The 42799-nt window shown below is 62.3% G+C and carries 42 protein-coding genes, 5 pseudogenes and 1 riboswitch; of the genes and pseudogenes, 27 read left to right on the forward strand and 20 right to left on the reverse strand.

Going from position 1 to position 42799, the window contains the following annotated elements:
- The 10 genes from E4Q23_RS10270 to nudB all read left to right on the forward strand — a co-directional run.
- On the forward strand, positions 1 to 630 hold a 630-nt coding region (locus E4Q23_RS10270), incomplete at its 5' end, for a transposase (protein WP_169066554.1).
- A 207-nt stretch (positions 631 to 837) separates the two neighbouring features.
- Complete coding sequence (pilB, locus tag E4Q23_RS10275) at positions 838 to 2349, forward strand: type IV-A pilus assembly ATPase PilB (RefSeq protein ID WP_248595365.1); 1512 nt, start codon at positions 838 to 840, stop codon at positions 2347 to 2349.
- A gap of 14 nt (positions 2350 to 2363) precedes the next feature.
- The gene (locus E4Q23_RS10280; RefSeq protein WP_169066555.1) at positions 2364 to 3602 is read left to right on the forward strand and encodes a type II secretion system F family protein; all 1239 of its coding nucleotides are present in this window, start codon (positions 2364 to 2366) and stop codon (positions 3600 to 3602) included.
- Positions 3602 to 4462, forward strand: coding sequence for a prepilin peptidase (locus E4Q23_RS10285; protein ID WP_291998211.1), 861 nt, complete (start codon positions 3602 to 3604; stop codon positions 4460 to 4462). The genes E4Q23_RS10280 and E4Q23_RS10285 overlap by 1 nt, the downstream gene beginning before the upstream one ends.
- A 117-nt stretch (positions 4463 to 4579) precedes the next feature.
- Entirely contained in the window at positions 4580 to 4954 is a 375-nt protein-coding gene (locus tag E4Q23_RS10290) for an FmdB family zinc ribbon protein (protein ID WP_169066556.1), read from the forward strand.
- Positions 4951 to 5616 (forward strand): DUF502 domain-containing protein, encoded by a 666-nt coding sequence (locus tag E4Q23_RS10295; protein WP_169066557.1) that lies wholly within the window; start codon positions 4951 to 4953, stop codon positions 5614 to 5616. The genes E4Q23_RS10290 and E4Q23_RS10295 overlap by 4 nt, the downstream gene beginning before the upstream one ends.
- Before the next feature lie 21 nt (positions 5617 to 5637).
- Entirely contained in the window at positions 5638 to 7440 is a 1803-nt protein-coding gene (gene aspS, locus E4Q23_RS10300) for an aspartate--tRNA ligase (RefSeq protein WP_169066558.1), read from the forward strand.
- Positions 7441 to 7445: 5 nt separating this feature from the next.
- Positions 7446 to 7865, forward strand: a complete 420-nt coding sequence (locus tag E4Q23_RS10305; protein WP_169066559.1) for a ribonuclease domain-containing protein — start codon at positions 7446 to 7448, stop codon at positions 7863 to 7865.
- A gap of 22 nt (positions 7866 to 7887) precedes the next feature.
- A complete protein-coding gene (locus E4Q23_RS10310) occupies positions 7888 to 8331 on the forward strand; it encodes a barstar family protein (protein ID WP_169066560.1) in 444 nt (147 codons plus the stop codon).
- Complete coding sequence (nudB, locus tag E4Q23_RS10315) at positions 8328 to 8783, forward strand: dihydroneopterin triphosphate diphosphatase (protein WP_169066561.1); 456 nt, start codon at positions 8328 to 8330, stop codon at positions 8781 to 8783. Before E4Q23_RS10310 ends, nudB begins: the two co-directional genes overlap by 4 nt.
- Here the strand turns inward: nudB and E4Q23_RS10320 are convergent.
- On the reverse strand, positions 8746 to 8967 hold the full coding sequence (locus E4Q23_RS10320) for a cysteine-rich CWC family protein (RefSeq protein WP_169066562.1): 222 nt from the start codon (positions 8965 to 8967) through the stop codon (positions 8746 to 8748). The two genes, nudB and E4Q23_RS10320, sit on opposite strands and share 38 nt — an antisense overlap.
- Before the next feature lie 485 nt (positions 8968 to 9452).
- Between E4Q23_RS10320 and rpoH the strand changes: the two genes are divergently transcribed.
- The gene (gene rpoH, locus E4Q23_RS10325; RefSeq protein WP_169066563.1) at positions 9453 to 10313 is read left to right on the forward strand and encodes an RNA polymerase sigma factor RpoH; all 861 of its coding nucleotides are present in this window, start codon (positions 9453 to 9455) and stop codon (positions 10311 to 10313) included.
- A gap of 141 nt (positions 10314 to 10454) precedes the next feature.
- On the opposite strand, the gene E4Q23_RS10330 is transcribed toward rpoH, so the two are convergent.
- Both E4Q23_RS10330 and E4Q23_RS10335 read right to left on the reverse strand, forming a co-directional pair.
- Positions 10455 to 11336: a phosphoribulokinase gene (locus E4Q23_RS10330; RefSeq protein ID WP_169066564.1), complete on the reverse strand. Its 882-nt coding sequence runs from the start codon at positions 11334 to 11336 to the stop codon at positions 10455 to 10457.
- Positions 11337 to 11382: 46 nt separating this feature from the next.
- Positions 11383 to 12465, reverse strand: coding sequence for a class 1 fructose-bisphosphatase (locus E4Q23_RS10335; protein WP_169066565.1), 1083 nt, complete (start codon positions 12463 to 12465; stop codon positions 11383 to 11385).
- Positions 12466 to 12584: 119 nt separating this feature from the next.
- On the opposite strand from E4Q23_RS10335, the gene E4Q23_RS10340 reads away from it, so the two are divergent.
- From E4Q23_RS10340 to E4Q23_RS10350, 3 genes are all read left to right on the forward strand, one after another.
- A complete protein-coding gene (locus E4Q23_RS10340) occupies positions 12585 to 13496 on the forward strand; it encodes a LysR substrate-binding domain-containing protein (RefSeq protein WP_169066566.1) in 912 nt (303 codons plus the stop codon).
- Between the two features lie 143 nt (positions 13497 to 13639).
- Positions 13640 to 14266 (forward strand): putative transposase, encoded by a 627-nt coding sequence (locus E4Q23_RS10345; protein WP_169066567.1) that lies wholly within the window; start codon positions 13640 to 13642, stop codon positions 14264 to 14266.
- Positions 14267 to 14342: 76 nt separating this feature from the next.
- Positions 14343 to 14999, forward strand: a complete 657-nt coding sequence (locus E4Q23_RS10350) for a PEP-CTERM sorting domain-containing protein (RefSeq protein WP_169066568.1) — start codon at positions 14343 to 14345, stop codon at positions 14997 to 14999.
- 469 nt (positions 15000 to 15468) lie between these two features.
- On the opposite strand, the gene E4Q23_RS10355 is transcribed toward E4Q23_RS10350, so the two are convergent.
- The 4 genes and pseudogenes from E4Q23_RS10355 to E4Q23_RS10370 all read right to left on the reverse strand — a co-directional run bounded on the left by E4Q23_RS10355 (position 15469) and on the right by E4Q23_RS10370 (position 22037).
- Positions 15469 to 18627, reverse strand: coding sequence for an efflux RND transporter permease subunit (locus E4Q23_RS10355; RefSeq protein WP_169066569.1), 3159 nt, complete (start codon positions 18625 to 18627; stop codon positions 15469 to 15471).
- A 1-nt stretch (position 18628) separates the two neighbouring features.
- Positions 18629 to 19985, reverse strand: a pseudogene (locus E4Q23_RS10360) (efflux RND transporter periplasmic adaptor subunit).
- A gap of 206 nt (positions 19986 to 20191) precedes the next feature.
- Positions 20192 to 21496 carry a TolC family protein gene (locus tag E4Q23_RS10365; protein WP_169066570.1) on the reverse strand — a complete coding sequence of 435 codons (1305 nt, stop codon included), beginning with the start codon at positions 21494 to 21496 and terminating at the stop codon, positions 20192 to 20194.
- Positions 21497 to 21695: 199 nt separating this feature from the next.
- Positions 21696 to 22037: a copper-binding protein gene (locus E4Q23_RS10370; RefSeq protein ID WP_169066571.1), complete on the reverse strand. Its 342-nt coding sequence runs from the start codon at positions 22035 to 22037 to the stop codon at positions 21696 to 21698.
- Between the two features lie 207 nt (positions 22038 to 22244).
- Here E4Q23_RS10370 and E4Q23_RS10375 point away from each other — a divergent pair, with 207 nt between their 5' ends.
- A complete protein-coding gene (locus E4Q23_RS10375) occupies positions 22245 to 22604 on the forward strand; it encodes an RES family NAD+ phosphorylase (protein ID WP_336511662.1) in 360 nt (119 codons plus the stop codon).
- A 64-nt stretch (positions 22605 to 22668) separates the two neighbouring features.
- Here E4Q23_RS10375 and E4Q23_RS10380 read toward each other — a convergent pair.
- The 5 genes and pseudogenes from E4Q23_RS10380 to E4Q23_RS10400 form a co-directional block, all read right to left on the reverse strand.
- Positions 22669 to 24262 (reverse strand): annotated as a pseudogene (locus E4Q23_RS10380) (copper-translocating P-type ATPase); the annotation flags it as partial.
- A 116-nt stretch (positions 24263 to 24378) separates the two neighbouring features.
- On the reverse strand, positions 24379 to 24621 hold the full coding sequence (locus E4Q23_RS10385) for a cytochrome c (protein ID WP_169066573.1): 243 nt from the start codon (positions 24619 to 24621) through the stop codon (positions 24379 to 24381).
- A gap of 11 nt (positions 24622 to 24632) precedes the next feature.
- Positions 24633 to 26126, reverse strand: a complete 1494-nt coding sequence (locus tag E4Q23_RS10390; RefSeq protein ID WP_248595366.1) for a sensor histidine kinase — start codon at positions 26124 to 26126, stop codon at positions 24633 to 24635.
- Positions 26095 to 26774: pseudogene (locus tag E4Q23_RS10395) on the reverse strand (response regulator transcription factor). Before E4Q23_RS10395 ends, E4Q23_RS10390 begins: the two are co-directional and overlap by 32 nt.
- Positions 26775 to 27103: 329 nt before the next feature.
- Complete coding sequence (locus E4Q23_RS10400) at positions 27104 to 28294, reverse strand: M20 aminoacylase family protein (RefSeq protein ID WP_169066574.1); 1191 nt, start codon at positions 28292 to 28294, stop codon at positions 27104 to 27106.
- A gap of 82 nt (positions 28295 to 28376) precedes the next feature.
- Between E4Q23_RS10400 and rapZ the strand changes: the two genes are divergently transcribed.
- The 6 genes from rapZ (at position 28377) to E4Q23_RS10430 (ending at position 33017) form a co-directional block, all read left to right on the forward strand.
- The gene (gene rapZ / locus E4Q23_RS10405; protein ID WP_169066575.1) at positions 28377 to 29258 is read left to right on the forward strand and encodes an RNase adapter RapZ; all 882 of its coding nucleotides are present in this window, start codon (positions 28377 to 28379) and stop codon (positions 29256 to 29258) included.
- A gap of 126 nt (positions 29259 to 29384) precedes the next feature.
- A complete protein-coding gene (locus tag E4Q23_RS10410; protein ID WP_169066576.1) occupies positions 29385 to 29759 on the forward strand; it encodes a NusG domain II-containing protein in 375 nt (124 codons plus the stop codon).
- A gap of 77 nt (positions 29760 to 29836) precedes the next feature.
- Positions 29837 to 29909, forward strand: a riboswitch (S-adenosyl-L-homocysteine riboswitch).
- Positions 29910 to 30013: 104 nt separating this feature from the next.
- The gene (ahcY, locus tag E4Q23_RS10415; RefSeq protein ID WP_169066591.1) at positions 30014 to 31423 is read left to right on the forward strand and encodes an adenosylhomocysteinase; all 1410 of its coding nucleotides are present in this window, start codon (positions 30014 to 30016) and stop codon (positions 31421 to 31423) included.
- A 30-nt stretch (positions 31424 to 31453) separates the two neighbouring features.
- A complete protein-coding gene (locus E4Q23_RS10420) occupies positions 31454 to 31804 on the forward strand; it encodes a phage holin family protein (RefSeq protein ID WP_169066577.1) in 351 nt (116 codons plus the stop codon).
- Positions 31805 to 31817: 13 nt separating this feature from the next.
- Positions 31818 to 32657, forward strand: a complete 840-nt coding sequence (gene metF, locus E4Q23_RS10425) for a methylenetetrahydrofolate reductase [NAD(P)H] (protein WP_169066578.1) — start codon at positions 31818 to 31820, stop codon at positions 32655 to 32657.
- A 9-nt stretch (positions 32658 to 32666) separates the two neighbouring features.
- A complete protein-coding gene (locus tag E4Q23_RS10430) occupies positions 32667 to 33017 on the forward strand; it encodes a TfoX/Sxy family protein (protein ID WP_169066579.1) in 351 nt (116 codons plus the stop codon).
- An 83-nt stretch (positions 33018 to 33100) separates the two neighbouring features.
- On the opposite strand, the gene E4Q23_RS25190 is transcribed toward E4Q23_RS10430, so the two are convergent.
- Entirely contained in the window at positions 33101 to 33643 is a 543-nt protein-coding gene (locus tag E4Q23_RS25190; RefSeq protein ID WP_423753338.1) for a hypothetical protein, read from the reverse strand.
- Between the two features lie 6 nt (positions 33644 to 33649).
- Here E4Q23_RS25190 and E4Q23_RS10440 point away from each other — a divergent pair, with 6 nt between their 5' ends.
- The 3 genes from E4Q23_RS10440 to E4Q23_RS10450 are packed head-to-tail and all read left to right on the forward strand — an operon-like array spanning position 33650 to position 35994.
- Positions 33650 to 34102, forward strand: coding sequence for a hypothetical protein (locus tag E4Q23_RS10440; RefSeq protein ID WP_336511663.1), 453 nt, complete (start codon positions 33650 to 33652; stop codon positions 34100 to 34102).
- Positions 34011 to 34742, forward strand: coding sequence for a hypothetical protein (locus E4Q23_RS10445; protein ID WP_169066581.1), 732 nt, complete (start codon positions 34011 to 34013; stop codon positions 34740 to 34742). The genes E4Q23_RS10440 and E4Q23_RS10445 overlap by 92 nt, the downstream gene beginning before the upstream one ends.
- A gap of 52 nt (positions 34743 to 34794) precedes the next feature.
- Positions 34795 to 35994 carry a hypothetical protein gene (locus tag E4Q23_RS10450; RefSeq protein ID WP_169066582.1) on the forward strand — a complete coding sequence of 400 codons (1200 nt, stop codon included), beginning with the start codon at positions 34795 to 34797 and terminating at the stop codon, positions 35992 to 35994.
- Between the two features lie 60 nt (positions 35995 to 36054).
- On the opposite strand, the gene E4Q23_RS10455 is transcribed toward E4Q23_RS10450, so the two are convergent.
- Positions 36055 to 36966 (reverse strand): DMT family transporter, encoded by a 912-nt coding sequence (locus E4Q23_RS10455; RefSeq protein WP_169066583.1) that lies wholly within the window; start codon positions 36964 to 36966, stop codon positions 36055 to 36057.
- Between the two features lie 306 nt (positions 36967 to 37272).
- On the opposite strand from E4Q23_RS10455, the gene E4Q23_RS10460 reads away from it, so the two are divergent.
- Entirely contained in the window at positions 37273 to 37914 is a 642-nt protein-coding gene (locus E4Q23_RS10460) for a class I SAM-dependent methyltransferase (RefSeq protein WP_169066584.1), read from the forward strand.
- 144 nt (positions 37915 to 38058) lie between these two features.
- On the opposite strand, the gene E4Q23_RS25195 is transcribed toward E4Q23_RS10460, so the two are convergent.
- The 4 genes and pseudogenes from E4Q23_RS25195 to E4Q23_RS10470 all read right to left on the reverse strand — a co-directional run bounded on the left by E4Q23_RS25195 (position 38059) and on the right by E4Q23_RS10470 (position 39647).
- Positions 38059 to 38325, reverse strand: coding sequence for a sensor histidine kinase (locus E4Q23_RS25195; protein ID WP_366144226.1), 267 nt, complete (start codon positions 38323 to 38325; stop codon positions 38059 to 38061).
- The gene (locus E4Q23_RS25200) at positions 38292 to 38855 is read right to left on the reverse strand and encodes a hypothetical protein (protein WP_423753339.1); all 564 of its coding nucleotides are present in this window, start codon (positions 38853 to 38855) and stop codon (positions 38292 to 38294) included. The genes E4Q23_RS25195 and E4Q23_RS25200 overlap by 34 nt, the downstream gene beginning before the upstream one ends.
- 22 nt (positions 38856 to 38877) lie before the next feature.
- A complete protein-coding gene (locus E4Q23_RS25205) occupies positions 38878 to 39003 on the reverse strand; it encodes a hypothetical protein (protein WP_423753340.1) in 126 nt (41 codons plus the stop codon).
- Positions 38979 to 39647, reverse strand: a pseudogene (locus E4Q23_RS10470) (response regulator). Before E4Q23_RS10470 ends, E4Q23_RS25205 begins: the two are co-directional and overlap by 25 nt.
- A gap of 89 nt (positions 39648 to 39736) precedes the next feature.
- On the opposite strand from E4Q23_RS10470, the gene E4Q23_RS10475 reads away from it, so the two are divergent.
- Complete coding sequence (locus tag E4Q23_RS10475) at positions 39737 to 40768, forward strand: cation diffusion facilitator family transporter (protein ID WP_169066585.1); 1032 nt, start codon at positions 39737 to 39739, stop codon at positions 40766 to 40768.
- 7 nt (positions 40769 to 40775) lie between these two features.
- Positions 40776 to 41228: a D-aminoacyl-tRNA deacylase gene (gene dtd, locus E4Q23_RS10480; RefSeq protein WP_169066586.1), complete on the forward strand. Its 453-nt coding sequence runs from the start codon at positions 40776 to 40778 to the stop codon at positions 41226 to 41228.
- Positions 41229 to 41301: 73 nt separating this feature from the next.
- On the opposite strand, the pseudogene bfr reads toward dtd, so the two are convergent.
- Both bfr and E4Q23_RS10490 read right to left on the reverse strand, forming a co-directional pair.
- Positions 41302 to 41760: pseudogene (gene bfr / locus E4Q23_RS10485) on the reverse strand (bacterioferritin); the annotation flags it as partial.
- A gap of 313 nt (positions 41761 to 42073) precedes the next feature.
- Positions 42074 to 42799 (reverse strand): mechanosensitive ion channel family protein (locus E4Q23_RS10490; protein WP_169066588.1); only part of this gene is annotated, 726 nt, incomplete at its 5' end.

A 42799-nucleotide genomic window follows, 5' to 3' on the forward strand; every position in this document is an offset into this window, starting at 1 on the left:
CTCACGCGCCAGGCCGAGGGCTTGATGAAGAACGTGCGCGCACACGCCGCCTTGAATCGGGCGCTGGCCGCCCGGGGCCTGCGCCCGGCCGCCGCGGCGGTGCGCCATTTCGGTGAATTCGACTACCAGGCGCGCTCCTGGCCGCGCGCCTTCCGGGTGGTGCTCAAGGCCGAAGTCCTGACCGGTAGCGCGATCACGCCTGCCAAGGACAATCAGCGCTACGTGGTCACCTCCTTGCGTGGCCCCTCGCCGCGGACGCTTTACCAACAGGACTACTGTGGCCGCGGCCAGGCTGAGAATTTGATCAAGCAAGTGAAAAGCGATCTGAAATCGGATCGGACATCCGCTTCGTCCTTCCTCGCCAACTTCGCTCGCCTGCTGCTGAGCGCCGCGGCCTACGTTCTGCATCAGCAACTGCGCCACCTGGGGCTGCAAGGCACGCCGTTGGCGACGGCACAGCCCAAGACCGTCATCCTCGCGCTGTTCAAGATCGCCGTCCGCGTCAAACAGTACAAGGACCGGGTGCTGCTGCAGCTACCCAGCAGTTGCCCGCTCAAGGGGCTGCTGGCACAGCTCTGCAAGAGGCTTTACCCCGCCAAGCGGATGCGCCCCATGCCGGCTTCGCCATGAACACGCCACGTCTGGCCCACGAGAGGCAGCCACCCACCCTGACCATCAACCACTTCTCACGCTTCTCCCCGCTTGCGGGGTCGGGGGAACTATCGCCTGGAAATCGAAAAATGCGTAGTCAAGCCCCGGGGGGAGGCACAGGGCAGCGTTTGTGCAACATCCGGGCTAGACCTGGCGCGTTTTGCCGCCGAGAAGTTCGGCTACCCCTTGCTCGATCTGTCCGCCTTCGACGACACACAGATCCAGAAGAGCGCGATTGACCGCAAGCTGATCGCCAGCCATCGCGTCGTGCCCCTGCACAAGCGCGGCAACCGCCTGGCAATAGCCATCGCCGACCCCACCAATCTGCGCGCGCTTGATGAAATCCGCTTCCAGACCGGCTTGGCGGTGGACCCGGTAATCGTCGAAGAAAACAAGCTCGCCCCCCTGGTCGCCAAACTCTCGGAGTCGGTCGAAGACAGCCTGAAGAGCTTTACCAGCGAGGACATTGACCTCGAGTTTACTGACGAGAAGACACAGGAGAAAACCGACGATGCCTCAGCCGTCGAGGTCGACGACGCGCCGGTCGTCCGCTTCATTCAGAAAATGATGCTCGATGCGATCAACGACGGGGCCTCCGACATCCATTTCGAACCGTATGAAAAGAGCTATCGCATCCGCTTTCGTACGGACGGCATCTTGCGCGAAGTGGCGGCGCCACCGCTGGTCATCAAGGACAAGATTGCTTCGCGGATCAAGGTCATTTCGCGCCTGAACATTGCCGAGAAACGCGTTCCCCAGGATGGTCGGATGCGTCTGGTGCTGTCCAAGAGTCGAGCCATCGACTTCCGGGTCAGTACCTTGCCGACGATGTACGGCGAAAAGATCGTCTTGCGGATTCTCGACCCGGCCAGCGCCAGCCTCGGGATCGATGCGCTGGGATACGAGCCCGAGCAGAAAGAACTGTTGCTCGACGCCATCAACCGACCCTACGGCATGATCCTGGTCACTGGACCGACGGGTTCCGGAAAAACCGTTTCGCTCTATACCTGCCTCAACATTCTCAACAAGGCCGGGGTCAACATCGCCACCGCCGAAGACCCGGCCGAAATACCACTGCCAGGAATCAACCAGGTCAACGTCGATGACAAAGCCGGGCTCACCTTCCCGGTGGCGCTCAAGGCCTTTCTCCGGCAGGATCCGGACATCATCATGGTCGGCGAAATCCGCGACATCGAAACGGCGGAAATCGCGATCAAGGCAGCGCAAACCGGGCACATCGTCTTGTCGACCTTGCACACCAATGATGCGCCGGGAACGCTGACTCGCCTGATGAACATGGGCATTCCGACCTTTAACCTGGCCTCGAGCATTCTGCTGATCACCGCGCAGCGCCTGGTGCGCCGGCTGTGCACCTGCAAGAAGCCGCTCGACACACCGGTCGAGACCTTGCTCAACGCCGGCTTCCTGGAAAGCGATCTGGATGGCACCTGGACGCTCTACGGTCCGGGCGAGTGCGAACGCTGCAAGGGGAGTGGCTACAAGGGACGGGTAGGGCTCTACGAGGTGATGCCGGTCACTGAAGCGATTCAACGCATTGTCATGGCCAACGGCACGGAGCATGACGTGGCAGACCAGGCCAGACAGGAAGGCGTCAATGATTTGCGTCGCTCCGGGCTGCTGAAGGTCAAGCAAGGGCTCACCTCTCTCGACGAAATTCTCGGCAGCACCAACGCTTGAAGAGGAGGAAATAGATGGCCACCGCTGCGAAACGCACCCGAAGAGCCGAGCCGGAAGTCAAAGAATACGTCTTTCTCTGGGAAGGTAAAAACAAGACTGGCAAGGTCGTCCGCGGCGAGCAACGCGCCAACAGCCAGAACGTCGTGCGCGCGACGCTGCGACGGCAGGGAATTCTCGTCAGCAAGGTCTCCAAGCAGCGCTTCAAGGGTGGACGTCAAGTCACCGAAAAGGACATCGCGCTGTTCACGCGGCAATTGGCAACGATGATGAAAGCCGGCGTGCCGCTGCTGCAGACTTTTGAAATCGTCGGCCGCGGACACGACAACCCGGCGGTCGGCAAACTGCTCCTGGACATCAAGTCCGACGTCGAGACCGGAAGTTCGCTGTCGCAAGCCTTCCGCAAATATCCGCTGCATTTCGACCAGTTGTACTGCAATCTGGTCGCTGCCGGTGAGCAGGCCGGCATTCTCGAAACGCTCCTCGACCGACTGGCGACCTACAAGGAGAAAATGATCGCCATCAAGTCCAAGATCAAGGCCGCGCTGTTCTACCCGGTAGCGATCATCGTCGTCGCGTTCGTCATCACCGCAGTGATCATGATCTTCGTGATTCCGGCTTTCAAGGAAGTCTTCAAGAGCTTCGGTGCCGACCTGCCGACGCCAACACTGGTGGTAATCGCCATATCGGACGTCTTCATCGAGTATTGGTGGGCCATTTTCGGCGGCATCGGTGGCAGCGTCTTTGCCTTCTTCTACACCTGGAAACGTTCGGAGAAGATGCAGATGGCTTTCGACCGCCTGTTCCTCCGTTTGCCTGTTTTCGGCGACATCATCCGCAAGTCGGTCATCGCCCGCTGGACACGTACCCTGGCCACCATGTTCGCGGCCGGCGTCCCCCTTGTCGAGTCGCTGGAATCGGTAGGTGGCGCAGCCGGGAACTACGTTTACAAGGTCGGCACCCGGCAGATCCAGAGCGAGGTCAGCACCGGCACCAGCCTCACTTCGGCGATGCAGAACTCGGCGCTTTTCCCGAATATGGTGAATCAGATGGTCGCCATCGGTGAAGAGTCCGGCGCCCTCGATTCAATGCTCGGCAAGGTTGCCGACTTCTTCGAGGCCGAGGTTGACGACGCGGTCGAGGCGCTGTCCAGCCTCATGGAACCGATCATCATGGTCGTTCTCGGGGTGCTGATCGGTGGCATGGTGATTGCCATGTATCTGCCGATCTTCAAACTGGGCGCGGTCGTCGGATAGTGCTCGACCTCGTCCCTGCTGACCTGCCCCCGGCCCTCTTCGCGCTGATCTGCGGAGTGCTCGGGCTGCTGGTTGGCAGCTTTCTCAATGTCGTCATTCACCGCTTGCCGACGATGATGGAGCGCGAGTGGCGCAACCACTGCGCCGAACTATGCGGTGACGAGGCACCGCAACACGAGCCGTTGTCACTGGCCAGGCCCGGCTCGCGCTGTCCCGCGTGTGGGCATGCGATTACCGCGCTCGAGAACATTCCGCTACTGAGCTGGCTGTTTCTGCGCGGCCGCTGCTCGGCGTGCGCAGCTCCGATCTCGCTACGCTACCCACTGGTCGAAGCGATCAGCGGCCTGTTGTGTGCCTTTGCTGCGTTTCATTTCGGCTATGGCTGGACAAGCCTGGCGGCCATGCTGCTGATCTGGGGCCTCATCGCCCTGACCTGCATCGACTTCGACAGCCAGCTGTTGCCGGATGCGATCACGCTGCCCCTGCTTTGGGCCGGCCTGCTTGTCAATCTTTTTGGCACTTTCGCCGACCTGCAAGCGGCGGTCATCGGGGCGATGTGCGGCTATCTTGCCCTGTGGTCTGTGTATTGGGCGTTCAAATTGACCACCGGCAAGGAGGGCATGGGCTACGGTGACTTCAAGCTACTCGCCGCCCTCGGCGCCTGGCTCGGCTGGGAGATGCTGCCCCTGACCATCCTGCTCTCGTCACTGCTGGGCGCAGTGGTCGGTATCGCACTGATCGTGATTGCCAAGCGCGGGCGCAGCGTGCCCATTCCCTTTGGCCCCTACCTGGCGATGGCCGGCTTGCTGGCGCTGTTCTGGGGAAAGCCACTGACGCGCGCCTACCTGAGCTTGCTGTAGCCTTTCCGGCTGGCAACTGGAGCCCCCGCAGCCGCGGCGGAGACGGGTAAACGATACCGGGGTTCGCGTATAATCGTGCCTTTTCGGGCGCTATCCTGCGCCTTTTGAGGGTTCGTCATGCCGATTTACGCCTATCGCTGCGAAACTTGCGGTTTCGAAAACGATCACCTGCAAAAACTGAGTGACCCGGCCTTGAGTATCTGCCCGGAATGTGAACAGGCGACCTATACGAAGCAGGTAACGGCGGCCGGCTTTCAGTTGAAAGGCAACGGCTGGTATGTGACCGATTTCAAGGGTGGCAACAAGGCCCCGTCGACAGCCACAGGCCCCGAAAACAAGCACAGCTCGCCAACCGGTACGGAAAATACGACGAGCTCAACGGCGCAGGCCAGCGCTTCAAGCAGTTCAACGAGCTCGACCAAAACAACGACTTCGGCCGACAGTACGCCCGCCAGTGCGAAGAGCACGGCGGCTGTTAAAGACAAGGGATGAAGCGGTATTTCATCACCGGACTGCTGATCTGGGTGCCATTGGCGATCACAGCCTGGGTGTTGGTGCTGATCGTCGGCACCATGGACCAATCGATGCGCCTGCTGCCGACGGCGATCCAGCCGCGCACTCTGCTCGGCTTCGACATCCCGGGTGCCGGCGCGATACTGACCCTGCTGATCATCATCACCACCGGCTTGCTGGCCGCCAACTTCATCGGCCAACAGCTGGTGCGCTGGTGGGAACATCTGCTGGCGCGCATTCCGGTCGTCAATTCGATCTACAACAGCGTCAAGCAGGTTTCCGACACCCTATTCTCGTCATCCGGAAACGCTTTTCGCAAAGCGCTGCTGGTCGAGTACCCGCGTCGCGGAGCCTGGACGATCGCCTTCCTGACGGGCAGACCGGGCGCTGATCTGCTTCGCCACCTCGACGGTGACTTTGTCAGCGTGTACGTGCCGACGACCCCCAACCCGACCTCCGGCTTCTTCCTGATGCTGCCGAGAACAGACGTCATCGAACTGGAGATGAGCGTCGATACGGCGTTGAAGTACGTCATTTCCATGGGCGTCGTCGCGCCACCGTCCACGCACTCGAAAAAATCGGCAGCTTCGAAACCATCGGCGGCCGCCGTCGCGCCGCCCATCGACCCCACCATAACCTGATATCAGCAACCCGGAAACAGCATGCGAACCCATTACTGCGGACAAGTCAATTCACAGCTCATCGGCCAGGAAGTGAGGCTTTGCGGCTGGGCGCATCGGCGGCGAGACCACGGCGGCGTCATCTTTGTCGACCTGCGCGACCGCGAGGGCCTGGCTCAGATCGTCTGCGACCCGGATCGCCCGGAAATGTTCGCGACCGCCGAAGGGGTGCGCAACGAGTTCTGCCTGCGCATTACGGGCAAGGTTCGCGCCCGTCCCGAAGGAACGGTGAACGCCAACATCGCCAGTGGTGAAGTCGAGATTCTCTGTCACAAGATGGAGATTCTCAACGCTTCGGCGACGCCGCCGTTTCAGCTTGACGAAGAGAACCTGTCGGAAAGTATCCGCCTGCAGCACCGGGTAATCGACCTGCGCCGTCCGCAGATGCAGAAGAACATGCGCTTGCGCTACCAAACGGCGCGCGCCTTTCGCCGCTTCCTCGACGACGCCGGCTTCATGGACATCGAAACGCCGATGCTCACCAAGAGCACCCCGGAAGGAGCGCGCGACTATCTGGTACCGTCACGCGTTCATCCGGGGCAGTTCTTCGCCCTGCCACAATCGCCACAACTGTTCAAGCAACTGCTGATGGTCGCCGGCTTCGACCGCTATTACCAGATCGTCAAGTGCTTTCGCGACGAGGACTTGCGCGCCGACCGGCAGCCGGAGTTCACGCAGATCGATATCGAGACATCGTTCATGGCCGAGGACGAAATTGTCGCGCTCATGGAGAAGCTGATCCGGGCGGTATTCCGCGAAGTGCTGGCCGTCGAGTTGCCCAACCCCTTTCCCCGCCTGAGCTACGGCGAGGCGATGAATCGTTACGGTTCGGACAAGCCGGATCTGCGCGTCACTCTCGAACTCGTCGAAGTCACCGACGCGCTCAAGGACGTTTCCTTCAAGGTCTTTGCCGGCGTCGCCAACAGCGCGGGCGGGCGCATTGCCGCCTTGCGTGTTCCTGGTGGTGCCACGCTGACACGTGGCGAGATCGACGCCTATACCCAGTTCGTCGGTATCTACGGTGCTCGCGGCCTGGCCTACATCAAGGTAAATGATGTCACGCAGCTCAACGAGACCGGACTGCAATCGCCGATCGTCAAGAATCTGCATGCCGTTGCGCTGCAGACCATCGTTGAGCGCACCGGCGCACAGTCCGGCGATCTGATTTTCTTCGGCGCCGACAAGAGCAAGGTCGTCAATGACGCGCTGGGCGCACTGCGCGTCAAGATCGGTCACGAAAAGGGCTTCCTGAACCCTAACCCCTGGGAGCCGGTGTGGATCGTGGACTTCCCGATGTTCGACTTCGACGAAGCCGAACGACGCTGGAGCGCCTGCCACCACCCATTCACCAGCCCCAAAGACGGCCACCTCGACCGCCTGCAGAGCGACCCGGGCAACTGCCTGGCGAAAGCTTACGACCTGGCACTGAACGGTTCGGAACTGGGTGGCGGCTCGGTGCGTATCCACCAGGCCGAGGTGCAGGAGAGGGTCTTCAAGGTGCTCGGTATTAGCGACGAGGAAGCGCAACTCAAGTTTGGCTTCCTGCTCGATGCACTCAAGTACGGTGCGCCACCGCACGGTGGCCTGGCCTTCGGCCTCGATCGCATCGTCGCCATGATGGCCGGCGCCGAGTCGATCCGCGACGTGATCGCTTTTCCGAAAACCCAGCGCGCGCAGTGTCTGCTCACCGACGCGCCAAACAGCGTCGACGAGAAACAGCTGCGCGAACTGCATATCCGCCTGCGCCAGAAAGTCGAAACGCAGGTCGAGGTCGGCAAGGGCTAGCAGCCGTGCTACGCGCCACCGCTTCTTTTCGGCTGCTACTGGGTACGGTGGCGCTGCTCGCGCTGCTGGCAGTGCTCGGCCTCTTGGGCGCGAGCACTGCCACGGCACGCGAAAGCGTGCCCCTCAACAGCGTCGCACTGGCCGAGCTGCCTGCCGAAGCGCGGCAAACCCTGCAATTGATCAAGCAAGGCGGACCCTTCCCGTATGTGCCCAAGGACGGCAGCGTCTTCGGCAATTTCGAGAAGCGCCTCCCCTTGCAGCCACGCGCTTACTATCGGGAATACACGGTACCGACTCCGGGTCGCCGCGACCGCGGACCGCGACGCATTGTCGCCGGAGCGGGCAGCGGTGGTGATGTCGCCACCTCCGGCGAGTACTACTACACCGGCGATCACTACCGCAGCTTCCGCCGAATCCGCGAATAGTTACCAATAGCCACCATCTGCCATGACTCAGAAGAATCTGCAAGCGCTGTTGGAGGATGCACGCCAGGCCGGCATCTACGCTCTGCCGCATGGCGATCGTCTGGCCCTCAGAGACGCGGCCGAGGCAGCCGGCTTTGCCTGTTTCGAGGCCGATCTCGGCGACTGCGACCGGATCGAGGCGGTACTTACCCAGCTCGGCCGCCAGTTCGGCTTCCCCGAATGGTACGGCAGCAACTTCGACGCTCTGAAAGATTGCCTGAGCGATATCTCCTGGCGCGAAGAACCCGGCTATCTATTGATCCTGTCGCGAGCTGACACCCTGCAGTTCGCGAACGCAGACGCTTTCCGGACGCTCAACGACGTCTTTGCCGCCGTGATTGATGCATGGCGTGCGCAAGACGTCCCGATGTGGGTTGTCTACGACTGCCAGACCGACGGCCTGGCGACTCTTCCGACCCTGGAATGACTGCCTACAAGCAACCGATATCGGTCCTGGTCGTGGTCCATACCCCGCAACTGCAGGTGCTGCTGCTTGAACGTGCTGCGCATGCCGGCTACTGGCAGTCAGTCACCGGCAGCCAGGAAGCGGGCGAGGCGCTGCTCGACACGGCGCGGCGTGAACTTGCCGAAGAGACCGGCATCCGCACCTCTCCAGGCGAGCTGCAGGACTGGCAGGTGAGCAATCGCTACGAGATTTTTGCCGAGTGGCGGCATCGTTACGCACCGGGCGTACTGTACAACACCGAGCATGTCTTCTCGCTGCAGGTAGCGGCCGTGCAAGCGGTCAGCCTCGCTCCCGGCGAGCATCTCGACTACTGCTGGCTGCCCTGGCGAGAGGCTGCCGCAAAATGCTTCTCCTGGAGCAACCGCGACGCGCTGCTCATGCTCCCGGAGAGGGCTTCCCTGGCGAAGCGCTGAAGCGCTGCGCCAGGCAGCCCGGGCAATAGCAACTGCCACCCACCTCCGGCGCGAAGGAAAGCGGCGCTGTGTCGGCTTTCTCCATGCACCAGCAAGTGGCAAGACCAGCCGCCGCAGCGCAGACGAAGGACATGCCGCAAGCTGGGCAGGTGCTCGCCAGCGGCTTTTCAGGGACCTTCGACATGGCCTTCCTTGCTCTCCAGTTTCACTCTCATGGGCGCCGCGGCAAAGCGACACGCCTTGCCGTGCCCAAGCGCCAAGATCCCGGGCAGCCGTAGTCTATCCTGGCGCTGGGCAGCACGCCAGGCGAAAGGATGGCGAACGGCGAATTTTTCTGCCCATTTTCCGACTGCCGCGCGGACGATGCGCGCAAGCACCGGATCCAGCTCCCGAGCCAACACGTCCCACTCGGCACTCCGATAGGGCGCGAAAAGCGACGACGGCGTACGCTAGGCAATCGCCACTTTGCCGTCGCGGCCGCTCCTGGAGAGCGAACGGGGCAGCAAGCACGGCTATCGCAGCAGCAGCATCACGGACGGTGAAGCCATCAATGCTCCGCGGCTCTGCGGCTCATCATCCGGACGAACTTTCTCTGCTTTTAGCACTCTCAGGCCGCGAGTGCTAAAATACAATTGTTAGAAAGTAAACAGCAAGGAGGAGTCCATCCAAATGACACAAGCGTTGGCTTTACCCACGATCTCCGCCGTCGGCAGCATTGACGCGTATATCCAGGCGGCCAGACAGTTTCCCATGCTGACCGAGGAGCAGGAGTTCGGTCTGGCGACACGCTTCCGCGACGAAGGCGATCTCGGCGCTGCGCGCCAGTTGATTCTTTCACACCTTCGTCTGGTGATTTCCGTTTCTCGCGGCTACCTGGGTTATGGCCTGCCGCATGCGGATTTGATCCAGGAGGGCAATATCGGGCTGATGAAAGCCGTCAAGCGCTTTGATCCCGAGCGCGGCGTTCGGCTGGTTTCCTTTGCCATCCACTGGATCAAGGCCGAGATTCATGAGTACGTCCTCAGGAACTGGCGGATGGTGAAGCTGGCAACGACCAAGGCGCAGCGCAAACTGTTTTTCAACCTGCGCAGCATGAAAGCCAACCGTGACACGCTCGGCCCGGCTCAGGTCGCCGATATCGCCCAGCGCCTGAACGTCAAAGCCGACGAGGTCATGGAAATGGACACTCGCCTGTCGGGTCACGACACGGCCTTTGACGCGCAGGCTGACGATGACGAGGCCTTTGTTCCCGCGGCGTATCTGGCCGACAACTCCAGCGAACCGGTACATATTCTCGAAGGCCGCGCCCGCGAGCGACTGTACAGCGACGGCCTCCAGAATGCCCTGGGCAGTCTCGACCCACGCAGCCGCAGGATCGTCGAAGCGCGTTGGCTGACGGAAGAAAACCCGGCAACCTTGCACGATCTCGCAGGCGAGTTCTCGGTTTCCGCAGAACGGATTCGCCAAATCGAAGTCAAGGCGATGCAGAAAATGCGCGCCAATCTAGCGCCGCTGGTGGCCATCACCTGAGTCGCGAAGGCGACTTTCCCGCTAAGCACTAAGAAAAGCCGGCATTGCCGGCTTTTTTCTTGTGCCGCCCCGATTGTAAACATGCTCCCTGCCCGTCAAACCATGCCGGCAAGCAAACCGGAAGACACACCTTTCCTGCGCTCATTTTTGGCGCACACGGCGCTTCTTGTCCATCAACTGCATGATCATCGGCGTGAAAATGATCTGCATCGCCAGCCCCATCTTGCCGCCCGGGCAGACAATGATGTTCGGGCGCGACATGAACGAATCATGCAGCATGCTCAGCAGATAAGGGAAATCAATGCCATGGGGGCTGGCAAAGCGGATCACCAGCATGCTCTCGTCGGCCAGTGGAATATCCTGAGCAGTGAAGGGATTCGAGGTATCGACCGTCGGCACGCGCTGGAAATTGACGTGCGTCGTGGAAAACTGCGGGCAGATGTAATTGATGTAGTCGGGCATCCGGCGCAGGATGGTATCCATCACCGCCTCGGTCGAATAGCCCCGCTGCCCCTTGTCGCGATGCAGCTTCTGGATCCACTCCAGGTTGATGATCGGAACCACTCCGACGCACAGGTCGACATGCCGCCCGACGTCGACCGTCTCGGTCCTGGCGGCGCCATGCAGACCTTCGTAGAACAGCAGATCGGTGCCCGCCGGCAGTTCGCTCCACTCGGTAAAACTTCCCGGCGGCGCACCATAGCGCTCGGCTTCGCCTTCATCGTGCACATAGTGGCGGCTCGTGCCGCTGCCGCTCTCACCGTATTGGCGGAACAAGTTTTCGAGCTCTGCGAGCAGATTGGCTTCCGGTCCGAAGTGACTGAAATGGTGGTCACCGGCGAGCGCTCGCTCGGCCATCTGCGCGCGCATTGCGAGACGGTCGTAACGATGAAAGCTGTCACCCTCGATGATCGCCGCGTTGACTTGCTCGCGTCGAAAAATATGCTGGAAGGCCTTCGTCACCGAAGTAGTGCCGGCGCCCGAAGAGCCGGTAATCGCGATGACGGGATTCTTGATCGACATTGGGCATGCCTCCTCAAATTAAGTAATGGATGGTCCGCTGTGCGGCTCAATCGTCCCGAAAGAGGGTACGCGTCGAGAACAGTGGCGATCTGAAGGGCTGGTCTTCTCCCGTCTCGTGCTCGCGGTGGTAGCGTTCGATGCGCTCGACCTCGTCGCGCGAACCGAGAATGACCGGCACTCGCTCGTGCAGACCAGCCGGTTGCACGTCAAGGATTCGCTCGCTGCCGGTTGACGCCAGGCCGCCCGCCTGGGCAACGATCATCGCCATCGGGTTGGCTTCGTACATCAGGCGTAGTCGGCCCGGCCTGGACAGATCCTTGCTATCGCGGGGGTATAGGAAAACGCCGCCACGCATCAGGATGCGATGAACTTCAGCGACCATTGACGCCACCCAGCGCATATTGAAGTCCTTGCCGCGAACACCGCTCTGGCCAGCCAGGCACTCACTGACGTAGCGCTGCACAGGAGACTCCCAGAAGCGCTCGTTGGAAGCGTTGATCGCGAACTCGTGAGTTTCCGGCGGGATCAACAGATTCGGGTGGGTGAGCAGGAATTCGCCGATGTTGCGATCCAGCGTGAAGCCGTGCGTACCGTTGCCGACGCTCAGTACGAGCATCGTCGATGGCCCGTAGAGCGCGTAGCCGGCGGCAATCTGCTGCGAGCCAGGCTGCAGAAAATCAACTGCAGTCGGCGCGCCGCCACTACAATTCTCGGGGCAGCGCAACACTGAAAAGATGCTGCCGACCGACAGGTTGACGTCGATGTTCGAAGAGCCATCGAGCGGGTCGAAAACCAGCAGATACTGGCCGCGCTGGTTTTCGGAGGGAATCGGAAAGATGTCCTCCATCTCCTCGGAAGCCATCGCCGCCAGGTGGCCACCCCACTCGCAATGGCGCAGGAAGGCCTGGTTGGCCAGTACGTCAAGTTTCTTCTGCCCTTCACCCTGGATGTTTTCGCTGCCCGCATCGCCAAGCAGGTTGGCCAGCGAACCACGCGAAACGCCCTGCGCAATGGCCTTGCAGGAACGCACGATGTCGCTCATGAGCATCGAGAAATCGCCGATCAGCGCCGGATTGCGACGCTGCTCTTCGATCAGGAACTTGTTGACGTTGGTCCGTCCGCATAGCATGGCAGCACTCCGGAAGATGAAAATTTTGCTCGCCGGTCAGGAAGGCACCTGATTCTAGCCGCCTGATAGAAAAACTCTAGTTAAAGCTACTGTCTAATTTGATAAACAAATACTAACCCATGAGAAACGCCACAATCCGTCAGTTGCAGATCTTCTCGATCGCCGCCAGCCATCTTTCGTTTGCGCGCGCTGCCGAGAGCCTGCATCTGACGCATGCCGCCGTCTCGCTGCAGATCAAGCAACTGGAGGAGGTCTGCGGGACGCTGCTCTTCGAACGAATCGGCAAACGCGTCTTTCTTACCGAAGCAGGCGAAACCCTGCTCGAACACGCACGCCAGATCCTGCAGTCGCTGAAAGACGCCAATGAGGCGCTGCTGGCGCTGAAGGGGCTGAAAGGCGGACGCATCGCCGTCGCCGTTGTCAGTACGGCCGAATATTTCGCGCCCGGTTTGCTGGCGGAGTTTCGCAAGACGCACGGCGACGTACGTATTCGCCTGCTGATCGACAACCGCGACACGGTGTATCGCCTGCTGGCCAGCAACGAGGTGGACCTGGCAATCATGGGCCGGCCACCACCGGCCCTTGACGCCACGGCGGTGGCCTTTGCCCCGCACCCGCTGGTGATTGTTGCCAGTGTCGACCATCCATTGGCCCAGCGGCCAAACGTCACCGTCGAAGACCTGGTCAGCGAAATGCTGATCGTTCGTGAGGCTGGATCAGGCACGCGTTCGGCGATGGAAGAGTTCTTTAAGGAACGTTCGCTCAAGCCACGGATCGGCATGGAGATGGGCAGCAATGAAGCCATCAAGCAGGCGGTCGTTGCCGGATTGGGGATCAGCTTCCTTTCCCAGCACACGCTCGGACTCGAACTCAGCGCCGGGCGTCTGAGCATTCTGAAAGTCGAAGGCACACCGGTAATGCGCCGCTGGCACATCGTCCGCCACAAGAGCAAACACCTGACGCCAGCGCTGGCCGTTTTCTGGGACTTCGTCCTGGACTTCGCGCCAGCCTACCTGTGCAAGCTGGTCTGAGGACTCGCTCGACAGGGGGCGCTTGCCGATGATGTCGACCTTAGGGCCATCCGCGGTCATTGTGCCCAGCGCGAGAAAATTCAGCTCCTTAGTCAGGGTGATCAGGCCGAAAAATGGGCTGCCGATTTGTGTGTCGGCGCTGGATGGCGGCGGCGCCGACAGAAGCAGGCATCCCTTGCGTCGACGCGCATGTGCGGGTGTATTACGGCGAGCAGACCACGCTGCCGCGCCACCACATCGCGCGGCAGCGGCTGTGCCAGCGGGCGACCGCCGATTACTGGGTCAACGCGATCGACGGACAACCCTTCTTTCGGGTCACGCAAGTCGTTGATCGCGGCCTGATCAAGGTCCTCGAGGGCGAGACTCTGCTCCGTCTGGAACGGGACATCCCGGGTCAGCCGAACTCCGAAGTGCTGGCAGCCGAACCGTTGCGCCATCGCTTCACCCTGGTCTTCGATCGCGAAGGCTATAGTCCGAAGTTGTTCAAACGCCTGAAGGCGCGTCGGATTGCCTGTCTCTCCCATCGCAAGTATCCCGGTGACGATTGGTCAGCCGCCGGCGCGCCCAATGCTTGGCTGTCGGAATTATTTACACCTGGTGTCAGAAAACTCTCGCTGACCCACAAATTTTTGTTGAGTAAACAGGCTGCTTGGCGAATAAAAGACACTAAGTCAAGGCGCCGATCCAGGTCGCGCAGTTCCTGGCACATATCCTGCTTTGTTAAGGCCAGGGTAAGAGAAAGAGGGTTTCTCCACCTACTTTTCCGGTAGGCAACGAAGGGGCGCGGCGACTGCCAGTCCGCTACCGCCGGTGATCAATACCACAAACCATAGAAGGAAACTCGTCATGAAAATGAATCGTCTCTGCACCGCTCTGCTCACCGCCGGCCTGGTCTACAGCGCCTCCGCCGCCGCTGTCGTCATCACCCTGGATTTCGAGGGCATCGGCGATCAGGCTTCGATCGACAACTTCTACAACGGCGGCACCGACAGCCTCGGCAATTCGGGCACCAACTACGGCGTCGCTTTCGGCAGCAACACGCTCGGCATCATCGATGCGGACGCCGGTGGCACCGGCAACTTTGGCAACGAACCCACCCCGGACACCATCATGTTCTTCCTGACCGGCTCCGCGGTTCTGAACTACGCACCGGGATTCACGACAGGTTTCTCGTTTTGGTACACCACCGTGGCGTTCGGCGGCGACGTCGACGTCTATGACGACCTGAATGCAACCGGGAACCTCCTCGGCACGATCAACCTCGCCGCACTCGGCGCTGGTCCCGGTGATCCGAGTGGCAGCTTCAGCAATTGGGCGATCGGCGGCCTCGCCTTTGCCGGTACCGCCAAGTCGATCGATTTCGGCGGCACGGTTAACCAGGTGGGTTACGACAACGTGACCTTCGGTGCTTCGCGGCCCGAACCGATCCCGGAGCCTGCCACCCTCGCCCTCTTTGGTCTCGGCCTCGCAGGTCTGGGCTTCGGTCGCCGCAAGCGCACCTGAGCGGCAATCGCTAGCTTCCTCAAAACAGTCGCAGCTCGGGTTAAGCCGGCCTTCGACAAGCTCAGGCCGTCACACCCGACCGTCTGCGACAAGCTGTGTCGCGTGACGCTGCCCTGACGAAAACCAGGAAATCCTGCGCCCGCATCTTGCTCGGGCGCCAGGATTTTGTCTTTTCGTCACCCAGAGCAGGAGGGCGTCCTTGGCCGGTTCGCCAGGCCCTTATTCCCGGATCGGCGGGGTGCCCTTCATCCACCCCGCTTTGGCACGCTGCTCAATCCGCATCAGCACTTCCACTGCTTCGTCATCGAGGGTGCCTTCGAGGCGGGCGCCTGGAGAAAACGGTATGGCTTTCGTTGACCCATCCAGAGGCTATCGATTTCCCTGGTATGTCAGCCCTCTTCGGGCAAGCGTGGTCGCTCGCCAGCGCGGCGATCGCAGTTGTCCTGGTCGGAGCCGGCGGCCCCGCTGATCAGCTTTCGCTCAAGGGCAGCACTGTCGGCCTGGCCAGCTCGCGGCGCAACTGCCACTGCTTGACCAGCGCATACAGCGCCGGGATGACGCACAGGGTCAGCACGGTGGACGAAACCATGCCGCCGACCATCGGTGCGGCGATGCGGCTCATCACTTCCGAACCGGTACCGGTCGACCACATGATCGGCAGCAGACCGGCCATGATCGCCACCACGGTCATCATCTTCGGGCGCACGCGTTCGACGGCGCCTTCCATGATCGCGTGGTAGAGGTCGGCGGCTGTCGGATCAACGCCTTCGGCGCGACGCCTGGCGGTGACTTCCTGCCATGACTGGTCGAGGTAGATGAGCATCACCACGCCGGTTTCGGCGGCAACGCCGGCCAGGGCGATGAAGCCGACGGCCACCGCGACGCTCATGTTGTAGCCCAGCCACCACATCAGCCAGATACCGCCAACCAGCGCAAACGGAACGGAGAGCATGACGATGAGCGTCTCGGTGAGACGCCGGAAGTTGAGATACAGCAGCACGAAGATGATCGCCAGGGTCAGCGGCACGACGAGGGCCAGCTTGGCCTTGGCGCGCTCCATGTATTCGAACTGCCCCGACCAGGTGGCGTAATAGCCGGGCGGGAAGCTGACCTTGTCGGTGACCGCTTTCTGGGCATCCTTGACGTAGGAACCGACGTCGCGATCGCGAATATCGACGAAGACGTAGGCGGCGAGTAGCGCATTCTCGGTCTTGATGCCCGGCGGGCCGTTGCGCAGTTCGATGCTCGCCAGTTGGCCGAGCGGGATCATTCCCGCCTGGCTGGGCACGAAGACCTCGTTGGCGATGCGTTGCGGATCGTCGCGCAGGGCGCGCGGGTAACGCACGGTCACGTTGTAGCGCTCGAGGCCTTCAACGGCGGTGGTCACCACCGCGCCGCCGAGCGCGCTGGCGATCACCTGCTGGAAGTCGCCGATGGTGATCCCATAGCGGGCCAGCTGATCACGCTTCGGTGTGATGTCCAGGTAATAACCGCCGGTGACCCGTTCGGCGTAGGCGCTCGAGGTACCGGGAACGTCCTTCACCGCCTGCTCGATCTCGCGGGCGACCTTCTCGATAACCGCCAGCTCCTTGCCGAAGACCTTGACGCCGACCGGCGTGCGGATGCCGGTGGACAGCATGTCGATGCGCGCCTTGATCGGCATCGTCCACGAGTTCGCGACACCGGGGAACTTGAGCGCGGCGTCCATCTCGGCGATCAGTTTGTCGACGTTCATGCCCGCACGCCATTCCTTCTCGGGCTTGAGGTTGATCACCGTCTCGAACATCTCCATCGGTGCCGGGTCGGTGGCGCTGGCGGCGCGACCGGCCTTGCCGTACACCGACGCGACCTCGGGGAAAGTCTTGATGACCCGGTTGGTGGTCTGCAGCAGGCGCGCGGCTTCCGTCACCGACATCCCTGGCAGCGATGCCGGCATGTAGAACAGCGAGCCCTCGTTGAGCGTTGGCATGAACTCCGAACCGATGCGGCTGGCCGGCACCACGGTGACCACCATCACCACGCCGGCGAGCAGCAGGGTGACGATCTTGTTGCGCATCACCGCCTGGATGATCGGCCGGTAGACCCAGATCAGGAAGCGGTTCACCGGGTTCTTCTGCTCGGGCATGATTCGCCCGCGAATGAAGAACATCATCAGCACCGGCACCAGCGTCACCGACAGGATCGCTGCGCCGGCCATGGCGAAGGTCTTGGTGAAGGCCAGCGGACTGAACAGGCGCCCCTCCTGGCCTTCCAGGGTGAACACCGGCAGGAAGGAGACGGTGATGATCAGCAGCGAGTAGAAGAGCGCCGGCCCGACCTCCTTGCAGGCGCGGATCATGGTCGCCGCGCGGTCGTGCCTGGTCGCGTTCGGCGGCAGGTGTTCGAGCCGCTTGTGGGCGTTCTCGATCATCACAATCGCCGCATCGACCATCGCCCCGATGGCGATCGCGATACCGCCCAGGCTCATGATGTTCGAACCCATGTTCATGCTGCGCATGGCGATGAAGGCGATCAGAATGCCGATCGGCAGGGTCAGGATGGCCACCAGTGCGCTGCGCACGTGCATCAGGAAGATCACACAGACGGCGCCGACGATCAGGCTTTCTTCGAGCAGGGTCCTTTTCAGGTTGTCGATGGCGCGCTCGATCAGCGTCGAACGGTCATAGACGGGAACGATCTCCGTTCCTTCCGGCAGGCCCGGCAGCAACTCCTCGATCTTGGCCTTGACGTTGGCGATCACGTCGAGTGCGTTCTGGCCGAAGCGGGCCATGACGATTCCCGAGACCACCTCGCCCTCGCCGTTGAGTTCGGTGATGCCGCGCCGGCCGGCGGGGACGATCTCGACGCGCGCGACATCGCGTACCAGTACCGGTGTGCCGCCATCGCTCTTCAGTACCAGCGTCTCGATGTCGGCGACCCCCTTGAGGTAGCCGAGGCCGCGCACCATGTATTCCTTTTCCGCCAGCTCGACGACACGCCCGCCGACATCACGGTTGGATTCGCGAATCACCTGCGACAGGCGCGCCAGCGAAACGCCATAGCTGGCCAGCCGGTGCGGGTCGACGATGACCTGATATTCCTTGACGAAGCCGCCGACGCTGGCCACTTCGGCAACGCCGCCGGCCTTGGTGAGCTGGTAGCGAACGTACCAGTCCTGGACGCTGCGCAGGTCGGCCAGCGATTGGTCCTTGCCGGTCAGCGCATACTGGAAGACCCAGCCGACGCCGGTAGCGTCGGGGCCGATCTGCGGTGCAACACCTTGTGGCAGGTTGCCCTGTACGGAACTCAGATACTCCAGGACCCGCGAACGCGCCCAGTAGATGTCGGTGCCGTCTTCGAAAATGACATAGACGTAGGAGGCGCCGAACATCGAGAAGCCACGTACCACCTTGGCTTTCGGTACCGCCAGCATGGCCGTGGTCAGCGGATAGGTGACCTGGTCCTCGACGACCTTCGGCGCCTGCCCGGCGTAAGGAGTGAACACGATCACCTGCACGTCGGAAAGATCCGGCAAGGCGTCGAGCGGCGTGTTCTTGACCGCGTAGATACCACCGGCGACCACCGCCAGGGTGGCCAGCAGCACCAGGAAGACGTTGCGCGCCGACCATTCAATCAGCCGATCGAGCATCTCAATGGCCCTCGTGCCTGGCGGCGGCCTTCTCGATGCGGGTGATCACGAACTCGCCATCGCCGCGGTCCTCGAACTCGAAGCGCATCGGCACGCCGGGGGGCATCCCTTTGACGACCTCGGGACTCGCCAGCCCGAACTCCATGGTCATCGCCGGCCACTGCAGTGCGGGAATCGGCTCGTGCGTGACGGACGCGGTGTTCGCGGCGATGTCCAGCGAGTCGATCGAACCCTGTGCCTGGTACCGTTTTGCCGCCGCCTTGGCCGTCGTTGCCGACTGTGGCGCGGTGAAAGTCGACAAGGCGGCCTTGAGGTTGCTTTCGGCGTCGATCAGGAAGTTGGCGGCGGTGACCACTTCGTCACCGGCCTGAATGCCTTCGAGAATCTCGACCGCCTCGCGTCCGCGCAGACCGAGCTTGACCGGCTGCGGTTTGTACCTGCCCTCGCCCAGCACGAGCAGGACCACCTGGCGGTCGCCGGTGTCGATCACGGCCGACGGGGGCACCGTCAGGCGTGCAGCCTTGCCCGCGGTGGCGATCTCAACGTGCGCGAACATGCCCGGACGCAGCATCCCGTCATGGTTCTTCAGTTCAAGCCTGACCGGCGTGGTGCGTGTCGCGGCGTTGAGGGTCGGATAGAGGTAGGTGACCTTGGCGTCGAAGCGGTGTCCCGCAAAGGCGTCGATGATCACCCGCGCGGCGTCGCCGAGCTTGACCTGGGCAAGGTCCCGTTCGTAGACATCGGCGATCACCCAGACGGTGGACAGGTCGGCGATGCGATAGATGACCGTTCCGGCCATGAAGCGCATCCCCTCGATGGCCTTTTTTTTCGAGTACCACGCCGGTGGCCGGCGAGGAGAAAGTGACGAGTGCGTTCTGCGAACCGGCCGCGCCGGCAACCTTCCAGTTGCGCAGCCGTTCGCGAGCGGCTGCCGCCAGACGCCGGGCGCCCTCGCGGGCCGCCGGGTCGGCATTGCCGGCACTCTGCTCAAGTCTCTCGGCGATGCGCAATTCCTTCTGGGCGGAGACAAGCTCGGGACTATAGACGGTGAACAACGCTTGTCCTTTTTTCACCGGGTCACCGGTGGCGCTCACCTGCAGCCGTTCGATCCAGCCTTCGAAACGTGGTGCAACATCGTGAATCCGGCGCTCGTCGACCTCCACCCGGCCGACCGTACGCAGCGCCGAGTCCAGGGTGCGTTCCTCGGCACGCGCGGTCTTGACGCCGAGCGTCTGGACGCGCGCCGGGCTGACCTTGACGACGCCGCTGCCGTCGGGTTCGTCGTCCTGGTAGACGGCGATGTAATCCATGCCCATCGAATCCTTCTTCGGTTCCGGCGAGGTATCGGGCAAGCCCATCGGATTGCGGTAATAGAGGATCTTGCGTTCCTTCCTGCCGGCGGGCGTGGGAGATGCGGCCGTCTCGCCGCTGGCAGCGTCGGCCATGGCCATGGCCATGCCCGTGGCGCTGGCCGGCTGCTGCCGGCCAAACCAGTAGCCGGCGCCGAGGGCTGCGGCGATGGTGGCGATTAAGGCGACGGCCAGGGCAAACTTGAGACTGCGGTTCACAGCGCTTCTCCGGTCAGCAACTCGAGTTCGGCGAGGCGAACGGCGGTTTCCACGTCGGCGTCGAGCAAGGCCAGGCGGGCGCGCAGGATCTGCCGCTCGGCGTCGATCAGGGTGTTGAAGTTGACGCGGCCACTTTCGTAACCGGACTGGGCCGCTTCGAAAGTGGCGCTGGCCTGCGGCAACAAGGTGTTCTTCAGCAGGCGCGCCTTGTCGCGGCTGGCCTCGAAAGCGGCAAGCGTTTCGCCAAGCCGGCCGGCGAGGCGGGTTTCGGCGGCCAGCACGCGCGTCTGTGCCGCATCCAGACGGCGCTCGGCCTCGCGCTCCTGGGCGCGCCGGGACGATTGTTGCAGCGGAATGGTCACGCCGACCATCACTTCCCAGTTGTCCGAGGCGTTGTAGGGGCGGTTGTTGGTCAGGCCGACGGCGAAATCCGGATAACGGTTCAGCCAGGTCAGTTCGCGACTCTTTTGCGCGGCAACGACGCCGAAGCGTTCGCGCGTGACCTCCGGCGAACGTGTGCGGATCTGTTCGAGCAGGCTCTGGTAGGAAATTCGGGCGGGGGCTGGCGGCAGTTGCGCGGGCTCGGCGAGCGGGGCATCGCCGTCCCGTGCCAGCAGGGCATTGAGCTTGGCGGCGTTGTCGCGCTTGCGACGCTCGGCTTCGACGAGATCGATCTTGACGCTGGTCAGTTCGCTCTGCGCCCGCAGGGCGTCCTGCTGCGGCACCAGACCGACGCCGTAGCGGGTCAGCACCAGTTGCTCGATGGCATCGAGCAGCGACAGGGTCTCGCGGAGGATGCGGATCTGGCCAGAGGCCTGGAACTGCCTGGCGTAGGCGGTCTTGATGCGGTTCTCGACCTCGAGCACGGTGCCATCCTGCAGGGTCTCGACCTGCTCGGCGAGCGCCTCGGCGACTTCACCGCGCAGCTCGCGCTTGCCCCAGAACGGCAGCGGCTGGACGACCCGGTAGCGGGTATTGCCCACCTGGCCCGGCAGCAACGACGGCGCACGATCCGGATTCACGGTGTTGGTGAAGTCCATCAGTTCGAGTTCGAAGCGCGGATCGGGCAGTGCCGCCGCCGGCTCGACCCGTTCCCGTGCCGCTTCCGCCTCGAATTTGCGGACACTCAACTCGGGGTTGTGCTCGCGGGCATAGCTCAGCAAACCGCTGAGCGAAGCACCCAGCGGCGGGACGAGTGGGCCCTGCGCGTAAGCCGGCGCGTTGGCTAACACGAGCGCAAGCAGCACACAGCCGGCCGCAGCAAGGCTTGCCGTGAGCGCGCTTGGCGTGGAAAGCATCATCTGTCGGGAATCCGGTTAATGTGAAAGTCGCGTACGCGACTCACGAAACTCCCGTCTCCCCTTGCGGGAGAAGGGTCAGGGGAAGAGGGTAACGGTCATGACTTTCATGATTTGGGGTGTCTCCACGTGTCATGACCGTTAATGTGAAAGTCGCGCACGCGACTCACGAAGCGCGCTGCTCCCGTAGGGAGAAAGGAAACTACTTCGCAGGCTCGAGTGCGGTGACCGTCAAGGCATCGCCGACATTCTCCGCGGTGAAGCTTACCTTTTCGCCTGCCTTGACCTGATCGAGCATCGCCGGGTCACTGACACGGAAAGCCATGGTCATCGGCGGCATCCCGAGATTGGCCAGCGGGCCATGCTTGATGGTGATCTTGCCGGCCGCCTTGTCTATTTTCTTGACGGTGCCTGCGGAAGCTGCCGCCTTGTCGCTAGCTGCGCCGCTGCCCGCCGGATGATGGGAATCGTGCTCGGCGGCGGCAAACACCGGGTTGGCAAGGGCCATGGTAAGCAGGGAAATGACGGGAAACAGAGATTTCATGGCGGATCCTGTGGGTAGATGATCGGGGGTCGAAAGGCGCTGAGTTTCCATCCGGAAAGGAGGACTTCTTCCTGCACAAGGATGGCGCATGCGCTGAACTCAAGATGATCAAGGCCGCCAATGATGACTGCGTCACCCGGTCAGCAAGCTGACATCGAGATTACATTACTGTAATGCTGTTCGCCATCGAGCACCGCCAACACGGCCTTGGCGGACGGCGTAGGCTCTATGTCGTTTCGTGTCGAACAAGCGCCTACCACCCTCGGCCGGGTGCCACGTAGCCAGCGCGTTGTCGTCGCCGAAGGGCCGGACGAGCTGTCTGTCGAGCGCCACGATCGGCACAGCCTGCCGGCTGCCTGGGATGCCGAGAACAGCAGCGTTGCCCGTAGCTTCGCCGACGACTGGCTTGCGTCAGGGCGGAGTCTGATCCTTGTCGTTCCGTCCGTTGTCGCCCGCCTGGAGTGCAATGCGATGGTCAATCCGGCACACCCTCGATTTCACAAGCTGATTGTGTCCATCGCCGAACCGGTGATCTGGGACAGCCGAATGTTCAGGGCGAACGGCTGACCACCGGGTGGCGGTCGCGACCAGTGTCGCGGTGCAATCACCGCAATGGCGAAATCGATCCCGTCTATATGCGCACGCTGCGCAGCCGCAAGGCGTTGCTGATCACCGAGATCGACGACAGACTCATCGCCGCGGCGGCAAAGATCGGTGACACCAGGATGCCCAGGAAGGGATACAGGATGCCGGCGGCGACCGGCACCCCGGCGGCGTTGTAGACCAGGGCAAAGAACAGGTTCTGCTTGATGTTGCGCATCGTGGCTCGGGCCAAACGGCGGGCGCGCACGATACCGTTGAGGTCACCTTTCACCAGCGTGAAGCCGGCACTCGCGATGGCCACGCCGGCGCCAGTGGCCATGATGATCGTCAGGCCCTCGGCGTGCAGCGCCTTGAGTGCTTCTGGAGTGCTCTCCTTTACCGGGTCGGCGACGCTTGCCAGGCCGGCAATTTCTGCGCCAATCAGGATGAACATCACCGCCTCACCCTCGTCGCGGCGGGCGTTGGCCGCCTCGCCGAAGCTGCCTCCATCCAGGCCCAGTTCAGTGAGCAGTGCGGCATTGCCCAGGGCAACCGCCTGGCCATCGACGACGCCCTTCACACCTTTGCCGGTGAGCGCCTCGAACTCGTCAGCCTTGGCCAACTCGACCCCACGTTCCGCGGCTCCCCTGACGATGGCTTCGGCGAGCGGGTGCTCCGACCCCCGCTCCAGGCTCGCCGCGAGGCGCAGCACTTCGTCCTCCTCGTGCCCGGCAGCGGGCAGGACCGCCACCAGCTTCGGTTTGCCGACCGTCAGCGTGCCGGTCTTGTCGACGATCAGCGTGTCGACCCTGGCGAAGCGCTCCAGCGCTTCGGCGTTGTTGATCAGCACGCCGGCCTGCGCGCCGCGCCCGGTGGCGGTCATGATCGACATCGGCGTCGCCAGGCCGAGCGCACAAGGGCAGGCGATGATCAGCACCGCCACCACTGCGACCAGGCCGTAGGAAAACGCCGGTGCCGGTCCCCAGGTCGCCCAGGCGATGAAGGCCAGGATGGCGATGCCGATCACCGCCGGAACGAACTTGCCGGCAACCCGAGTCGGCGAGCTTCTGGATCGGCGCCCGCGAGCGTTGCGCATTGGCAACCATTTCGACGATCTGGCTGAGCACGGTGTCGCCGCCGACCCGCTGCGCTTCAATGATCAACGAACCGGTGCCGTTGATCATCGCCCCGGTGACCGTGTCTCCGGCGACCTTTTCCACCGGTACCGGCTCGCCCGAGATCATCGACTCGTCGATCGACGAGTGACCTTCGCGCACGACGCCATCGACCGGCACCTTGTCGCCGGGGCGCACCCGCAGGTGCTCGCCGACGACGACGTCCTCAAGGGGGATTTCCTCCTCGCGCCCGTCGGCGCGGATCACGCGCGCCGTCTTGGCGGCGAGGTCGAGCAGGGCGCGGATCGCCGAACCGGTGCACTCACGCGCGCCCGGCTCCATCACCTGCCCGAGCAGAACCAGGACGCCGATGACCGCGCCGGCTTCGAAGTAAACGCCCACATGCCCCTGCTCGTCGTGAAAGCCATCCGGGAACAGCCCCGGAAAGAGGACCGCGACGATGCTGAAGAGATATGCCGAGCCAACACCCAGGCCGATCAGCGTGAACATGTTGAGGCTGGATTGACGACCGATTTGACGCCGCGTAGGGAGAGGGTGTCCAGCACTTCCAGCCCTCGCTTGTGGAAGTAGATTTCGGCAGGTCCTGGTCGCCTCTGGTCATGCCGCCAGCTGTACGTGATGGGTCATCGGACAGCAAATTCCTGACGCATGTAGTGCACGACCGCCTTGATATCCTCAGCGCTCAAGCCAGGCTTGCCGCCGCGCGGCGGCATCTCCATTGGCGACCCGGGGCTTTGAAAACCTTCGGCGATGCGCTTGGTCAGCACCTCGTCGGCGAGTGCCAGTTGGCCGTCCCTGGGAGTCAGATCGGGAACGCCGTCACTACCGCCGATCGCCGGCGCAACCATCCGGCAAGGCGGGGCCATACCGGCGGCGGTCAGGCAAAGCCGGTGCGGGCGGCTGCCGGAATTGGCAGGCGTGACGGCTGCAAGCGCCGCAACGGGAAAACGATCCTGGCAATACAGCCGCACACCGCTTCACCACTCGCGCCGCTGGTCTTTGGACGCAGGCTGGCCGCAGCCTGATGGATCTCGGCAATCTCGCGAACAATAGCCAGGCCCAGGCCGCTTCCTTCGCCATCACTGCCGTCGGCCCGGTAAAAGCGGTCGAAAACCTTGAGCGAATCGTCGTCGGAAATACCGCTGCCACTGTCTTCGATTTCGAGGAGGGCGAAATCGCCCTGCGCAAACACGCGCGCCGTGACGCGTCCGTCGGCGGGCGTATAGCGCAGGGCATTGTCGAGCAGATTGTTGATCATCTCGCGCAAGAGAAAAGCGTTACCGACGATGGGCACGGCACCGGCCGGCTCGTAGCCAAGGTCAATGTGCTTTTCAAGCGCTTGCACGACCCAGGTCTCGACGATTTCGCGCAGCAGTGGCTCAAGGTCGAGCGCTAGCAGCGTCTGCTGCGAGTGACCACTCGCTTCGGCGCGCTCCAGCGCCAGCAACTGGTCGACCAGGCGCGAGGCGCGATCAACGCCAGCGAGAATCTGGCTCAAGGCGTGCCGCAGTTCGCCCGGATCACGCTCGCGCATGGCCAGCTGCGCTTGCGTCTTCAAGCCGGTGAGCGGCGTGCGCATCTGGTGCGCGGCGTTGGCAATGAAACGGCGCTGTGCGTCGACGTTGTTCTGCATCCGCGCCAGTATCGAATTGAAGGCCTCGGTCAGCGGCCGCAGCTCCTCGGGGACGCGGCTCAGCGAAATCGGCGAGAGATCCGCTTCGCGACGCGCTTCGATGCGCTTGCGCAGTCGGGTCAGCGGGCGCAAGCCTTGCGACAGCCCGAACCAGACCAGCACCACCGCCAGGGGGATGATCACGAACTGTGGCAAGATCACGCTGGCAATGATCTTGTTCGCCAACTGCGAGCGCTTTTCAGTCGTTTCTCCGACTTCGATCAAGACCCGGGGCGTCGTCGACTGGGCGCTGGCGAAGAGAACCATGTAGGCGACGCGCAGCGTCTGGCCGCGGTACTCGTCATCGCGAAAATGAACCTCGCCGGGCTCTTTGTTCTCCAGGCTGATGGGCAAGACCGGCACGGGCAGTTCGGGGTCGCCGACGACCAGTTCGCCGTCACCATCGAGCAAATGGAAATAGACGTTGTCGATCTCGTCGGAACGCAGAAAAAGCTGCGCCAGAGCCGGCACCGCCAGTTGCGGATGCCCGTCGTCGAAAGTGATCTGGCGCGATATCGCCGTTACATGCTCGCGCAGTGACTGATCGTAAGGGAAGCTGGCAACACTATTGGCAAAGTAGTGGGTGAATGCGATGCTGATCGGCCACACGAACAGTAAGGGTGCCAGCATCCAGTCCAGGATCTCGCCGAAGAGCGAGCGCTGGACGTCAGGGTCTCGTTTCTTCCGCAGGTTTCTCAAGATAGTATCCGAGGCCGCGCACGGTCGTGATATTGACACCAGTCGCTTCGAGTTTCTTGCGCAAGCGATGGATATAGACCTCGATGGCGTTATGGCTCACTTCCTCGCCCCAGCCACAGAGGTGATCGACCAGTTGGTCCTTGCTGACCAGCCGCCTGGCGCGCGAGAGGAGAATCTCCAGCAAGCCGAGCTCACGAGCCGAAAGGTCGAGCATCTCGCCATTGACCATCGCACAACGGTCGGTCTGGTCAAAAGTAAGCAAACCGCAATGGATAAGCCGGGCCGTGCCTGACGAGCGGCGACTCAGCGCGCGCACACGCGCTTCGAGTTCAGGCAGCTCGAAAGGCTTGGCCATGTAATCGTCGGCACCCAGATCAAGCCCTTTGACGCGGTCGTCGATACCGTCGAGCGCAGTCAGGATCAATACCGGAGTGCTCGATTTGCGAGCGCGCAACCGGCGCAGCACGTTCAGGCCGGGCACCTTGGCAGACCCAGGTCGAGAATTACCAGATCGTAGACGTTGGTCATCAAAGCGGTATCGGCGTCGATTCCTGTGTACGCGCAGTCGACGGCGTAGCCTCCCTTGCGCAGCGAGCGGCAAAGGCCATCGGCAATGATTCTGTCGTCTTCAGCAAGAAGAATGCGCATCGCTCTCGGTTCTTGAGCTGACGCACGTAAGCTGCCTGTAAGCCCCCGCCTTTACGCTACACACGCTGTTCTCCATTTCATGGTCTGGGAGTTCTGACTTCGGCCGGAACTCGGGGAGTATCCACGTACTGTACGCGGATACTCCCCGCCATTTTTTCGCGGGCCTTTGCAGCAGTACCGCAACCACCGTCATCGCTGCGGTCGGTCGCGGGGCGGGCTGCGGCCCTGCTATCGTGCGAGTGTAACAAAAAACCGCCCACCGTCGTCATGCACCACGCACTACGTTCCGCGAGCCATGCCGGCGCCTTCGCGGAACGCTGGCCAGCAACTCAGGCCGGGCCTTCCGCGCGCCTCCCCTTGAGCCAGGCCTCTGCCAGGCGCACCCAGTAACTGATGCCGATCGGCAGGATTTCGTCGTTGAAGTCGTAGTGGGGATTGTGCAAGGTACAGCCGCCGCTACCGGGACCGTTGCCCAACCAGGCGTAGCAACCCGGCTTCTCGGCCAGCATGTACGCGAAGTCTTCGGCGCCCATCGACGGCAGTTCGTCCATGCGCAGTTTGTCAGCGCCTAGCACGTCCCTCGCCACCTGACGACAGACCTCGCTTTCTGCCACGCTATTGACCGTTGCTGGATAGCGATGGTCGAAGCGCACTGAAATCTGCGCACCGAAAGCGCTGCCAATGCCGCTGCACAGGCGTTCGACGGCGCTCTCGACCAGCGCCTGCGTTTGCCCGTTGAAGCTACGGATCGTGCCGCGCAGGACGGCGTCGTCGGGAATGATGTTCCAGGCTTCACCGCCGTGTATCTGGGTGACGCTGACCACGGCCGACTCGCAAGGGTGGACGTTGCGCGCCACGACGGTCTGCAAGGCCAGCACCAATTGGCTGCTGACGACCAGCGTATCGACCCCTTGATGCGGCATCGCGGCATGGCAACCGTGGCCACGCACCCAGATCTCGAAGGCGCAGGTCCCGGCCATCACCGGCCCGGGCATCACCGCCATTTCGCCAACCGGGATTCCGGGCCAGTTGTGCAGGCCAAATACGGCGTCCATCGGAAACTTCTCGAACAGGCCGTCGGCCATCATCACCGCCGCCCCTCCCTCCGACTCCTCGGCAGGCTGGAAGATGAAATGCACGCTGCCGTCGAAATCAAGCTCGTTTACGTGCTCGGCCATGAAGCGCGCGGCGCCGAGCAGCATCGCCGTATGGCCGTCGTGACCACAAGCATGCATCAGACCTGGCGCGGTCGAGCGGTGGGAAAAATCGTTCTTCTCCAGCAGCGGCAAGGCGTCCATATCGGCGCGCAGGCCGATCGCCCGCGCACCACTGCCATTGCGCAGGGTCGCAACAACGCCCGTACGCGCCAGCCCGCGATGGATTTGCAGCCCGTAGCTGCTCAACTCGCGCGCCACCAAATCGGCAGTGCGCAACTCATTGAAAGCAAGCTCCGGGTGGGCATGAAGATCACGCCGAATTGCCGCCAGTTCGCCGAGAAAAGGGATATCAAAAAGAGTCATGAGCCTGACCTGACAAAAAGGAACATCGAGAGTATGCCAGAGTGACTTGCTCGGGACTGCGCACACCGCTATCCTTGCTCACATGCACCTCGTTCTCATTAGCGGCCTCTCCGGTTCCGGAAAATCGATTGCCCTCAAGGTACTGGAGGACGCCGATTACTATTGTGTGGACAACCTGCCCTCGCAGTTGTTGCCGCAGCTTGTCGAGCAACTCGACCAGCAGGGCTATCGCAAGGTCGGCGTGGTGATCGACAGTCGCGGCGGCGACAGCGTCGCCAAGCTACCGCCGCAACTCGACACACTGCGGACCCGGAATCTCGAACTGCAGTTGCTGTTTCTTGACGCGCAGGACGACACGCTGATCAAACGCTATTCCGAAACGCGGCGCCGACATCCACTGGCCAGCGATCGGCTGACCCTCACCGAAGCAATCGCCGAAGAACGTGTCCACCTCGCCGGCCTGTCCGCCATCGCTCATCACATGGACACCACCGTCCTCAAGCCGGCAGCCTTGCGCGAGTGGGTGCGCCAGTTCGTCGCCACCGACGACATGGCGGAGCCTTGCCAGGGACTGGCGCTGCTGTTCGAGTCGTTCGGCTTCAAGAACGGCATTCCGCTCGACGCCGACCTGGTGTTCGACGTGCGCTGCCTGCCCAATCCCTACTACGAAGCCAGCCTGCGCACGCTGACCGGCCGCGACGAGCAGGTCATTTCCTTTCTCGAAGCCGAAGCAGAAGTCCTGCGCATGCGCCAGGACATCGCCGGCTTCGTTCGCGCCTGGCTACCGGCGTATATCCGCGACAGTCGCAATTACCTGACCGTAGCCATCGGCTGCACCGGCGGGCAACACCGCTCGGTTTACCTCGCCGAACGCTTGGGGCGTGAATTCCGCAGCAGTGCCCGGGTGCTGGTTCGCCACCGCGAGTTGCCGCCGCCGATGCTCAGCACTCTCGACATTTCCTGACGGTCATGACGCCCCAGAACCCCCGCTCATGATAGTCATGGCTGCTCCCCTCTTCCCCAACCCTTCTCCCGCAGAGGGGAGAAGGGAGCTTCGTGAGTCGCGGACGCGACTGTCACGGTAACGGTCATGCACTGGTTCGGGCTGTTCAAGCCCGGCGATTGGCTGATCGTGGCGCTCGGCCTGGCCTTCTGTGCTACCGCCTTCCCGCTGGCCTGGCGGGCAGGCGTTGCTGAAAAAGCCATCGTCCGGCGCGGCGGCGACGTTTTCTCGGAACTCGAACTATCACGCAATCGGCGCATCGAAGTCCCCGGTCCGCTGGGCATCACCACGGTGGTCGTCGACCAGCGTCGCGTGCGCGTCGCTGCGGATCCCGGCCTTCGCCAGTACTGCGTGCGCCAGGGCTGGCTGTCGCGCCCCGGCGAGATCGCCATCTGCGCTCCCAACCAGGTCAGCGTCGAGGTGCGGGGAAGCAAGCAGACTTACGATTCACTCGCTTACTGAACCCGGCGCGGCACGAGCACGGGTTCGTGACGGAAGCCCTGCTTTAACGGACCAGGATCCGGTTATAATGGCAAGCCTAATCCGAGGGGCGCTGCAGGGCTGTCGCGAGACAGTTTCAGGCTCGGATTTCTCAAACGGCGCTCATCCAACCAACCCATGCCGGACATGGGAAACGGGATGGGCCCACGCTGAAGTCCTTCAGTGGGCACACGACGGCTTCCTGTCCCGGCAAAGTTCTGAAGGAGCCACCTGTGCTGGACGCTTTTAGCAAGACCCAAGACTACGTGATTGCCGACCTCGGCCTCGCCGACTGGGGCCGCAAGGAAATGCGCATCGCCGAAACCGAAATGCCTGGCCTGATGGCGATTCGCGAAGAATTTGCCGCTACCAAGACCCTGCGGGGCGCGCGCATCACCGGTTCGCTGCACATGACCATCCAGACCGCCGTACTGATCGAGACGCTGACCGCCCTCGGCGCCGAAGTGCGCTGGGCGTCGTGCAACATCTTTTCGACCCAGGACCATGCCGCCGCAGCGATCGCGGCATCCGGCGTGCCGGTGTTTGCCGTCAAGGGCGAATCGCTGACCGACTACTGGGACTACACGCACCGCATCTTCGAGTGGCCCGACGGCGGCTTCAGCAACATGATTCTCGACGATGGTGGTGACGCAACCCTGCTCCTGCACCTCGGTGCCAGAGCCGAAAAGGACCCCTCGGTTCTCGCCAAGCCGACTTCGGAAGAAGAAACGATCCTCTTCGCTTCGATCAAGGCCAAGCTGGCCAGCGATCCCGCCTGGTACTCCGTCCGCCTGGCGGCGGTCAAGGGGGTCACGGAGGAAACCACCACCGGCGTGCATCGCCTTTACCAGATGCACACCAGGGGCGAACTGCGCTTCCCGGCCATCAACGTCAATGATTCGGTCACCAAGTCGAAGTTCGATAACCTTTATGGCTGTCGCGAATCTCTGGTTGACGGCATCAAGCGGGCGACCGACGTGATGATCGCTGGCAAGATCGCCTTGATTGCCGGCTACGGCGACGTCGGCAAGGGCTCGGCACAGGCCATGCGCGCCCTCTCCGCCCAGGTCTGGGTCACCGAAATCGACCCGATTTGTGCGCTGCAGGCGGCCATGGAAGGCTTCCGGGTAGTGACCATGGATTACGCGGCGGACAAGGCCGACATCTTCGTCACCTGCACCGGCAACTACCACGTCATCGACCACAGCCACATGGCGAAGATGAAGAATCAGGCCATCGTCTGCAACATCGGGCACTTCGACAACGAAATCGACGTCGCGTCGATCGAGGGCTACAGCTGGGAAGAGATCAAGCCACAGGTTGACCACGTGATCTTTCCCGACGGCAAGCGCATCATCCTGCTGGCCAAGGGTCGTCTGGTCAATCTCGGCTGCGGCACGGGCCATCCGTCGTACGTGATGAGTTCCTCGTTCGCCAACCAGACGATCGCCCAGATCGAGCTGTTCACGCGGACCGACGATTACCCGATCGGCGTTTATACACTGCCCAAGCATCTGGATGAAAAGGTCGCGCGCCTGCAGCTCAGAACCCTGAACGCCCAACTCAGCGAATTGAGCGATGCGCAAGCAGCGTACATCGGTGTCGCCAAGGACGGTCCTTACAAGCCGGACCACTACCGCTACTGATACCCGAGACCTTAACAGGGGGAGATCGTCATGCGCCTGATCCTGCTCTGGCTGCTCAACGCCTGCGCACTCCTTGCCGTCGCCTACCTGATGCCCGCGTCGATACAGCTGGCATCATTTGGCACGGCCATGATCGCCGCCGTGCTGCTGGGGCTGGTGAACACCGCCTTACGCCCTCTGTTGGTCTTGCTGACACTCCCGGTCACGCTGCTGAGCTTCGGCCTCTTCCTGTTCGTGGTCAACGGCCTGATGTTCTGGCTGGCGGGTTCGTTGGTCGACGGATTCGTCGTCAGCGGCTTCTGGCCGGGCGTCTTCGGAGCGCTGCTGTACAGCATCATCTCGTCGCTACTTTCTTCCCTGTTGACCACCCGCAAGGGCTAGTGATGTTCTCCTCATGACACAGAACAAGCGTACTTTCAGCCTCGAGCTCTTTCCACCGCAAACGCCCGAGGGCGCCGAAAAGCTGCGCGCCGCGCGGGCCCGCATGGCCGCGCTCAAGCCGCGCTTCTTTTCGGTCACTTTCGGTGCCGGCGGCTCGACCCGTGACCGAACGCTCGAAACGGTGCTCGAGATCCAGCGCGAGGGCTACCAGGCGGCGCCGCACCTGTCGTGCATCGGCTCGACGCGCGAAAGCATCCGCAGCATCCTTGAAGAGTACCGCACGAACGGTATCCGCCACCTCGTCGCCTTGCGCGGCGACCTCCCATCCGGGATGGCCCGGCCTGGCGCTTTTCGCTACGCCAACGAACTGGTCGAATTCATCCGTGCCGAAACCGGCGACTGCTTCCATATCGAGGTCGCCGCCTACCCCGAGTACCACCCGCAGGCGAAGAATCCGCAGGACGATCTGCAAAGCTTCAAGCGCAAGCTCGACGCTGGCGCCGACTCGGCAATCACCCAGTACTTCTACAACTTCGACGCCTACGCACACTTCATCGACGAGTGCCAGGCAATCGGCATCGACCTGCCAATCGTCCCCGGCATCATGCCCATCGCCAGCTACAGCAGCCTGGCGCGCTTTTCCGATACCTGCGGTGCAGAAATACCGCGCTGGATCAGGAAGAAGCTCGAAAGCTACGGCGACGATAGTGCATCGATCCGCGCCTTTGGCCTCGACGTGGTAACCGGGCTTTGCGAACGCCTGTTGGCCAACGGCGCACCGGGCCTGCACTTCTACACCCTCAACCAGGACGCGCTGACCGCCGCCTTGTGGCAGCGCCTCCGTCTATCATAGGTTTTCAAGATGGCTGCACGCGAGCTACCCGTAGTTGTCCGCTATGCTCTCGAACTCTTCGCTCCGCTGGGCACCCTGCGCGTCAAGGCGATGTTCGGCGGCTGGGGCTTCTATTGCGACGATCTCTTCTTTGCCATCGTCGCCAACGACATCCTCTACCTCAAGGCTGACGCGCAAAGCGCAGCCACCTTCGAAACTGTCGGCGGCGAGCCTTTCCGCCTGCTGCGCAAGGACGGCCGTAGCGACACCATGAATTACTGGACGGTGCCCGAAGAGGCGATGGAGAGTAGCGAGGAAATGCTGCCCTGGGCGCGTGCCGCGCTGGCCGCGGCGGCGCGCAATCGCAAGCCGGCAAAGTAACTTCGTCGGCGGGGCGGAGGCACGCCAGCGTCGCGCGCAGCGGCCGCTTCGTTCGCGCGCCGGCCGAAAGCGCTGATTTCGGGCTAGAATGGCCCGCTTTGCGCAATCTCGCCTGCTTCAGCGGCACGCGCGCCAGCGCGCAGCCGACCCAGCCCGAAGAGGACGCATGAAGGACTATTACGCAGTACTTGGCGTGGCCAGTGATACGTCTCTCGAAGGCGTAAAGCAGGCCTATCGCAAAAAAAACCCTGCAGCTCCACCCTGACCGCAATACCGCGGCCGACGCCGCTGACCGATTCCGCGACGTTCAGGAAGCGTACGAAACGCTTTCCGACGAGGGCAAGCGGCACGACTATGACGAGAACCGGCGTCGCAATCTTCTCGAAAAACCGCTTGAGACTGCGCGCGAGATCTGGAAGAACTACCTGGAAGGAATATTGCAGTGAGGCTGTCGCAATTTTTTTGAAGAACTCAGCTCGGCCTACGACGCTGAGCTCGACGACCTGCTGACCGATTCGGCTGGGCACGATGTCCTCGCCCAGCGGCTGCTCCTGAAGCGCAGTCAGCTTCCCGAACTGCTGCCGATGATCGAATTCAGCCCGGAAATGGTCGCCGTCACGTTCCACGGGGGAATGGACTTTTCCAGCCCCGAAGTCATGCGCGATCTGGCGTCTCAGGACCCGGAAGACCTACCTTCCTGGGAGATACTGCTGGAGAGCGTGCATCTGCAGCCGTGGGCCAGCGAGCTGGCGAAAACGGTCCTCGAAGATCCGAACGGCGAACGCTTCCTGGTCGTCACCGCGTGCCTGGAATACCTGCACGGCCGGAATAAGCCTTCGTCAGAGTCAGGCGATCGACGGCAGCGCAACGATTTCGACGACGACCGCTCCGACCCCGACGTCGACGGCGACGACATCGATCTCGAGGAAGCGGGCGCGACTGGCTTGCCGAACAGGGTTTTGACCGCAAAGATCGCCATTCGGGAGACAACTGATGAGTCACCCAGTACTCGTACGCGCCGAGAAGTTGATCCGCGTCGGCGACATCGTCGGGGCCGAAGCGGCGCTGGCCTCCCTGGTCGATAGCGACGGCGACGGCGCCCTGGTCGTCGCGCTCGATGATTTCGCCGCCAAGGACCTCTTGGCAGTCCTCCGCGACTTCGATTCCTCGAAGGAATCGGTGGTCAGCCTGCTGGTCCTGCCGGAGCAATTCGCGCGCGCCATCGTCCTTGAGCGTCGCTATGGCGATGCCACTCACGAACGCCTGCAGGCGATCATCAACTCGGTCATTTTCCGGGCTGACAGCGACCCCGGCGAGTTCATCGAGGCAATCGCGGCGGTAGACGGCGGCTGCGACGCGCTGGCGGACTATCTCTGTGATCGTGCCGAAATCGTCGAGCACTTCTTCAAAACCGGCACTTTCGGCTTCTTCGACGACGTCGATGAAGCGGCTGCCGAGTTGAACGACGACGAACGTCTCGACGAATTGTCGGATCCCGAGGCCAATCGCCCCTTCCTCAGCCATAGCGAAGTCAGCGATCAGGACTGGATGGAGCTGACCTGGCTCCTGCGCTACGAACATGCCGAGATTTTTCGCGATGTCCTGCTGATCTTGCGGGCGCGCGCACGAGCCGAAGAACCGCAACTTGCAAGCGACGAGACGCCAACTCGTGCCAATGAGCAGCGCCGCCCCCCGGGTGAGCCCGAGGAAGAATCAGCCTTGTAGATCGGTAGATCTCTCGATGCACCCAATGCTAGCCGCAGACAGCTGACCGCCCATGCCCAACGACCACCACCAGCTCGCCGTTTTCGACGAGCGGCCCTTTTTCGAACGTGCGCTCGCTTTCGGCGTCCGCGCCGGCATCCTGGCCGACGCGAAAATTGCCGCTATTGTCGACGACGGGCCGAAGGGCATGGTGCAGATCGCCGAGTATTTCGGCACCCAGTACCTGCGCCCGAACATCGACGAAGCACGCGAACGAATCGTCAATCTGGTCAGTTTGTTCCTTGAGGAACAAAGTGGTGGCGACCTTGAAAAAGCAGCACACTCCTTGCGTGACGGTACTTTTCTGTCGCATTCGCGGGGCGGCTCGGAAATGCTGAAAAGCCTCTGGGCAATGCCCGAGGATGCCTCGTTCGGAATCATGATCAAGCAGTCCCAGAAGCTGTTTCTCGCCGACTGGTCGCTGCGCAGTAGCGCCGACTATCGCCAGGCGCGCGCAGAACGGCAAGACCACCAGCAGACGATCGACACGGCGCTGTGGTTTGCCGAAAGCCTCGGCGTCCCTGCGGAAGAGATTTCGACCGTGGCCAGCGAGTCGATCATCCGCACCGCCGTCCTCCTGCATCTCGCCGGCAGCACGGCAGCTTCACTTCCCAACGCCGCCGAATTCGTTGGCATATTGGCGAAACTCCGCGAAAAAGGCGTCCCCGCCAAAGGCAGAAAAAGCCTCGCGGCGGTTTTCAAGGCGCTGCCGGAAGCCTATCAGGCAGCCGCTCGCAGGGAACTGCACAAGGTCGAAAGCGACGATCTGCCGCGGATTCTCGACGCCTCGCAGGCGATGAACAAGCTGATTCCCGAGCTTGAGCCCTTGTATTTCCTGCGCGACTTCGGTCTCGAGGAAGCCAGCCAGTTCAGCGCAGGCGTGTCACAGGACTGGCAGAAGATCACCGCTGGCAAGGTAGACGATAATTCGCTGCTGACGATTTTCCTCTGTCTGGCGGTCGATATGGCGCCCAGGGCGGCACTGAGCAAGGCCGCCGCACGTACGCTGATCGGCAAGATCCGGAAAGAGGGCCTGCAACGCCAACCGGCACTGGCCTTCATCCGCGCTTTTGCCCCTTACGCCATGCAGGATGACCTCGAGGCTCTCTGGAATGAAGTCTTTCCCGAGTTGGAGAACGCCCTGGTCGACCCCGCCGATACTTCCGGCAGCCAGGCGCTCACCTACCTCAAGGAAAACTGCATCATCCGTTAGTGGCGTGGACGCGCCGGCCAACAGGCGCGCCTCGCAGCCGCGGGCGCTTCCTGGACTGGCTCAACGCCGCGAGACCAGCCACACCCCGGCCAGGACCAGTCCAGCGCCTGCCAACTGCACCAGGGAAAGCGGCTCGTCGAGCAGCAACCAGGCGAAGACGATGGTCAGCATCGGGCCAAGAGTTCCGATCATCACCGACTTGCTCGCGCCGATACGGCGGATCGCCGCCGATTGCAGGAAGACCGGCAGCACCGTGGAAAAAAGCGCCATCGCCGCCGCGTAGGCATAGATTGGCAGCGGCTGCAGCAACAACGCCGACAGCGGCTGCGTGACGAGCAAATGCAGCTCCGTGGCCAGGACCGAGACCAGCATCGCCAGGGCCGTGAAGCGCACCGAACCGAGGCGCTGGATCATGCTGCCGCTGCCCGCCAGGTAGAAAGCGTAGGCCAGCGACGAAGCGAAGATGAAAAGCGAGCCGATGACTACCGATCGCGCCTCCCCCGAGAACTCGAGGTCGTGGAAAAAGACCAGGCCGATTCCCGCGTACGACAGCAGCAGCGCGCCGATCTCGCGGTGCTGCAAGGCCTTGCCCATGAACAGCACGCCGATCATCACCGTCAGCGTCGGATAGGTAAACAGAATCAAGCGCTCGAGACCGGCACTGATGTAGCTGAGGCCAATGAAGTCGAGAATGCTGGCGCCGTAGTAACCGAGCAGGCCGAGCGCAATCAGCGTCAGCCAGTCACGCCGGGACAGCGACGGCGCCGCGCGACTGGCGTGCACCGCGATGACCGCGAAGAAGGGCAGGGCGAAGCTCATCCGCAAGGCGAGCAGGGTGATCGCCTCGACCGGCACTGCCTGCGGGACGGCGTAGGCGAGCTTGACGAAGATCGCCTTGAACGAGAAGCCGAAGGCCGCCAGAATCGCCAGCGCGACCCCGAGACTTTCGGCAGACCAATTTTTCCAGGGCATGCCGATGGCAAGAAAAAAAAAATAGTGCGAAAGCCTCTGGCTGACGAAGCGGGCGCTCACTGTACGTCAACGGCGACGACGGGTAAACGTCGGCGACGGCGAAAGCGCTCTCCGGTCCTCAGACCGACCGGCTGGCACGCAGCCTACCCGAGACAGCGGCCGTCAGCAGCTAAGGCTGGGCTAAGTCTTGATCGCTATCTTCGCAGGCATACACACCCGCCGGCGCGGGGAAGCGCGGCTTTCCAGGTCACACTTCCTGGCAAGCGTAAAACCCGTTTCCGGCTAACCGAGCCAGGAGGCCAGCACATGCAAACAGTGATCGACTATCGCGGCAAAACCAAGTACGACGTGAGCACCGCGTTGGCCTACAAGGATCGCCCCGCAAGGCAACAGTTCGCCGAGATGGCGTTACTCGACCAGGTATTTACCCTTGTTGCGAAAAGCCGGCGAGTACTGGACCTGCCTTGCGGCGGTGGCAGAGTAAGCGTCCATCTGGCCAGGCAGGGCTATCAAGTGAGCGGCGCCGATCATTCCGTCGCCATGCTGCAGATTGCCCGCCAGGGCCTGGCCGATAACGGGCTTGACTGCCGGCTCGAAGAGCAGGATATCGAACAGTTGACCTACGCCGATGGACAGTTCGATACCATCGTCTGTTTTCGCCTGTTTCATCATTTCCCGACGCCGAGCATCCGGCAAAAAGCGGTTTCTGAACTCTGTCGCGTCGCCGGGAGCCAGGTCGTCCTCTCATACTCGAGTCCCTTTTCGGCAAGCTCCTTCGCCCGCCGTCTCCGGGTGCTCTGCGGTGGCCGCAGGTCGCAGAAATTCACAACGCCGCTTGGCGAGGTGGAAACCTACTTCAGAACGCAAGGCTTCCGACTGGTGAAGGACTTTGCGCGCAGCCCTTTCTTTCACACGCTACACCTGGCCCTGTTCGAACGAGTTCAATAGAAGCTGAACAAGTTCTGCAGCAAAGCCACGAAAACTCCATGCGCCTTTCGTCCCCCTCTTTCTTCGCCGCTGCTCGGGCACTTCAAAAAGCCGCTGTCACCGCTGTCACGCCGCGTACTGGTCGGCGACAGGGTTGTGCCCGGATCAATCGCAGCATCCCTTCTCTACGGCTGGAAAAGTTACCGTCACCCGCAGGCCTGAACACGATTGCTGGTTAGCAAAGCCAAAAGCCAGCGTGGCGCCCACACGAACGGCAATAGCCCGAACAATCGACAGACCGAGCCCCGAACCAATCTCGTTGCTGCCCAGGACGCGATAGAACGGATCAAACACCCGCTCTCGCTCTGCGTCCGGAATGCCGGGACCGCTATCTTCGATTACCAGCGTCGTCGCGACGGCGGTAGCCAGCACCGACAAGTCGACGCGCCCACCGGCCGGCGTGTAACGAATCGCGTTCCCCACCACAGAGTCTCGGGGGCAATCGGGTGCAACTCGTCTTCGTGGCGCTGATCGATTTCATGGGCGAGCGCGGCAAGCGGGCGAAATATCTTGCGAACGATAGCGGCGACGACAAATAGCAGGATCGGAACCAGGATCAGGAAGGGCGTCAGCGTGAGTAGCGCGCCGCCGCGAGAAATTTCGTCGCGGACAGCCGTGTCCTGCGCTATGGCTAGGCGATCCCCACTGTCGAGAGCCCTGACCAGAACGCGATAGCGTTCATGACCAATACTCACCGTCTGCAGACCGTCGACCAGATCTGTTGGCAACGCCAAGGGCAGATCGGCAGACACACCGCTGGCGATCGAGGAACTGCCGGCGAGGAGTTGCACGAAAACGCGATTCTCCCGATCACGAACCTCCTCGTTACCGAGTTCTCCCACAGGCGGAGTAGCCAGGGCCAGGTGTTGCCGGACAATGACCGCCGCAAGCTGACGCAGCACGTCGTCCTGCAACTCCTCAGCCTCATGGTGCGCCAGAAAAAAAAGCGAAGATACCGGCGATCAGGGCCACACCGAGAATCGCCAGTGACAGCCCGACGGACAACTTGCTTTGCAGCGACTCTCTCAGACGCTTTTCGAGACCATCCATCCAACTCCCCGAACGTTCTTGATGACTTCGCTGCCCAGCTTCTTGCGCAGCACATGAATCAGAATCAGGAATTCGACGGCATTGCTGTCCACTTCCTCGCCCCAGCCGTAGATCCTGTCCTCCAGCTCGCTACGCGACAGGATCGCACCGGGACGAATCAGCAGTGCTTGCAGGAGCGCGAATTCACGATTGGAAAGCGTTACGGGTTCGCCATCCTTGACGCGTGCCTTGTGCGCCGCTGGATCAAGCGAAACAAGACCATTACTCAGCTCGGCAGCCGCGGCGCCACCTTTCCTGCGCATCACCGCCCGCATGCGAGCCAGCAATTCGCGCATCTCGAAGGGTTTGAGCACGTAGTCATCAGCGCCGCCGTCAGGCCCAAAAGCCGGTCCTCGACGCCGTCGCGTGCAGTGATAATCAGGACTGGCACCGGGTTGGCCTGGCTGCGGATGCTGTTGAGCACCTGCAGTCCGTCCTTGCCCGGCAAACCAAGATCCAGGAGCACCAGCTCATAGATTTGACTCGCCATGGTGCTGATCGCCGTGCCCGTTGCGTAGCCAATCAACGGCGTAGGAAGCATCCTTCAAGGCGGCGAGAACGGCATTGCCGATCATTGCGTCGTCTTCGACCAGAAGGACCCGCATCTTTTCTCCTTTCAGCCAACGGCAGCATCTTCCGCCCGCAGTCCTGAGCTGACCCCGGCGGCATTGATGTCGGCTAGAATGCCGCCACTATGAGCGAACACCACCCACACGATAAGCACGAGGGCCACGAGGGCCACGAGGGCCACGATCACGACGGCAATTCGCACGCAGCGGGCCACACCGCGCACGACTATAGCGCGCATGGCGATCACGATGGCCACGCGCATCACCACCACCACGCGGACGCCGGCCCACGCCTGATCTGGGCGTTGCTGCTGACGCTCGGCTTTGCCGCCGTCGAGGCAGTCACCGGTTTCTGGTCGGGATCGCTGGCACTGCTCGGCGATGCCGGGCACATGGTCACCGACAGTGCTTCGCTGGCCCTCGCCGCCTTTGCCGCCTGGATCTCGAAACGGCCGCCGACACAACGACACACCTACGGCTACGGCCGCGTCGAAACGCTGGCGGCGCTGGCCAACGTGCTGTTCATGGTCGTGGTCGTGGTTGGCATTTCGGTGATGGCGGTGCGCCGCTTTCTCGAACCGGGGGTGGTCAACGGCGAAGCGGTAACCATCGTCGCGGCGATTGGACTGGTGCTCAACATCGGTGTCGCCTGGTTGTTGATGCACGGCGAGCAAACGATGAATACCCGCGGCGCCCTGCTGCACGTGCTCGGTGACCTGCTCGGATCGGTGGCCGCGCTGGTCTCCGGTGCGGTGATCATGTGGACCGGCTGGATGACCGTCGACCCGCTGCTCTCGCTGCTGATCTGCGCGCTGATGCTGGTGTCCAGCCTGCGCCTGCTGCGCGAGGTCCTGCAGGCGTTGATGGAAGGTGTCCCGGTGAGCCTGTCCACCGCGGAGGTCGGTCGCCGGCTGGCCGGCGTGCCGGGCGTTGCCTCGGTGCACGATCTGCACATCTGGACACTCTCGTCGAACCGTATCGCCCTATCGGCGCATCTCGTCGTCGAATCGCTGGCACACTGGCCAGCGGTCCTTGCCGCCAGTCGGCAGCTCCTCTCCGAGCAAGGCATCACGCACGTCACCTTACAGCCGGAACCTCTGCACAATGCCGTCCGCTGGCTGGCGCCCGGCGAACAACGCGGCGTGCCGGGAAGCTGAGCGAGGGATGCGGGTCGTCGCCCAACGCGTCGCCTCGGCACGGGTGGAAGTCGACGGTCAAGTGACCGGCAGCATCGGCACCGGTCTGCTGGTCCTGGCCGGCTTCGAGCCCTCTGACGCCGCCGCCGATCTTGACTGGATGGCCGCCAAGCTGGCCAGGCTACGCATTTTTGCCGATGCCGCCGGGGTCATGAACCGCAGCGTCGTCGATGCCGACGGCGAACTGCTGGCGGTCAGCCAGTTCACCCTCTTTGCATCGACCCGAAAAGGAAACCGCCCTTCCTGGAGCCGCGCGGCACCGCCGGACCTGGCGCAACCGCTCTTCGAGCGCTTTGTCCTGTGCCTCGAGAAAACCCTGGGACGGCAGGTGCCGACCGGCGTCTTCGGCGCCGACATGCAAGTTCACCTGATCAACGACGGTCCGGTGACGATCAGCCTCGATTCGCGGCAAGCGGAGTAGCCGCTGGGCGAGCCAGCAGCGCTCGCTCATCGCTAGGCAGCCAGCCGACGATCAGTCCCCTGACGCCCCCCCCCATCTGCGTCTGCAGATAGTTCTGCAAGCCAACCTTGTCGATCAGATCGAGCTGCGTTTCGAGGTAGTCAAGGTGCTCCTCGGTGTCATTGAGGATCTCCTGCAGCAGGTCGCGGGAGACGTAGTCCTTGACGGATTCGCAGTGGCTCACGGCGTTGATAAGGTCGGCGTGCGCAGCGCGCTCGAGCTTGAGGTCGCCGCTCAGGCACTCGGGAACGTTGCTGCCGATTAACAGCTTCGGCACCTCCATCTTGGGCAGGCCGTCGAGAAACAGCAGACGTTCAATGATCTTGTCGGCGTGCTGCATTTCTTCGATCGACTCCTCGTACTCGTGCTTGCCGAGGGCATTGAAACCCCAGTTCTTGTACATCCGGGCGTGCAGGAAATACTGGTTGATCGCGGCAAGCTCGTTGGCCAGCTGTTTGTTGAGCAGCTGGATGACCATTTTGTCACCTTTCATGGGGACTCCGTTTTGAGGTTTGCCGCAAAAAGTGTTGCGGCGGGTAATTGGGGAAGCGCGGGTGAGCCGGGTTTCCACCCTGAGCTTGCCCGCCAGTATGACAGCGCAGCCACCGTTACAGACAGCAACGTGGCCGCGCAATTCACATCAAGGAACAGCTCGCGTCGTCACTCAGTTTCCAGCAAGCGTGGCTCCAGACAATGCGCTCCTTTCCGGCAGCTCATTCGCGCGCCCTGTTGACCCCGAGCCTAGCGAGAATGTACCGCCGCCGGCGGTCTGCAACAATCGCCAGTAATTCGAATCGGGGCCAGCGCTATGCCTCTGGCGGGTCCTCGCGAGCAGTGGCTGGTCGTGGAAGCACCGGGGCGCGCTCGATCCGCAAAGGCCCACGGAAATTGATATCACGCTGAGGAAAGGGGATTTCGATGCCCTCTTCGCGGAACGCGGCATCGATGGCACGATTGATGTCGCTGATCACGCGCTGGCGCCGGTCGACTTCGCGGATAAAGGCGCGCAGCTCGAACATCAGCGCGCTGTCACCGAAGCTCAGAAACAGTGCATAAGGCTCGGATAGCTCCGGGTTGCCTCTGATGACTTCCGGGTGATTGTTGGCGACCTCGTGAAGCGTCTCGATGACTCTCTCGACGTTGCTGCCGTAGGCAACGCCTATGGGTACCGTGATCCTTCCCCAGGTGTTGCGCAGCGTCAGGTTGGTCACCTGGCCTGAGATCAGGTCCGAGTTGGGCACGATCACATCGGCACGTTCCAAGGTGCGTATGGTCGTCGTGCGTATGCTGATGCGCTCGACGTAACCCTCGGTGCCGCCGACGATGATCCTGTCGCCGGACTTCACCGGCCGCTCCACCAGCATGATGATGCCAGATACGAAGTTATTGATGACATTCTGCAGGCCAAAACCAATGCCCACCGACATCGCACCGGCAATGATGGCCAGATTGGTGAACTGGATGCCGGCGATCGATAGCGCGACGATGACCGAAAGAGCCACTGCCAGGTAACCGAAAGTGGTGACCAGAGC

It is taken from the genome of Candidatus Accumulibacter phosphatis, from assembly GCF_012939955.1.
GTDB classification, from domain to species: domain Bacteria; phylum Pseudomonadota; class Gammaproteobacteria; order Burkholderiales; family Rhodocyclaceae; genus Accumulibacter; species Accumulibacter delftensis.

Excerpts from the sequence above, each read along its gene's own strand:
- E4Q23_RS10280 (WP_169066555.1), top strand. The coding sequence starts at position 2,364 with ATGGCCACCGCTGCGAAACGCACCCGAAGAGCCGAGCCGGAAGTCAAA.
- E4Q23_RS10290 (WP_169066556.1), top strand. The coding sequence starts at position 4,580 with ATGCCGATTTACGCCTATCGCTGCGAAACTTGCGGTTTCGAAAACGAT.
- E4Q23_RS10295 (WP_169066557.1), top strand. The coding sequence starts at position 4,951 with ATGAAGCGGTATTTCATCACCGGACTGCTGATCTGGGTGCCATTGGCG.
- aspS (WP_169066558.1), top strand. The coding sequence starts at position 5,638 with ATGCGAACCCATTACTGCGGACAAGTCAATTCACAGCTCATCGGCCAG.
- E4Q23_RS10310 (WP_169066560.1), top strand. The coding sequence starts at position 7,888 with ATGACTCAGAAGAATCTGCAAGCGCTGTTGGAGGATGCACGCCAGGCC.
- nudB (WP_169066561.1), top strand. The coding sequence starts at position 8,328 with ATGACTGCCTACAAGCAACCGATATCGGTCCTGGTCGTGGTCCATACC.
- E4Q23_RS10320 (WP_169066562.1), bottom strand. The coding sequence starts at position 8,967 with ATGTCGAAGGTCCCTGAAAAGCCGCTGGCGAGCACCTGCCCAGCTTGC.
- rpoH (WP_169066563.1), top strand. The coding sequence starts at position 9,453 with ATGACACAAGCGTTGGCTTTACCCACGATCTCCGCCGTCGGCAGCATT.
- E4Q23_RS10330 (WP_169066564.1), bottom strand. The coding sequence starts at position 11,336 with ATGTCGATCAAGAATCCCGTCATCGCGATTACCGGCTCTTCGGGCGCC.
- E4Q23_RS10335 (WP_169066565.1), bottom strand. The coding sequence starts at position 12,465 with ATGCTATGCGGACGGACCAACGTCAACAAGTTCCTGATCGAAGAGCAG.
- E4Q23_RS10340 (WP_169066566.1), top strand. The coding sequence starts at position 12,585 with ATGAGAAACGCCACAATCCGTCAGTTGCAGATCTTCTCGATCGCCGCC.
- E4Q23_RS10345 (WP_169066567.1), top strand. The coding sequence starts at position 13,640 with ATGGCGGCGGCGCCGACAGAAGCAGGCATCCCTTGCGTCGACGCGCAT.
- E4Q23_RS10350 (WP_169066568.1), top strand. The coding sequence starts at position 14,343 with ATGAAAATGAATCGTCTCTGCACCGCTCTGCTCACCGCCGGCCTGGTC.
- E4Q23_RS10355 (WP_169066569.1), bottom strand. The coding sequence starts at position 18,627 with ATGCTCGATCGGCTGATTGAATGGTCGGCGCGCAACGTCTTCCTGGTG.
- E4Q23_RS10365 (WP_169066570.1), bottom strand. The coding sequence starts at position 21,496 with ATGATGCTTTCCACGCCAAGCGCGCTCACGGCAAGCCTTGCTGCGGCC.
- E4Q23_RS10370 (WP_169066571.1), bottom strand. The coding sequence starts at position 22,037 with ATGAAATCTCTGTTTCCCGTCATTTCCCTGCTTACCATGGCCCTTGCC.
- E4Q23_RS10385 (WP_169066573.1), bottom strand. The coding sequence starts at position 24,621 with ATGGCCCCGCCTTGCCGGATGGTTGCGCCGGCGATCGGCGGTAGTGAC.
- E4Q23_RS10400 (WP_169066574.1), bottom strand. The coding sequence starts at position 28,294 with ATGACTCTTTTTGATATCCCTTTTCTCGGCGAACTGGCGGCAATTCGG.
- rapZ (WP_169066575.1), top strand. The coding sequence starts at position 28,377 with ATGCACCTCGTTCTCATTAGCGGCCTCTCCGGTTCCGGAAAATCGATT.
- E4Q23_RS10410 (WP_169066576.1), top strand. The coding sequence starts at position 29,385 with ATGCACTGGTTCGGGCTGTTCAAGCCCGGCGATTGGCTGATCGTGGCG.
- E4Q23_RS10420 (WP_169066577.1), top strand. The coding sequence starts at position 31,454 with ATGCGCCTGATCCTGCTCTGGCTGCTCAACGCCTGCGCACTCCTTGCC.
- metF (WP_169066578.1), top strand. The coding sequence starts at position 31,818 with ATGACACAGAACAAGCGTACTTTCAGCCTCGAGCTCTTTCCACCGCAA.
- E4Q23_RS10430 (WP_169066579.1), top strand. The coding sequence starts at position 32,667 with ATGGCTGCACGCGAGCTACCCGTAGTTGTCCGCTATGCTCTCGAACTC.
- E4Q23_RS10440 (WP_336511663.1), top strand. The coding sequence starts at position 33,650 with ATGGACTTTTCCAGCCCCGAAGTCATGCGCGATCTGGCGTCTCAGGAC.
- E4Q23_RS10445 (WP_169066581.1), top strand. The coding sequence starts at position 34,011 with ATGAGTCACCCAGTACTCGTACGCGCCGAGAAGTTGATCCGCGTCGGC.
- E4Q23_RS10450 (WP_169066582.1), top strand. The coding sequence starts at position 34,795 with ATGCCCAACGACCACCACCAGCTCGCCGTTTTCGACGAGCGGCCCTTT.
- E4Q23_RS10455 (WP_169066583.1), bottom strand. The coding sequence starts at position 36,966 with ATGCCCTGGAAAAATTGGTCTGCCGAAAGTCTCGGGGTCGCGCTGGCG.
- E4Q23_RS10460 (WP_169066584.1), top strand. The coding sequence starts at position 37,273 with ATGCAAACAGTGATCGACTATCGCGGCAAAACCAAGTACGACGTGAGC.
- E4Q23_RS25205 (WP_423753340.1), bottom strand. The coding sequence starts at position 39,003 with ATGGATGGTCTCGAAAAGCGTCTGAGAGAGTCGCTGCAAAGCAAGTTG.
- E4Q23_RS10475 (WP_169066585.1), top strand. The coding sequence starts at position 39,737 with ATGAGCGAACACCACCCACACGATAAGCACGAGGGCCACGAGGGCCAC.
- dtd (WP_169066586.1), top strand. The coding sequence starts at position 40,776 with ATGCGGGTCGTCGCCCAACGCGTCGCCTCGGCACGGGTGGAAGTCGAC.